The sequence below is a fragment of the Streptomyces sp. NPDC003027 genome (assembly GCF_053591435.1).
The window spans coordinates 57,672-115,342 of sequence record NZ_JBSFTU010000012.1 but is presented as its reverse complement, the minus strand read 5'-3'; the positions used below and the strand labels follow the sequence as shown (position 1 = coordinate 115,342).

The following is a 57,671-nucleotide window of genomic DNA, read 5'->3' as shown; positions in this document are numbered from 1 at the left end:
CATGCGGCGCTCAAGGAGACGGAAGATCCCGCTGATCGTGAACGTGATGACCAGGTAGGCGGCGGCGACCCAGATGAAGACCGGCGCGATGGCGTAGCCCTCCTCGCTCATCAGCGTCTGCCAGCCGAAGAGTTCGGTGACGCTGAAGGCGCCGGCGATGGCCGAGTTCTTGGTGAGCGCGATGAAGATCGAGCTCAGCGGCGGCAGCACGGTCCGGGTCGCCTGCGGCAGCACGATCATCCGCAGCGTCTGCGCGAAGGTCATGCCGAGCGAGCGGGCGGCCTCGGCCTGGCCGATCGGCACCGTGCTGATACCGGAGCGCACCGCTTCGCAGACGAAAGCGGAGGTGTAGAAGCCGAGCGCGAGCGAGGCGAGTACGAAGGGGCTCATCCCCGGGAAGAGGATCTCCGGGATCACGAAGAACGAGACGAGGAAGAGCAGCGTCAGAGGGGTGTTGCGCAGCAGCGTGACCCAGAGGGTGCCGAAGAAGCGCAGCGGCGGAACGGGCGAGACCCGGAAGCCGGCGACGATGACGCCGAGGAGCAGCGCGATGACCGAGCTGACGGCGGTGATCGACACGGTTCCTATGAAGCCGTCGCGGAACTCCGGGAAATGGTCGAGCAGTACGTTCATGAGGTCTCCGCGTCGGCGGTCAGCGGCCTACGGTCGAGGCGTGCCAAGGCTTACGGACAGGGCTTTCGGGCACGGGGTACGCGCACGGTGTACGGGCCGGTGGACGTTTCCGGTCCACCGGGACGTTCCGGTCCACAGGGAGTTGCGGTCCGGGACGGTGTACGGGCGCAGGGGGAGCGGCGCCCCGTACGTCCGTACGGGGCGCCCGATGTCAAGCCGAGGCTCAGTAGCGGTTGAGGGCCGGCGGCGCGACGTACGCGGAGCCGGACAGACCGAGGGTGGCCTCGTAGATCTTCTTGTACGTGCCGTCCTTGACGTACTTCTCCAGCGTGTCGCTGATCTTGTCCCGGAGGGCCTTGTCGTCCTTGTTCATGCCGACGCCGTACGGCTCCTCGGTGAACGGCTTGCCCACGACCTTGAGCTTGCCGGCGTTGGCGGCGGCGTAGCCCTTGAGGATGGCGTCGTCGGTGGTGACGGCGTCGACCTGCTTGGTGAGCAGCTGCTGCACGCAGTCCGAGTACTTGGCGAGCTCGGTGGTCTCGGCGCCGTACTTCGGCTTCTTGATCTCCTGCAGCGGGGTGGAGCCCGTGATGGAGCAGACCTTCTTGCCCTTGAGGCTGTCCGGACCGGTGATCGAGGTCTCGTCCTTGCGGACCAGGAGGTCGGCGCCCGCCTTGTAGTACGGACCCGCGAAGCCGACCTGCGCCTTGCGCTTGTCGTTGATCGTGTACGTGCCGACGTAGTAGTCGACCTGGCCCGTGGAGATCGCCGTCTCACGGAGCTTGGAGTCGACGGTCTTCCACTCGATCTTGTCCTCGCTGAAGCCGAGCTCCGCCGCGATCATCTTGGCGATCTCGATGTCGAAGCCGGACCGCTCCTTGGTGGCCTGGTCCTCGAAGCCGAGGTAGGGCTGGTCGGCCTTGGAGCCGATGATCAGCTTCCCGCGCTTCTGCGCCTCCTTGAGGGTCGGCGAGTCCAGCTTCACGTCCGTGGCGACGATGTACTTGGGGAGCTGGGGGGCGCTGCTGTCGCCGGGCTTCACGGCGGGCTTGTCGCCGGCGGAGCCCTCCTTGCCACCACAGGCGGTGGCGGTCAGCGCGAGGACGGCGACGGCCACGGCCGCGCTCTTGCGGAGCTTCATGGTGAACATCCCTTTGTTCGTGGGTTGCTGGTCGACAGGTGAAGCATGGGGGAAGCCCGCTGACGAGATGGTCAGTGGTGCAGGATCTTCGACAGGAAGTCCTTGGCCCGGTCGCTGCGCGGGTTGCTGAAGAACTGGTCGGGCGTGGCCTCTTCGACGATCTTGCCGTCGGCCATGAACACGACGCGGTTGGCGGCGGAGCGCGCGAAGCCCATCTCGTGGGTGACGACCACCATGGTCATGCCGTCCCGCGCCAGCTGCTGCATGACCTCGAGGACCTCGTTGATCATCTCGGGGTCGAGGGCCGAGGTCGGCTCGTCGAACAGCATGACCTTCGGGTCCATCGCCAACGCCCGCGCGATCGCGACACGCTGCTGCTGGCCGCCGGAGAGCTGCGCCGGGTACTTGTCGGCCTGCGTGCCGACACCCACCCGGTCGAGCAGCGCACGCGCCTTGGTCTCGGCGGCCGACTTCTCGGTCCTGCGGACCTTGACCTGTCCCAGCATCACGTTCTCGAGCACGGTCTTGTGCGCGAAGAGGTTGAAGGACTGGAAGACCATGCCCACGTCGGCACGGAGTCGGGCCAGCTCCTTGCCCTCCTGGGGCAGCGGGCGGCCGTCGATGGTGATGCTGCCGGAGTCGATCGTCTCCAGTCGGTTGATCGTGCGGCACAGTGTGGACTTACCGGACCCGGAGGGCCCGATGACGACCACGACTTCGCCACGGGCGATCGTCAGGTCGATGTCCTGGAGCACATGCAGCGCGCCGAAGTGCTTGTTCACGTTGGACAGCACGACCAGGTCGCCCGCCGCCGCTACGGCGTCTTCCGAGCCCTTGGTCACTGACACTCCGCTCATCGGCTTCTTGCTCCGTCCTCCTCGGTTGGGAGGACACTAGGCACGCGGTGCGACCACCGTCATTACATCTGAGCGGAAATTGAGGATAACGATCCGGCCGCAACCGGACACACTGCGTGAACGGGACGCGGGCGGCGTACCGGGTCCATAACAGAAACCCTGGCGTAACAGGGGGAGACTTGACTGTGACGCCGACGATCGGCGTTCATGCCCTGGTACACAGAACACCATCACCTGAACATCGACGTACGGAGGAGGGTCATGAGACTGCTGCTCGTCGAGGACGACGATCACGTCGCCGCGGCCCTGTCCGCCGTACTGGCGAAGCACGGGTTCACGGTCACGCACGCCCGCAGCGGCGAGGAGGCGCTCCAGGCGGTGCTGCCCGCCGCACACGGCGAGCGCCCCGCGTACGGAGTGATCCTGCTCGACCTCGGCCTGCCCGACCAGGACGGATACCAGGTCTGCGGCCGGATCCGTAAGCTCACCACCACGCCGGTGATCATGGTGACCGCGCGGGCCGACGTCCGCTCCCGCATACACGGCCTGAATCTCGGCGCCGACGACTACGTGGTCAAGCCGTACGACACCGGGGAGCTGCTCGCCCGGATCCACGCCGTCAGCCGGCGCACCACCGGGGGCGAGGAGTCCACCGCGCCCGGCGACGGGAGCGCGCTGCTGCTCGGGTCCGTCACCATCGAGCTGCCCACCCGGCGGGTCAGCGTGGACGGCGCACCCGTCCAGCTCACCCGGAAGGAGTTCGACCTCCTCGCGCTGCTCGCGCAGCGGCCCGGGGTCGTCTTCCGGCGCGAACAGATCATCAGTGAGGTGTGGCGCACCAGTTGGGAAGGGACGGGCCGCACCCTGGAGGTGCACGTCGCCTCGCTGCGCTCCAAGCTGCGGATGCCCGCCCTGATCGAGACCGTGCGCGGCGTCGGCTACCGCCTGGTCGCCCCGGCCGCGTAGCCGCCGGACCCCACCCGTGCGCACACGCCTCCTCCCGCTCCTCATCGTCCTGATGGCCGGGGTCCTGCTCGCCCTCGGCTTCCCGCTCGCCGCCAGCCTCGCCGCCTCCGAACAGCAGCGTGTGATCGTCGACCGGCTGGACGACGCGGCGCGGTTCGCCGCGCTCGCCCAGTTCGTCAGCGAGACCGGACCGGGAATCGACGAGCGCCGCACCACCCTGGACGGCGAACTCGCCAGCTACCACGACGTCTACGGCATTCGTACCGGGATCTTCTACCGCGACAAGCGTGCCATGGCCGCGGCACCCGACGACTGGGTCGTCCCCTCCGAGGGCGAGGGGCACCGGGCCTTCCAGGAGGCGCTGCTCGGCCGCCGCAGCCACGACCCGCCGCAGGTCTGGCCGTGGCAGGACCACGCCCGGCTCACCATCGCCTCACCGGTCGTACGGGACGGGGACGTCGTGGCCGTGGTGGTCACCGACTCGCCCACCGGCCGGCTGCGGTCGGCGATCCTGCGCGGCTGGCTGCTCATCGTGGCCGGCGAGTCCGCCGCGATGCTGCTCGCCGTCGGCGCCGCGTTCCGGCTGACGGGCTGGGTCCTGCGCCCCGTCCGCGTCCTGGACGCCGTCACCCACGACATCGCCACCGGCCGGATGAAGTCCCGGGTCGCCGCCGCCGGCGGGCCGCCCGAACTGCGGCGGCTGGCACACTCGTTCAACGAGATGGCCGACAACGTGGAGGACGTCCTCGAACAGCAGCGCGCCTTCGTCGCCGACGCCTCCCACCAGCTCCGCAACCCGCTCGCCGCGCTCCTGCTGCGCATCGAACTCCTCGCCCTCGAGCTTCCCGAGGGCAACGAGGAGATCGCCTCCGTGCGTACCGAGGGCAAGCGGCTCGCGCAGGTCCTCGACGACCTGCTCGGCCTCGCGCTCGCCGAGCACGCGGCCGCCGATCTGCGGCTCACCGACGTCGGCGCGCTGGTCGCCGAGCGGATCGCGTCCTGGCGGCCGCTCGCCGAGGAGAAGGGCGTCCGGCTGAGCGGGGACCACCGGGCGGTGACGGCGTGGGCTGACCCGGTGGCGCTCTCCAGCGCCCTCGACGCGATCATCGACAACGCGCTGAAGTTCACCCCGGCGGGCGAGGAGGTCACCGTGACCGTGGCCCCGGAGGGCGACACCTGCGCGATCGTGGTCGCGGACGGCGGGCCCGGCCTCACTCCGGAGGAGCTCGACCGTGTGGGCGACCGGTTCTGGCGCAGCAACCGCCATCAGAACGTCAAGGGGTCGGGTCTGGGCCTCTCCATCTCCCGGGTCCTGCTCGCGGCGGGGGGAGGCTCGATCGACTTCGCGCCGAACGAGCCGCACGGGCTGCGCGTGACGGTGACGGTGCCACGGTCGGCGCCCCACGCTCAGGGCGGCGGCTGAGGGCCGGGGGCCTGCGGCTTCGCCGACTGGAGCGTCGAGGGCGCCTCACCGAGCGGGACCTGAGGGCGGCTCGTCGAGCGGAGCTGAGGGAGGCTTCGTCGAGCGGAGCCGAGGGTGGTTCGTCGAGCGGAGCCGAGCGGCTGAGAGGTTCTACGGCTTCACCGAGCGGTAGTAGCGCCGCGCGCCCTCGTGCAGTCTCAGCGGCTCGGTGTAGATCGCGGTACGGAGGTCCACCAGCTGCGCCGGGTGGACCTCCCGGCCGATCCGGTCCCGGCTCCTGATCACCGTACGGGTGAAGCCCTCCACGAGATCCGCGTCGGTCTCGGCCGTGGTGACCAGGAGGTTCGCGACGGCCAGCGTCTCCACCGGCTGTCCGTCCTGGGCCCGGGCGTAGGCGTCGGCCGGGATGACCGCGGAGCGGTAGTGGCGGGTCGACCCGCCCCGGTCGTGGAGCCTGTCCACCAGGGCGGCGTCCAGCGGAACCAGTCGTACCGCAAGGCGGTCGGAGAGGGTCTGGACCGCATGGGTGGGCAGCCCGCCCGACCAGAAGAACGCGTCGAGCTGCTTGCGCTCCAGCAGCGACGGCATCGTGTCGATACCGGCCGAGACCGGCTGGATGTCGACGTCCGGCGTGAGCCCGGCGGCTGCCAGGACCCGGTCCGCGACGAGTCTCACCCCGGAGCCCTCCTGCCCGACGCCCACCCGCAGTCCGCGCAGATCGGCCGCCGACCGGACGGGCGACTCCTTGCGGACCACCAGCTGTACGTAGTCGTCGTAGAGGCGGGCGGAGCCGCGCAGCCGGTCGTACCCGGGCTTGCGGTCCCGCTGGTACTGGGCCACCGCGTCGGCTGTCGCGATCGTGAAATCCGCCTCGCCGGAGGCGAGCCGCGCCAGGTTCTGCTGGGAGCCCTCGCTGTTCCTGAGCGTTATCGAGACATCCGGCAGATCGCGGGCGAGGGCCTGCTTCAGCAGCTCGCCGTACCGCTGGTAGACCCCGGTGGGCACGCCTGTACTGAAGGTCACCGTCCCGCTCGGCGCGGGTGGACCGAAAGGAACCAGCCACCAGACCAGCAGCCCGCCCACCACCAGGAGCGCCGCGGCCAGCTGGAGGGCACGGCGCCGGGCGGCGCGGGAGAGGGTGGCGAGCATGGCGCGATCCTGCCAGCTCGGCCCCCGCGATGGCCAGGCCGGCCGGGGCTGTACGCGGCGAGCCGGCCGCGCGAGGTGAGCCCGGCCGGCCGGGGTGGCGAGCGCGGCCGGCCGTGTGCGGCGAGCGTGGTCGACCGGTGCGGCCAGTGCGGCCGACCGGGTCGTCAGGCGCTCAGCTCCTCGGGCGGCCGGAGTCGGGCCGCCTGGCTCCGCAGCCAGTCGAGCAGCCGGGAGACCCGGGCGTCCTCCTCGGGCGGCCGCGGGCTGAGCAGGTGGTAGCGCGTGCCGTCGGCGACCAGGCCGAAGGGCGCCACCAGCTGCCCGCGGACGAGATCGTCATGGACGAGGGCGTACGGGCCGATCGCGACGCCCACCCCTGCGACGGCTGCCTGCAACGCCAGATAGAAGTGCTCGAAGGTCTGCTCCGAGGCGTCCTCGACACGGGTCCCGGTGAGCCGCCACCAGTCGTCCCATGCCTGCGGCCGGGTGCTGGTGTGCAGGAGCGGCAGACTGCCGAGGTCCTCGACCCGGCTCAGGCGCTGCGCCAGATCAGGGCTGCAGACCGGACCGATCCGCTCCTCGAAGAGGTGCGTGCGGCTCACCCCCGCCGGTACGGGAAAGTCGTCCCTGCGCAGGGCGAGGTCGACGGTCTCCCGCTCGAAGGAGACGGGGCCGCCGCCCGCCGACAGGTGCACGGTGAGGCCGGGCACCTGGACGGCGAGATCCGGCAGGCGGGGGATCAGCCAGCGCATCAGCAGAGTGGGCTCGCAGGAGAGCGCGATCGGACCGCCCCGCTCGCGGCGGGAGATCTCCCGGGCCGCCGCGTCGATCTGGTCGAGCGCGTCACGGACGGCGGCCGCGAGCCGGCGCGCCTGCGGGGTGGGACGCAGGGACCGCGTCCCGCGCTCGAACAGCGGGGTGCCGAGCGCCTTCTCCAGTTTCTGGATCTGCCGGCTGACCGCTCCGTGGGTGACGTGGAGTTCGTGCGCGGCCCGCGTCATGCTCGCGTGCCGCACGGTGGCCTCGAACGGGAGGAGGGTGTTCGGCGGCGGAAGGTCGGGCCAGCGCATGCGTGAAATCTACTCACGGGTGGGGTGAGAAGGAATCGCTTGTCCCAGGGGGTTCGTGGGCGCGAGGGTTGACGACGTCACCGACCGGCGATCCGATCCGAGGAAGGCGCATGAGAATGGCGCACCAGGCACATGAGGCATCCCACTCGAGCATCGCCGTCCTCGCCGACGACCTGACCAGCGCCGGTGACGGTGCGGCCCCTTTCCGCAGGGGCGGCCACCGTGCCCGGGTGCTGCTCAGTACCCCTGTGACCGGGGCCGAGGCGGTGGGCGGTGTGGTGGCTGTCGACCTGGGGAGCCGGCTGCTCGGCCAGGCCGAGGCCGTGGTCGAGACGCGGCGGGCCGCCCAGGCGTACGCCGGAGCCGACCTGCTGATCAAGACGGTCGACTCCACGCTGAGGGGCCATGTCGCCGCCGAGATCCGTGCCGCGCACGCGGGCTCGCGTCGCCGTGCCGTGGTGATCGCCCCCGCCTTCCCGGCGGAGGGCCGGACCACGGTCCGGGGGGTCCAGCATGTGCACGGAGTTCCGGTGCACGAGAGCGCCTTCGGCCGCGACCCTGCGCACCCTGTCACCTCCTCGGACCTCACCCGCCTCCTTCCGGAGGCCGCCCTTCTCGAACCCGACCAGCTGGACCGCCTTCCCGAACTGGTCGACAGAGGCCGCCTGCTCGTCTGCTCGGCCACGACGGACGGCGATCTGGACCGGGTCGTCTGCGCGGTGCCCGAGGTCGGCGACGTGTTGTGGGTCGGCTCCCCGGGCCTCGCCGCCGCGCTGGCCCGGCACCACACCCGTACCGCTGCTGCCACCGCCGTCGCACTGCCCGCAGCGCGCCGCCCGCTGGTGGTCGTCGGCAGCGCGAATCCGGCCACGCGGCGCCAGTTGGACCGGCTGCGGGGACGACCGGACGTGGCCGCGGTGGCGACCGGTGACCCCCTCGCCGCGGTCGAGGCGCTGCGGCGTACGGCGGCGGCGGTACGGGTCGTCCACACGCCCGACGCCCGCGGCGAGGCTACCGCCCCGGGCTCGCTCACCCGCGATCTGGCGCTCGTGGCCGGGAGGTTGGTGGCGGACGGTCTGGTCGACGGGCTCGTCCTGACCGGGGGAGAGACGGCCGTCACCGTCCTCCGGGGGCTCGGTGCCACCGGGATCGACCTGTACGACGAGCCCGAGCCAGGGATCGCCCGCGGCACGCTGCTCGGCACGCCGAGCATCCCCGTCCTGATCAAGGCCGGCGGGTTCGGTGACGAAGGAACGCTCGACCGGCTGTGCCGCCTTCTCACCGAAGGCGACGAAAGGAGCACGCGCGCGTGAAGCCCATCGCCGTCACCATGGGTGACCCGAACGGCATCGGACCCGAGATCACCGTCAAGGCGCACGCCGACCCCGCACGCCGGCCACCGGTCGTCGTGATCGGGGACCCGGAGGTCCTCGCCCGCGCCTGCCGCACCACGGGCACGCCTCTGACGGTCCGGGCCATCGACTCCGTGGCCGAGGCCCGTTCCACCCCCGGTGTCATGGACGTCCTCACCGAGGGCGAACTCCCCCCGGACCTGGCACCGGGCACGGTGGACGCCCGCGCCGGGATGGCTTGCTTCCGGTACGTACGGCGGGGTGTCGAACTCGCCCTCAGCGGCGAGATCCGGGCCCTGACCACCGCGCCGATCAACAAGGAGGCGCTCCGGCTGGCCGGACTGCCCTACCCCGGACACACGGAGATCCTGGCCGAGCTGTCGGGCACGGAGGACTACGCGATGATGATGGCCAACGACGAGCTGCGGGTCGTCCTGGTCACCGTCCACCAGTCGCTGCGTACGGCCCTCGACGCACTCACCACCGCCCGCGAGCTGGAGATCATCCGGCTGACCGACCGCACCTTGCGGGGCGGCGGGCTCGCCCGGCCCCGTATCGCCGTGGCCGCGCTCAACCCGCACGCGGGCGAGAACGGGCTCTTCGGGCGCGAGGACCTCGACATCATCGAGCCGGCCGTCCGGGGCGCACGGGCGGAGGGCATCGAGGCGAGCGGGCCGTGGCCGGCCGACACGGTCTTCATGCGGGCCCGGGCGGGGGAGTTCGACGCGGTCGTCGCCCAGTACCACGACCAGGGGCTGATCCCCGTCAAGTACCTGGGGCTCGAACGCGGCGTCAACATCACCATCGGCCTGCCCTTCGTGCGCACGAGCGTCGACCACGGCACGGCCTTCGACCTCGCGGGGCACGGCACCGCGGACCACACGAGCCTGCTCACCGCCCTGCACCAGGCCGCCGCCCTGACCCCCGAACCTGACCGACGCCGCGCCGACCCGCCCACGACCTGACCGCCGACCTGCCCCGGAGGACCACCGTGGACTTCATCTTCATGCTCACCCGTGACGACAGGACCGTCACGGACTGCCTGCGCGTCCTCGACTCCGTCGCGGACCTCGACATCGGCCACATCGGTTTCAAGGACATCGGCGTCGACCCCCCGACCCTCGCCCGGCTCCACGGCCGGATCAAGGAGCGGGGCGCCACCAGCTACCTCGAAGTGGTCAGCACCACACGGGAGCGGGCCCTCGCGTCCGTCAGCAACGCGATCGACCTCGGCGTCGACCGGCTCATGGGCGGCACCTGGATCGACGAGACGCAGGCCCTCCTCGCCGGGACGGGCATCGAGTACCTCCCCTTCGTCGGCGAACCGCTCGGGCACCCCACCCGCCTGGCCGGCGGCCCGGACCGTATCGCCGACGACTGCCGCCGAGCCGCGACGGCGGGCTGCGCGGGCGTCGACCTCCTCGCCCACCGCGCCACCGACGCCGATCCGCTCGACCTCGTCCGCGCCGCACGCGCCGCGACCACCGGCCGGCTCGTGGTGGCCGGAAGCATCACCACGCCCGCCCAGATCCGCGCCCTCGCCGAGGCGGGCGCCGACGCCTTCACCATCGGCTCCGCAGCCTTCAACGGCTCCCTCCGCCCCGACGCGGGCACGCTCGGCGCCCAGCTCACCGCGGTGGCCGACGCCGTCGCCTCCCCCTAGGGGCCGGGCCGGCACTCCTCCGAGGGCCCTTACCCTAGAGACGTGACTAGCATCGACCGGAGCCTCGCCGTGGGCGAACCCAAGACCTATGAGATCCGCACCTACGGGTGCCAGATGAACGTCCACGATTCCGAGCGGCTCTCCGGTCTGCTGGAGGACGCCGGCTACGTCCGCGCCCCCAAGGGCGCCGACGGTGACGCCGACGTCGTCGTCTTCAACACCTGCGCCGTGCGCGAGAACGCCGACAACAAGCTGTACGGCAACCTCGGCCGGCTCGCTCCGATGAAGACCTCGCGCCCCGGGATGCAGATCGCCGTCGGCGGTTGCCTCGCCCAGAAGGACCGCGACACCATCGTCAAGAAGGCGCCCTGGGTCGACGTCGTCTTCGGTACGCACAACATCGGCAAGCTGCCGGTCCTCCTGGAGCGCGCCCGTATCCAGGAAGAGGCGCAGATCGAGATCGCCGAGTCGCTGGAGGCGTTCCCCTCCACCCTGCCGACCCGGCGCGAGTCCGCCTACGCCGCCTGGGTGTCCATCTCCGTCGGCTGCAACAACACCTGCACGTTCTGCATCGTCCCGGCGCTGCGCGGCAAGGAGAAGGACCGCCGCCCCGGCGACATCCTCGCCGAGATCGAGGCCCTGGTCGCCGAGGGCGTCTCCGAGATCACCCTGCTCGGCCAGAACGTCAACGCGTACGGCTCCGACATCGGTGACCGCGAGGCGTTCTCCAAGCTGCTGCGCGCCTGCGGGAAGATCGAGGGCCTGGAGCGGGTCCGCTTCACCTCACCGCACCCCCGCGACTTCACGGACGACGTCATCGCGGCGATGGCCGAGACCCCGAACGTCATGCCGCAGCTCCACATGCCGCTGCAGTCCGGCTCGGACACGATCCTCAAGGCGATGCGCCGCTCCTACCGGCAGGAGCGTTTCCTCGGGATCATCGAGAAGGTGCGCGCCGCGATCCCGCACGCCGCCATCTCCACCGACATCATCGTGGGCTTCCCCGGCGAGACCGAGGAGGACTTCGAGCAGACCATGCACACGGTCCGCGAGGCGCGGTTCGCCAACGCCTTCACCTTCCAGTACTCCAAGCGGCCCGGTACCCCCGCGGCCGAGATGGAGGGGCAGATCCCCAAGGAGGTCGTGCAGGCGCGCTACGAACGCCTGGTCGCGCTCCAGGAGGAGATCTCCTGGGAGGAGAACAAGAAGCAGGTCGGCCGGACCCTGGAGGTCATGGTCGCGGAGGGCGAGGGGCGCAAGGACGGCACCACGCACCGCCTCTCCGGCCGCGCCCCCGACAACCGGCTCGTGCACTTCACCAAGCCGGACCAGGAGGTCCGCCCGGGCGATGTGGTGACCGTCGAGATCACCTACGCCGCCCCGCACCACCTGCTCGCCGAGGGTCCCACGACATCGGTACGGCGTACCCGCTCCGGAGACGCCTGGGAGAAGCGCACCGCCCAGGCCGCCGCCAAGCCGGCGGGCGTGCTGCTCGGCCTGCCGAAGATCGGCGTGCCGGAGCCGCTTCCCGCCGCCTCCGCGCCGGCCTGCGGCAGCCACTGACGTCCGCGGGCGGCGACCGGCCGCCGCAGTAGGCTGCGGATCATGCTTGTCGCCGCAGCCGTCTGTCCGTGTCCGCCGTTGCTCGTGCCCGAGGTCGCGGCCGGAGCCGCCCCCGAACTCCACGCCGCGCGGGTGGCGTGCGCGGACGCCCTCGGGCTGCTGGCCGCGTCCCGGCCCGATCGGCTGTATGTCGTCGGGCCTGCGGCCGATAGCGCCGTCGGCACGTACCCCGAGGGCTCCACGGGGTCCTTCGCCGGGTTCGGAGTCGACCTCTCCGTACGACTCGGCGCCGACGGGCCGGCCGGAGACGGCAGGCCGACCGCAGACCGGTCGCTGCCCGCGTCGCTCGCCGTGGCCGCCTGGCTCCTGGAGCGCGCCGACTGGGCCGGCGCGCCGGTCGGGGGGCTGGGAGTGGGGGAGCGGGCGGAGAGCGGCCGGTGCGCCGCCACCGGCCGCGAGCTGGCCGCCTCCGCCGGCCGCGTGGCGCTGCTGGTCATGGGCGACGGCAGCGCCTGCCGCTCGGTCAAGGCCCCCGGCTATCTGGACGAGCGCGCCGCCCCCTTCGACGCCGAGGCGGCCAGGGCCCTGGGCGGCGCCGACACGGACGCCCTCCTCGGCCTGGACGAGAACCTCGCGTACGAGCTGAAGGCGGCCGGGCGGGCCCCCTGGCAGGTCCTCGCGGGCGCCGCCGAGGGCGCGGGCCTGGAGGGCCGTCTGCTGTACGAGGACGCCCCGTACGGCGTCGGCTACTTCGTCGCCGCCTGGTCATAGGCCACGCGGACGACCGCCAGCCACGACGACCACCGCCGACGACCCCGTACGAACGGCGGACGGCCGCGGAGCGATGTGCTCCGCGGCCGTCCGCCGTGCGGAGGGAACGTCAGGTGACGCCGGGCGTCAGGCGGCCGGCGGCGGGGTCGGGCCTCCGCCAGGAGTGCCGTCGCCCTTGGCCCCGTCGTCCTTGGGCCCGTCGTCCTTGTGGGCGATCCGGTCCAGAGCCTCCTTGGCCTTGCCGGTGCCCGACTCGATCTTGCCGCTGTACTTGCCCTTGGTCTTCTCGTCGACCATCTTCGCGGCCTTCTCCAGGCCGTGATCGATCTTGTCCCCGTGCTGCTGTGCCAGGTCGGAGACCTTGTCCTTGGCCGGGGCGAGCTTGGCCTTCAGTGAATCCAGGAGACCCATGGGTCACCTTCCCTCCGGTAAACCGTATTGCCGTGCCCTGTCTCCAGGAGCTACTTGCGGGCGCTCTCGCCGGCCTCGTTGTCCGCCGCTTCCCCGGCCGACTGCTGCTTGGGGATCTCCACCGACTCGGCCGCCTCGTCAACGGCCGGGGCCGGCTCGGTGTTCCCGGCGGTCCCGCCGTCCTCCGTCGCCTCCGCCTCCGCAGCGGCGACCGGGGCATCGGAAGCGCCCTCCGCCTCCTCCGCGTCGGACGTCAGCGCGACGGCCTCGCTCTGCTGCGGTGACGCCTCGGCAGCTTCCTTGCCCTTACGGCGAAACATTGCAAAAACGCCCATTTCCACTCCATAGCGTACTCGTGTGAGAGAAGCCCCGCGGCGCCCGGTGCGGCCCATTGCGCCGCCCGGTGCAGCCGGTACGGAAACCGGCGGTCGGAACCTCGCAACAGGCAACGAACCCGGATGCGGGCCGTCACGTCGCTCATTCGGGGACTCGGCGGGAGGTTTGCGAGACTGGGGCAGTGAGAAGTGCAGCTCCCGCCCCGCGGGTCATCGCCGTCGTCGGTCCTACAGCGGCCGGAAAGTCCGATCTGGGCGTTTTCCTCGCCCAGCAGCTCGGCGGCGAGGTCGTCAACGCCGACTCGATGCAGCTCTACCGAGGGATGGACATCGGTACCGCCAAGCTGACGCTCGAAGAGCGCGGCGGCGTCCCCCACCACCTCCTCGACATCTGGGACGTGACGGAGGCCGCCAGCGTCGCCGAGTACCAGCGCCTCGCCCGGGCCGAGATCGACCGCCTCCTCGCCGCCGGCCGCACCCCCGTTCTGGTCGGGGGCTCCGGCCTGTACGTACGCGGTGCCATCGACGCGCTCGAGTTCCCCGGCACCGACCCCGTCGTGCGGGCCCGGCTGGAGGCCGAGCTGGAGGAGCGGGGCTCCGGGGTCCTGCACGCCCGGCTGGCAGCGGCGGACCCGGAGGCGGGGCGCGCGATCCTGCCCAGCAACGGTCGGCGCATCGTCCGGGCGCTCGAAGTCATCGAGATCACCGGCAAGCCGTTCACCGCCAATCTGCCCGGTCCCGATTCGGTCTACGACACGGTCCAGATCGGCGTGGACGTCGAGCGGCCCGAGCTCGACGAGCGGATCACCGCGCGCGTGGACCGGATGTGGGAGGCGGGCCTCGTGGACGAGGTCCGCGCGCTGGAGGCGCGCGGGCTGCGCGAGGGGCGCACGGCCGCCCGCGCACTGGGATACCAGCAGGTGCTCGCGGCGCTCGCGGGGGAGTGCACCGAGGACGAGGCGCGCGCCGAGACCGTGCGCGCCACCAAGCGCTTCGCGCGCCGTCAGGACTCGTGGTTCCGCCGTGACCCGCGCGTCCACTGGCTGAGCGGCGCTGCTGAACACCGCGGGGAACTCCCGCGAGAGGCGCTGGCGTTGGTCGAACGAGCGGTTACAGCCTGATCACGTGATGGCATCGGGACGCCACGCCCGTCATTCCAACGGTCGGGAGCGTGCCATCATCGAGCATCGATCGACCAAGTGGAGTCCGAGTTGGGAGGGCGCGTGGCGATGGAGGCCGGCCCTCGCGACACAGAGCAGCACGGCGCGGCCCGGGGTGAAACCCCGGGTGAGGCGCCCGGTTTGACCCCGGACGGTCCCGACGACGCCCAGGGCACCTCCGTCGAGGTGGACGCCGACGAGGTCGAGGTCGAGCTGCGGCCGCAGCGCCGTCTGCGGATCTGGCAGCTCGCGCCCATCGTGGGCCTCGCCGCCGTCGGCTCCCTGATGTTCGCCTTTCCGCTGGCCTTCGGTTCGGGGGAGGGCGGCGCCGTCGTCGCCATGCTGGGGCTGCTCATCAGCTCCTGCGCCGCGGGCTGGGGCATGATGGCCGCCCGCAAGGTCGGCTACACCTGGCCCGGCCTGCCGTCCCGGGGCTCCGGCGAACGCCCGGACTGGCGCGTGATGGCTCTGTACGTCTGCGTCAGCGCGCTGCTGGTCGCTCTGGCGGTCTGGCGCGTCGCCCGCCTCCGCTGACCCGACAGGGCACCCGCCGCACCGACGCGCCCCGCCCGCTCCGTGGACCGTCGAGGCGCCTGTCGTACCCGGCCCGTACAGTTGATCCCGTGACCAGCACGCAGACATCGCCGCTCCCCTTCCTCAAGGGCCACGGGACCGAGAACGACTTCGTGATCGTCCCCGACGCCGACAACGCCGTCGAGCTGCCCGCCGGCCTCGTCGCCCGGCTCTGCGACCGGCGCGCCGGGATCGGCGGCGACGGGCTGCTGCACGTCGTCCGCAGCGCGGCCCACCCCGATGCCCGGGCGATGGCCGGCGAAGCCGAATGGTTCATGGACTACCGCAACGCCGACGGTTCGGTCGCCGAGATGTGCGGCAACGGCCTGCGGGTCTTCGCCCGCTATCTGGAGCAGGCCGGGCATGTCACGGCCGGTGAGGTCGCCATCGCCACCCGCGACGGGGTCAAGAAGGTCCACCTCGACAAGGACGGCTCCGTCACCGTCTCCATGGGCCGCGCCGTGCTCCCCGAGGACGGGGTCACCGTCACCGTCGAGGGCCGCAGCTGGCCCGCCCGCAACGTGAACATGGGCAATCCGCACGCCGTCGCCTTCGTCGAGAGCCTCGACCACGCGGGCGACCTGTACAGCGAGCCGCCGTACGCCCCGGCCGAGGTCTATCCGGAAGGCGTGAACATCGAGTTCGTCGCCGACCGCGGCCCCCGCCATGTGGCCATGCGCGTGCACGAGCGCGGATCCTCCGAGACCCGCTCCTGCGGCACGGGCGCCTGCGCCGTCGCCGTGGCCGCCGCGCGCCGGGACGGCGTCGACCCGGCCGAGAGCGGCACACCCGCCACGTACACCGTCGACGTCCTCGGCGGCACGCTGATCATCACCGAGCACCCCGACGGCGAGATCGAGATGACCGGGCCCGCCGTCATCGTCGCCGAGGGCACGATCGACCCCTCCTGGCTGGCGACCGCCGGCACGGCCTGAGACCGCCGAGCGACGACCCGATTCCGGCCGGCCCCGGACTGGCCGGAATCGAGGCAGTCCCGAATCGGGCCAGTCCCGAATCGGGGCAGTCCGGGAATCGAAAAAGCCCGGGAATCGAAACAGTCAACGACTGATCTGTCGCTCGAATGGGTGATCCGTTTCACGCTGGGCGAGAGCGTGACTGCGCCGCGTGGTGGGCTCGGTAGCATCAAGCACCGGCCAGGCAGGCACGCCTTGCCCGCCCTCCGCCGGTCGACGTCGCCGGAGGTGCCCCATGAGTGCAGAGGCCACCAACCCTGTGAGCGCGGCAGAGGCCAACGCCCCCGACGCTCCCAGCCGCAGACGCGCCCGCCCGAGGATCGACCTCCGCAGGCTGGGGCGCGCCGCTCTGCTCGGTCCGACCGCACGAGGCCGCCTGCCCGACGCCATCGGCCACGTCGCCGACGCGCACCGAGCCCACCACCCCGACGCCGACCTGGCCGTGCTCCGCCGGGCGTACGTCCTCGCCGAGTCCTCGCACCGAGGCCAGTTCCGCAAGAGCGGCGAGCCCTACATCACGCATCCGCTCGCGGTCACCCTCATCCTCGCCGAACTCGGCGCCGAGACCACCACGTTGACCGCCTCCCTCCTCCACGACACCGTCGAGGACACGGAGGTGACCCTGGATCAGGTGCGCGAGCAGTTCGGCGACGAGGTCGCCTACCTCGTCGACGGCGTGACCAAACTGGAGAAGGTCGACTACGGCGCCGCCGCCGAACCGGAGACCTTCCGCAAGATGCTGGTCGCCACCGGCGACGACGTCCGCGTCATGTCGATCAAACTCGCCGACCGGCTCCACAACATGCGCACCCTCGGCGTCATGCGGCCCGAGAAACAGGTCAGGATCGCCAAGGTCACCCGCGACGTCCTCATTCCGCTCGCCGAACGGCTCGGCGTCCAGGCCCTCAAGACCGAGCTGGAGGACCTGGTCTTCGCGATCCTCCACCCCGAGGAGTACGAGAACACCCGTGCCCTCATCGCCGAGAACGCCGGCGCCGGTGACGCGCTCACCGCCATCGCCGACACCGTCTCGACGGTCCTGCGCGAGGCCGGCATCACCGCCGAAGTCCTCGTCCGACCACGGCACTTCGTCTCCGTCCACCGCGTCCGGCTCAAGCGCGGCGACCTGCGCGGCAGCGACTTCGGACGACTCCTGGTGCTGGTGGGCGAAGACGCCGACTGCTATGCCGTCCTCGGCGAACTCCACACCTGTTTCACCCCGGTGATCTCCGAGTTCAAGGACTTCATCGCCGCTCCGAAGTTCAACCTGTACCAGTCGCTGCACACCGCCGTCGCCGCTCCCGACGGCGCCGTCGCCGAAGTCCTCATCCGCACCCACCGGATGCACAAGGTCGCCGAGGCCGGCGTCGTCGCCCTGGGCAACCCGTACGTACCGCAGGACGGCGCCGAACCGGCCGAGGACGGTGAGCGCGCCGACCCCACCCGCCCGGGCTGGCTCTCCCGGCTCCTCGACTGGCAGCAGTCCACGCCCGACCCCGACACCTTCTGGACCTCGCTGCGCGCCGACCTCGCCGAGGACCAGGAGATCACCGTCTTCCGGGCCGACGGCGGCGCCCCCGGCACGATCAGCCTGCCCGCCGGGGCCACCTGCGTCGACGCGGCGTACGCGCAGTACGGCGAAGCAGCCCACTCCTGCGTGGGCGCGCGCGTCAACGGGCGCCTGGCGACGCTGAGCACCGTGCTCGCCGACGGAGACACCGTCCAGCCGCTGCTGGCCCAGGACACGGTCTCCGGGCCCTCTCCCGAATGGCTGGACCACGCCCGTACCCCCGCCGCGCGCATCGCGATCACCGGCTGGCTCCAGGCGCACCCGGAGGCCGCCAAGGCTCCGGCGGCCGATCCCCGCCCGCCCGCCTCCGTCACGGCCGACCGCCGCTCCGGCGCCAGACTCCTGGCCGATCTGCCGGGGACCACGGCCGGTGCCGTACGGCCCGCCGGATGCTGCACGCCCGTGCCACCCGACGAGATCACCGGCTTCCTGGTACGCGGCGGGTCCGTCACCGCCCACCGGACCGGCTGCGCCGCCGCCGACGCGATGAGGCGACTGGGCCGCGAACCCGTCACCGTCCACTGGGGCGACACCGCGGAGTGCCGCGTCACGCTCGTCGCCGAGTCCTTCGGCCGGCCCCGGCTCCTCGCCGACCTCACCGAGGCCATCGCCGCCGCCGGCGTCGCCGTCGTCTCGGCGACCGTCGAGCCGCCCTGCGAACAGCGTGTCCGCCACACGTACACCCTCCAACTCCCCGACGCCACCGGTCTCCCCGCCCTGATGCGGGCCATGCGGGACGTGCCCGGCGTGTACGACGTGAGTCGCGCGCAGCACCCCGCCTCACCCGACCTCTGACCCGACGCCGCACCGACCAGGTCAGATCACCAGGACGAGCCGGCCGCGCCCGCACCGGCACGGCCGCCCAACCGGTCGGCCGCCGTCGGCCACGCGCTGACTCCTTCGGGTGGCGGACGAGCGCGCCGCCGGGGGCGGGGCCCCGCGCACTGGTAGCCGTAGCCCATGCCGCTCACCTCCCGAAAAAGCTCCCCACGCGCGCGGTGGCTCCGTTCGGCCGTCCTGGTCGCCGCCTCGTCCGGTCTCGTCGCCGCCGCCCTGCCCCCGCCCCCGCCGCTCGGCATCGGGGACAAGCTCTTCCCCCACCTCGGCAACCCCGGCTACGACGTCCGGTCGTACGACATCGGCCTCACCTACCCCGGCCGGAACTCCGAGCCCCTCGCCGCCGTCACCCGGATCGCGGCGCTCGCCACCGCCGACCTGGAGCGGATCAACCTCGACTTCACGCACGGCGAGGTCTCGGCCGTCACCGTCGACGGCGAGGACGCCGAGTTCGTCACCAGCGGCGAGGACCTCGTGATCACCCCGGCACAGGCGGTGGTGGACGGCGACGCGCTGGAGATCACGGTCACCCACACCAGCGACCCCCGCGGCCCCGCGGGCACCGGCGGCTGGGTCCGCACCGGCGACGGCCTCGCCATGGCCAACCAGGCCGACGCCGCCCACCGGGTCTTCCCGTCCAACGACCACCCCGCCGACAAGGCGTACTTCACCTTCCGCATCACCGCGCCCAGCACCCTGACGGCCGTCGCCAACGGCCTGCCGGCGGGCCGCGACGAGAACGGCGCCACCACCACCTGGACCTACCGCACGGCCCACCCCATGGCGACCGAGCTCGCCCAGGTCTCCATCGGCCGCTCCACCGTCGTCCACCGGACAGGACCGCACGGCCTGCCCGTACGGGACGTGGTGCCCACCGCCGACCGGGAGCTCCTGGAGCCCTGGCTGAAGCGGACACCCGGACACATGGAGTGGATGGAGCGCCAGGTCGGCCGCTACCCCTTCGAGACCTACGGGGTGCTCGTCGCCGACGCCGTGACCGGCTTCCAGCTGGAGACCCAGACCCTCTCCCTCTTCGAGAGAAGACTCCTCACCGAACCCGGCTATCCGGAGTGGTACGTCGACTCGATCATGGTCCACGAGCTCGCCCACCAGTGGTTCGGCAACAGCGTCTCGCCGCGCACCTGGTCCGACCTGTGGCTCAACGAGGGGCACGCGAGCTGGTACGAGGCGCTGTACGCCGAGGAGGTCGGGAAACAGCCCCTCGAGCGGCGCATGAAGGCCGCCTACGCGGCCTCCGACGGGTGGCGGGCGGCCGGAGGGCCTCCGGCCGCCCCCGAGCCGCCCTCGCCCGGCCACAAGATCAGCCTCTTCCGGCCCGTCGTCTACGACGGGAGCGCCCTGGTCCTGTACGCGCTCAGGCAGGAGATCGGCCAGGACGCCTTCCAGAGCCTGCAACGCCGCTGGGTGAGCGAGCACCGCGACGCCAGCTCCACCACCGCCGACTTCATCGCGCTGGCCTCCCAGGTCGCGGAGCGCGATCTCAGCGCCTTCTTCACCGGCTGGCTCTACGCGGAGAAGACACCGGCCATGCCCGGGCACCCGGACTGGCGCAGCCGGGCACCGCAGCCCGCGAGCGCCCCGAAACCGGGGTGACGCGCGCCGTCCGGCCGTGTCACCATCATCAGGTCGGCGACGCGGCCGGACCGGGAATCTTTCCGTGCCGTCGCGTGTTGTGATCGACGCAACGACTTTCCATCGACGTAAAGGATCAAATGACCTCCTCTTCATCCCCTTCCCAGGACGAGCAGAGCTTCGCCGAGACGAGCCGCACCGAGAGCCTTCGGGCCGATGCCCTGATGGAAGAGGACGTCGCCTGGAGCCACGAGATCGACGGAGAGCGGGACGGCGATCAGTTCGACCGCTCCGAGCGCGCGGCCCTGCGGCGCGTGGCGGGCCTCTCCACCGAGCTCGAGGACGTCACCGAGGTCGAGTACCGGCAGCTGCGCCTGGAGCGCGTCGTGCTGGTCGGCGTATGGACCTCGGGCACGGTGCAGGACGCGGAGAACTCCCTCGCGGAGCTGGCGGCCCTCGCCGAGACGGCGGGCGCCCTGGTGCTCGACGGCGTCATCCAGCGCCGTGACAAGCCCGACCCGGCCACGTTCATCGGCTCGGGCAAGGCCCGTGAGCTGCGGGACATCGTGCTCGAGACCGGCGCCGACACCGTCGTCTGCGACGGTGAACTCAGCCCCGGTCAGCTCATCGCCCTCGAAGACGTCGTCAAGGTGAAGGTGGTCGACCGGACCGCCCTGATCCTCGACATCTTCGCCCAGCACGCCAAGTCCCGAGAGGGCAAGGCGCAGGTCGCCCTCGCGCAGATGCAGTACATGCTGCCGCGACTGCGAGGCTGGGGTCAGTCGCTCTCCCGTCAGATGGGTGGCGGCGGCGGTGGCGGCATGGCCACCCGCGGTCCCGGTGAGACCAAGATCGAGACGGACCGGCGCCGGATCCGCGAGAAGATGGCGAAGATGCGCCGGGAGATCGCGGAGATGAAGACCGGCCGTGACATCAAGCGGCAGGAGCGGCGCCGTCACAAGGTTCCGTCGGTCGCCATCGCCGGGTACACCAACGCCGGCAAGTCGTCCCTGCTGAACCGGCTGACCGGCGCGGGTGTGCTGGTGGAGAACGCGCTGTTCGCCACCCTCGACCCGACCGTCCGCCGGGCCGAGACGCCCAGCGGCCGGGTGTACACCCTGGCCGACACCGTCGGGTTCGTACGGCATCTGCCGCACCACCTGGTCGAGGCGTTCCGCTCCACCATGGAGGAGGTCGGCGACTCCGACCTGATCCTCCACGTGGTGGACGGCTCGCACCCCGCCCCGGAGGAGCAGCTGGCCGCCGTCCGCGAGGTGTTCCGTGACGTCGGCGCGGTGAACGTGCCGGAGGTCGTGGTCGTCAACAAGGCGGACGCGGCCGACCCGCTCGTGCTGCAGCGGCTGATGCGGGCCGAACGACACGCGATCGCGGTCTCGGCGCGTACGGGCGAGGGCATCGAGGAGCTGCTCGCGCTGATCGACGCCGAACTGCCGAGGCCGCAGGTCGAGATCGAGGCGCTCGTGCCGTACACCGAGGGCGGTCTTGTCTCGCGGGTGCACGCCGAGGGCGAGCTGCTCTCCGAGGAGCACACGCCGGAGGGCACGCTGATCAAGGCACGGGTGCACGAGGAGCTGGCGGCGTTCCTGATGCCGTACGTTCCCGCCGCGCACTGACCGGTCTCGCCGCGCGCCGCTCCGCACGGCGCGAAGGGCCCCACGTACAGAAGGCCCCGCCCCCTGATCGGGGGGCGGGGCCTTGCGCATGGGCGCCGACCGAGGAGGCCGGCCGTCGGTGACGCGACGTCAGCGGGCGAACTTCTTGCTGACCATCTCGTGCGCGTCCTTGGCACCACGGCCCAGCTGCGGGCCGGCCAGCCAGCCGTTGCCGCCGACCGGGCCGATCGAGGTGTTCGACACCAGCGCCACCTTGCCGTTCGGCATCGTGCGGATCCAGCCACCGCCGGAGGAACCGCCGGTCATGGTGCAGCCGATGCGGTACATCGTCGGCGTCGCCGGAGCCGTCGTCATCCGGGTCGGCCGGTCGAGGCACTTGTGCATGATCAGACCGTTGTACGGCGGGGCGGCCGGGTAGCCCCAGGCGCCCATCGTGCCGGCCTGGGCGGCGGTCGGCGCGGAGAAGTCGATCGGCAGGGCGACGCCCACGGTCTCCTCCAGGGACTTCTTGCCCCGCTCCGGCTGCACGTGCAGCACGGCGTAGTCGTAGGGCCAGGCGGGGTTGGTGCCGCCGCGCTGGATCCACTCGCCCGAGGTGACCGCCCAGTCGGCCCAGTACTGGCCGTAGGGAGCCACCTGGTGCGGCTGCGCGTTGCCCAGGGAGGACGCCGACTTGCCGAGGTCGTTGTAGGCGGGCACGAAGGTGATGTTGCGGAACCAGCCGCCCCGCTGGCCGGCGTGCACACAGTGGCCGGCGGTCCACACCAGGTTGGACTTCCCGGGCCGGCGCGGGTCCTTCACGACCGTGCCGGAGCACACCATGGGACCCTGCGGCGAGTCGAAGAAGATCTTCCCGACGGGCGCCGCGTTGCGGTGGTACGGAGTCTTCTCGCGCTGGGCCCGGACGGGCCGCGGCACGGGGTCGCTGCCGCCCGCGCCCGCCGCCGTGGTGATCGCCGGGTCGGGGCTCTTCGCCGACTGCATGCGCTCGGGGTCCCACAGCCCCTCGATCACCGGGTTGACGAAGTCCTCGGCCTCACGGAGCCAGGTGTCCTTGTCCCAGTTCTTCCAGTCGCCGTTCTTCCACTTGTCCAGGTCGACGCCGTGCTTCTGGAGCCTGTCGGCCAGGTCCTCGGGCAGCGCGGCGCCGCCGCCACCGGTGGTGGGGTCGGCGGCGGTCGCCGCGGCGGCGGGCTTGTCGGCCGCCGGCGTCGTCTCGGTCGGGCCGCAGGCGGTGGCGGTCACCGAGAGCGCCACGGCCAGGCCGGCGAACGCCGGCAGGAGTCTTGTCGAACGCATGAGTTGAGATCCCCCTGGGATGTTTCCCGCGCCCCGGCTCTGCCATGGACTGGTTGCCATGGACGCGTCACTAGCGGTGCACAGTATGCCCGTCGGCGGGAGGCGGGACCCCGCGGGGCCCCGCCTCCCGCACCGAAGACGGCTACCGGCCCGCGTACTTCTTGCTGACCTCGTCGTACACGCCCTTGGCCTCGGCGCCCAGGCGCGGACCGGCCAGCCAACCGGCCGTCACCGGACCGATGGACGTGTTCGAGACCAGCGCCGGCTTGCCGTCCTTGCCCTTGGCCACCCAGCCGCCACCGGACGAACCACCGGTCATGGTGCAGCCGATCCGGTACATCGCCGGCTGCTTGGCCACCACCGACAGACGGCCCGGCTTGTCCTGGCACTGGAACATCTTCTGACCGTCGAACGGCGCTCCCGCCGGGTAACCGGTCGCCGTCATGCTCGCGATCTTCGACGTGGCGGGCGCGTTGAACTCCACGGGGAGCGCCGCACCGACCGTCTCCTCCAGCGACTTGCCCGTGCTGCCCTTCTCCGGCGTCACATGGATCACCGCGAAGTCGTACGGAGCGCCCTGACCGCCGGTCGCCGCGCCCTGCGAAATCCACTGCTCGGACGTCTGCGCCCAGTCGCCCCACCACACGCCGTACGGCGCGACTTCCTCGCGGGTCGCGTTCTCCAGCTGGGCGGTCGGCTTGCCGCCGTCGTTGTACGAGGGGACGAAGGCGATGTTGCGGTACCAGCCGCCCTTCTTGCCGGCGTGCACGCAGTGGCCAGCCGTCCAGACCATGTTGGACTTCCCCGGGTTCGCCGGGTCCTTCACGACCGTGGCCGAGCAGACCATCGAGCCCTCGGGACCGTCGAAGAAGACCTTGCCCGCCTCCGGCGCGCTGGAGTGGTACGGCGGCGTCACGGACTTCGCGCTGACCGGAGCGGGGGTCGGGTCGGTGACACCCTCGTCGCCCGAGATGTCCTCCTCCTCGACCGGCCTGTCGGGGCGCTCGGCGTCCCGCATCCGGTCCGGGTCCCAGAGGTCCTCGATGATCGGGTTGACGTAGTCCTTGGCCTCACGCAGCCACGTGTCGCGGTCCCAGTTCCTCCACTCGCCGTTCCTCCACTTGTCCAGGTCGATCCCGCGCTCCTTGAGCCGGTCCTTGAGATCGTCCGGAATCGTGATCTTGTCGCCGGCGGACGGGCTCGCGGGAGCACTGGGCTTGTCCCCCGCGTTCTCCTCGGTCGGGCCGCAGGCCGTCGCCGTCAGCGTCAAGGCCGCGACGGCGGCTGCCGAGGCCAGCAGCGGACGAATCGATCGCATCTCGTGATCCCCCTGGGAACTACGTCAACTGGTGCATGTGTGAACAGCGGTGAAGTGCGGCGGCGGCGCCGGTGACCGGTGCCGAAGCGCGGCCCCCATGATGCCGGTGCCGGAGGGGACGGCGTGCGGCAGGTCCGCGGTTCCGCCCCTCGTACAGCCGTTGCCGGGCCGTGATCCGGGACGCCCCGACGAACTTGGGATCGGCCCGTGATCCCCGCGATCCCTCGTCGTTGGTACGGACGGGGGACACGGAGGCAGCGTTCAGGGCCGGCGTTCGCACGGTCGCGCGACGTACCGATGTGCAACGCAACCGTTACAGCGGGAGGACACCGAACCGTGGCCCTGACCGAATCAGCTCCAGCCGTACCACCGGCCCCGCACGCGCCCGAGAGCGAGCGGACCGCGACCGGGACAAGCGCCCATGAGGGCATCCTGCGCCGCCAGTCCCTGCGCGAATCGGCGGCGCGCACCTACGCCCGCTCGCTGCCGATCGTGCCCGTACGCGCCCGGGGGCTGACCATCGAGGGCGCGGACGGACGCCGGTACCTCGACTGCCTCTCCGGCGCCGGGAGCCTGGCCCTCGGGCACAACCACCCGGTGGTCCTGGAGGCCGTCAGGAAGGTCCTCGACTCCGGCGCCCCGCTCCATGTCCTCGACCTCGCCACCCCCGTCAAGGACGCCTTCACCACGGAGCTGTTCGCCACGCTGCCGGCCGGACTCGCCGACGACGCGCGCATCCAGTTCTGCGGGCCGGCCGGCACGGACGCGGTCGAGGCCGCCCTCAAACTCGTCCGCACGGCCACCGGACGCAGCGGACTGCTCAGCTTCACCGGCGCCTACCACGGCATGACCGCCGGAGCGCTCGACGCCTCGGGCGGCGCCACGGACGTACGGGTCACCAGGCTGCCCTACCCGCAGCACTACCGCTGTCCCTTCGGCGTCGGCGGGGACCAGGGCGCCGAACTGGCCGCCCGCTGGACGGAGAACCTGCTCGACGACCCCAAGAGCGGCGTCCCCACCCCCGCCGGGATGATCCTCGAACCGGTGCAGGGCGAAGGCGGGGTCATCCCCGCCCCCGACCCCTGGATGCGCCGGATGCGCGAGATCACCGCCTCGCGTTCCATCCCGCTGATCGCCGACGAGGTCCAGACCGGCGTCGGCCGTACCGGCACCTTCTGGGCCGTCGAGCACAGCGGTGTCGTCCCCGACGTCATGGTCCTCTCCAAGGCCATCGGCGGCTCCCTCCCGCTCGCCGTCATCGTCTACCGGCGCGAACTCGACACCTGGAAGCCCGGCGCCCACGCGGGCACCTTCCGCGGCAACCAGCTCGCCATGGCCGCCGGAGCCGCCACCCTCGCGTACGTACGGGAGAACAGGCTCGCCGAACGCGCCGCCACCCTCGGGGAGAGGATGCTCGGGCGCCTGCGGGGCCTCGCCGCCGACCATCCCTGCGTCGGCGACGTACGCGGGCGAGGGCTCATGATCGGCGTCGAGCTGGTCGACCCGTACGCCGAGGAGACCGGTACCTCCGCCCCGCCCGCCGACCCGGCCCTCGCGGTGGCCGTGCAGCAGGAGTGCCTCGACCGCGGCCTCATCGTCGAACTGGGCGGCCGCCACTCCGGAGTCGTCCGGCTCCTCCCCCCGCTCACCCTCACCGACGAGCAGGCCGCAGCGGTCCTCGACCGCTTCGCCGACGCCCTGGCCGCCGCCGAACGCGCCCACCGACCGGGCCGGCCCACGCGTCCCCGCCCCCCGCACCCCCGGAACGCCGCCGGACCGTCCCACTGACCCCGGACCGAATCCGGGAACCCCTCACAAGGAAGCCCCCCCGTGAACGCCACCCCCTCCTCCGAAGCGTCCGACACCGGCAGCGCCGCCCACGGCCCGCTCACCGCCGAGCAGGCCACCGTCCCCCGCCAGCCCTCCGGCCCGTACGCCCCCCAGCCCGCGGCCCTTCCCGCCTCCGCCGCGACCGGCCACGACCACCTCGACGACCCGGATCCGCAGCGCGCCGCCGACGTCGCGACCATCGAGAACCTGCTGCGCTGCTGGGTACGGGAGAAGAACCTCCCCGCCCCCGGCTCCGGCACCCTCCGCATCCCCCTGGAAGCCAGCGGCGCCGCCCTGCTCGTACCCGTCCTGTACTGGTCAGCCACCGGTTGGCACCGCTTCGGCGCTCCCGCCCTGGAAGGCCTCCCCACCTCGGCACCGGTGGCCGACGCCGTCACCGTCGCCGCCCTCCTCAGCCGCGAGACCGGGCGTCCGGAGGGCACCGAACTCGTCGGCCGCGTCGCCGACTCCGCCCGCCGCACCGCCGACTTCATCACCGACCGGCGCCGCCGCCCCAACCCCCGCCCCGACGCCGACCTCTTCCTCACCGCCGAACAGTCCCTGCTCCTCGGCCACCCCCTCCATCCGACCCCGAAGAGCCGCGAGGGACTCTCCGAGGCCGAAGCCCGCCTCTACTCCCCGGAGTTGCACGGCTCCTTCCCCCTGCACTGGATGGCCGTCGACCGCACCGTCCTCGCCTCCGACTCCGCCTGGACCGAGCAGGGCCGCCCCATCTCCGCCGAACAGCTCGCCACCGGGCTGGCCGAGGGCCTCACCCTGCCCGCCGGCACCGTGCCGCTGCCCCTCCACCCCTGGCAGGCCCGCGAACTGCTCCACCGCCCCGCCGTCGCCCCCCTTCTCGACGCGGGTCTCCTCCACGACCTCGGTCCCCACGGCACCGCCTGGCACCCCACCTCCTCCGTACGCACCGTGCACCGCCCCGGTGCCCGGGCCATGCTCAAGCTCTCCCTCGGCGTCCGCATCACCAACTCCCGCCGCGAGAACCTCCGCAAGGAGCTCCACCGCGGCGTGGAGGTCCACCGCCTCCTGCGCACCGGCCTCGTCGACCAGTGGCAGGCCGCGCACCCCGGATTCGACATCGTCCGCGACCCCGCCTGGCTCGCGGTCGACACCCCCGACGGCGACCCCGTACCCGGACTGGACGTCATGGTCCGCCACAACCCGTTCGCCGCCGGAGACGACGCCGTCTGCATCGCCGCTCTCACCGCCCCACGGCCCTGGCCCGGCACCACCCGGATGCGCTCCCGCCTCACCGAGATCGTCACCCGTCTCGCCACCCGCACCGGCCGCCCCACCACGGCGGTCGCCGCCGAGTGGTTCCTGCGCTACCTCGACCACGTCGTCCGCCCCGTGCTCTGGCTCGACGGCGCCGCAGGAGTCGCCCTGGAGGCCCACCAGCAGAACACGCTGGTACTCCTCGACCCGGACGGCTGGCCCGTGGGCGGCCGCTACCGCGACAACCAGGGCTACTACTTCCGCGAGTCCCACCGCGATGAACTCGACAGGCGACTGCCCGGCATCGGCACGGTCAGCGACACCTTCGTCTCCGACCAGGTCACCGACGAGCGTTTCGCGTACTACCTCGGCATCAACAACGTCCTGGGCCTCATCGGCGCCTTCGGCTCCCAGCGCCTCGCCGACGAACGGGTCCTGCTCGCCGGCTTCCGCCAGTTCCTCACCTCGGCCGTCAGCCTCGGCTCCCCCCTGCCGCACCGCCTTCTGGAGGCCGCGACCCTGCGCTGCAAGGCCAACCTCCTCACCCGTCTGCACGGCCTGGACGAACTCGTCGGACCCGTCGACACCCAGTCCGTCTACGTCACCATCACCAACCCCCTCCGTCCCTGAGAGACCACGATCCGACCGCACTGCCGAGAGGAGAGCGCCGCCGTGCCTCCCACCGACGCGAGCACCGACACCGACACCGACGCCGGCACGGACACCGACGCCTTCGGCGGCCCCTCGGCCGACACGGCCGGCGAGGACACGGTGGACCTGCGCCTCCCCGACGAACTCGTCGCCCTGTTCTCGGCCGACGAGCCCACGGCGACGACCGACGGCGACCTGCTCGACTCCGTCGCCGGCTGGGGCCCGGCCACCACCCCGGCCGGCACGTTCCAGCTCGTCCCCGTACGGATCGAACGGGACCTCACGCTCATCAGCCGGTGGATGAACGACCCGGCCGTCGCCGCGTTCTGGGAGCTGTCCGGACCGGAGACGGTGACCGCGGCCCACCTCCGCGCCCAACTCGAGGGCGACGGCCGCAGCGTGCCCTGCCTCGGAGTCCTCGACGCCGCCCCCATGAGCTACTTCGAGCTCTACCGCGCCGACCTCGACCCCCTCGCCCGGCACTACCCGGCACGCCCCCACGACACCGGCGTCCATCTCCTCATCGGCAGCGTCGCCGACCGCGGCCGCGGCGTCGGCACGGCCCTCCTGCGAGCCGTCGCCGACCTCGTCCTCGACCACCGTCCCCGATGCACCCGCGTCGTCGCCGAACCCGACCTGCGCAACACCCCCTCCGTCTCAGCCTTCCTGAGCGCCGGATTCCGCTTCTCCGCGGAAGTCGACCTCCCCGACAAACGAGCCGCCCTCATGGTCCGCGACCGCGTCCTCCGCCACGTCCTGTGAACGTCCCTTCGCCGTACATACCCCGCTCCACCCACAGCGGTTCCCACCCAGAGGAGTCCCCGTGCCGTCGTCCCCAGTCACCCACGACTCCGTACTGCTCTCACCCGCCGAGCTCACCCCCGGTGCCTGGACCCGGGCGTGCTCGCACCTCCTCGCCAAGACCCTCGGCGAGTTCGCCTACGAGGAGATCATCGCGCCGGTCCCCACCGACGGCCCGGGCGGTCCCGGTCGGCATGCCCTGCGCCTCGACGACGGGACGGCGCTCACCTTCTCCGCCCGCCGGGGCGCGTACGGCAGCTGGCGCGTCGCACCCGACTCGATCACCCTCGACGGCAGGCCGCTGACCGATCCCCTCGACTTCCTGGTCCGGGCCCGCCGGCTCCTCGGCATCGACGGCGCCACCCTCGGCCATCTCATCCGGGAGCTCACCACCACCCTCGCCGCCGACGCCCGGCTCCACCACACGGCACTCACCGCCGACCGGCTCGCCGACCTCGGATACGCCGAACTCGAAGGCCATCAGACCGGCCACCCCTGGCTCGTCCTCAACAAGGGCCGCATCGGCTTCTCCGCCTCCGACACCGCCCGCTGGGCCCCCGAGGCCCGCCGCGCCGTCCACCTCCCCTGGATCGCCGTCAGCACCGACCTCGCCGCCTATCGCGGAGTCCCCGGGCTCGAAACCGCCGACCGCCTCTACGCGCGCGAGCTCGACACCGAGGTACGCGAAGCCTTCGACGCGGAGCTGCGCGGCCGCGGCCTCGACCCCGCGACGTACCTCCTGATGCCCGTCCACCCCTGGCAGTGGGACGAGATCCTGCTCCCGCTCTACGCCCCCGCCGTCGCCGCCGGAGCCATCGTCCCGCTCCACCGGACCGACGGCGACCTGCGCCTGCCGCAGCAGTCCGTCCGCACCTTCCTCAACACCAGCCGGCCCGACCGGCACAGCGTCAAACTCCCGCTCTCCGTCCTCAACACCCTGGTCTGGCGCGGACTGCCCACCGAGCGCACCCTCGCCGCCCCGGCCGTCACCTCCTGGGTCCACGGTCTGCGCGACGCCGATCCCTTCCTGCGCGACGAGTGCGGCGTGATCCTCCTCGGTGAGGTCGCCTCCGTCACCGTCCAGCACCCTCTCTACGACCGGCTGCCCGAGGTCCCGTACCAGTACAAGGAACTCCTCGGCGCGATCTGGCGCGAACCGCTGCGTCTGCCGCCGGGAGAGCGCGCCCGCACCCTCGCCGCACTCCTGCACACCGATCCGAAGGGCCGCGCCTTCGTCGCCGAGCTCGTCGAACGGTCCGGCCTCGCCCCCGCCGTCTGGCTCCAGCACCTCTTCAGGGCCCTGCTGCCCCCGCTGCTGCGCTTCCTCTACCGGTACGGCACCGTGTTCTCCCCGCACGGCGAGAACGCCATCGTCGTCTACGACGACCGGGACGTCCCCGTGCGGCTGGCGATCAAGGACTTCGTCGACGACGTCAACATCAGCGCCCGGCCGCTCCCCGAGCACGACGCCATGCCGGACGACGTCCGTGCCGTGCTGCTCACGGAGGAACCGGCCTTCCTCACGCAGTTCATCCATTCAGGGCTCTTCGTGGGCGTCTTCCGCTACCTGGCACCGCTCTGCGAGGAACAACTCGGGTTACCGGAGAACGATTTCTGGGCCCTGGTCCGCGCCGAGATCATCCGCCACCAGACGCGCTTCCCGGAGCTGAAGGAACGGTTCGAGCTCTTCGATCTCCTCACCCCCCGGATCGAGCGTCTCTGTCTCAACCGCAACCGTCTGCACCTGGACGGCTACCGCGACCGCCCCGCGCGGCCGCACGCGGCCGTCCACGGAACCGTCCCGAATCCCCTCGCGTGATCCGGCTGTCAGTCCCGCGCCGTAGGGTGGAAGCGCTATGACGAAGCCATCCCTCCCCGATCTCCTCCACGCCGCGGTCTCCTCCGTCGGCGGTGTGGAACGGCCTGGCCAGGTCGCCATGGCCGAGGCCGTTGCCGAGGCCATCGACGACAGTGCCCACCTCCTCGTCCAGGCCGGCACCGGCACCGGAAAGTCCCTCGGCTATCTGGTTCCGGCCCTGGCGCACGGGGAGCGCGTGGTGGTCGCCACCGCCACGCTGGCGCTCCAGCGCCAGCTGGTCGAACGCGATCTTCCGCGTACGGTCGACGCCCTGCATCCGCAGCTCCGCAGGCGCCCGGAGTTCGCCATGCTCAAGGGGCGGTCGAACTACCTCTGTCTGCACCGCCTCCACGAGGGGGTTCCGCAGGACGAGGAGGACGGGCTCTTCGACCCCTTCGAGGCCGCCGCGCCGACGAGCAAGCTCGGTCAGGATCTGCTGCGGTTGCGGGACTGGTCCGACGAGACGGAGACGGGAGACCGGGACGACCTGACGCCCGGTGTCTCCGACCGCGCGTGGTCCCAGGTGTCGGTCTCCTCCCGCGAGTGCCTGGGAGCGAGCAAGTGCGCGTACGGCGCCGAGTGCTTCGCCGAGGCGGCCCGTGAGCGGGCCAAGCTCGCCGATGTGGTCGTCACCAACCACGCCCTGCTGGCCATCGACGCGATCGAGGGCGCCCCCGTCCTCCCCCAGCACGAGGTGCTGATCGTGGACGAGGCCCATGAGCTGGTCTCCCGCGTCACCGGCGTCGCCACCGGCGAGCTCACCCCCGGCCAGGTCAACCGCGCCGTGCGCCGGAGCGCGAAGCTGGTCGACGAGAAGACCGCCGATCAGCTGCAGACCGCGGCCGAAGGTTTCGAACGGGTCATGGAGCTGGCCCTGCCGGGCCGCCTGGAGGAGATCCCGGAGGACCTGTCCTATGCGCTGATGGCGCTGCGCGACGCGGCTCGCGCCGTGATCACGGCCCTGGGTTCCACCCGGGACAAGTCGGTCCAGGACGAGGACGCCGTACGCAGGCAGGCCATGGCCTCGGTCGAGTCCGTCCACGGCGTGGCCGAGCGGATCACCCAGGGGTCCGAGTACGACGTCGTCTGGTACGAACGCCACGATCGTTTCGGCGCCTCGGTGCGGGTCGCCCCGCTCTCCGTCTCCGGGCTGCTGCGGGAGAAGCTCTTCGCCGACCGGTCCGTGGTGCTCACCTCGGCCACCCTCAAGCTCGGCGGTGATTTCAACGGAGTGGGAGCCTCGCTGGGGCTGGCCCCGGAGGGCACCGAGGGTGACGACATCCCGGTGTGGAAGGGCATCGACGTCGGCTCGCCCTTCGACTACCCCAAGCAGGGGATCCTCTATGTCGCCAAGCACCTCTCCCGGCCCGCGCGTGACGGCGACCGCGGGGACATGCTGGACGAGCTGACGGAGCTGATGCAGGCGGCGGGCGGCCGCACCCTCGGTCTGTTCTCCTCGATGCGGGCGGCTCAGCTGGCGGCGGAGGAGCTCCGCACCCGCATCCCCGAGTTCCCGATCCTGCTCCAGGGGGAGGACACCCTCGGTGAGCTGATCAAGAACTTCTCGGCCGATCCGAAGACCTGTCTCTTCGGCACGCTCTCCTTGTGGCAGGGGGTGGATGTGCCGGGTGCCAGCTGTCAGCTCGTGGTGATGGACAAGATCCCCTTCCCGCGTCCGGACGACCCGCTGATGAGCGCGCGGCAGAAGGCGGTCGAGGAAGCCGGCGGCAACGGCTTCATGGCGGTCGCGGCGACGCACGCGGCCCTTCTGATGGCCCAGGGCGCCGGCCGGCTGGTCCGTGCCACGGGCGACCGCGGCGTTGTCGCCGTACTCGATCCGCGGCTGGCCACGGCGCGCTACGGCAGCTATCTGAAGGCGTCGATGCCCGACTTCTGGTACACCACGGACCGTAACCAGGTGCGTAAGTCGCTCGCGGCGATCGACGCGGCGTCCACGGCGGCGGGAGCCTGAGGGCGCCCGCCGAGGAGAGAGGGAGCCCCTCCGAGGGGCCGGGAGACACAGCAGGGCCCCGGGACCGGCGCAGTGGGTCCCGGGGCCCGGTCAGAGCCGGCGAGGGGGTGTCACACCCGCCGGAGTACCGCGACGACCTTGCCGAGGATGGTGGCCTCGTCGCCGGGGATGGGCTGGTACGCCGCGTTGTGCGGCAGCAGCCAGACATGGCCGTCCTCGCGCTTGAAGCGCTTGACGGTGGCTTCGCCGTCGAGCATGGCGGCGACGATGTCGCCGTTCTCCGCGACCGGCTGGCGGCGCACCGTGACCCAGTCGCCGTCACAGATCGCGGCTTCGATCATCGAGTCGCCGACGACCTTCAGGACGAACAGCTCGCCGTCGCCGACCAGCTGCCGGGGCAGCGGGAAGACGTCCTCGACCGACTCCTCGGCGAGGATCGGGCCGCCGGCGGCGATCCGTCCGACCAGGGGGACGTACGAGGCGGCCGGCTTGCCGGTGGTGTCCGTCGCCTGCGTGCTGGGCTGGTCGGAGCCTCGGACCTCGTACGCCCGCGGGCGGTGCGGGTCGCGACGGAGAAAGCCCTTGCGCTCCAGGGCCATCAGCTGGTGCGCCACCGAGGACGTGCTGGAGAGCCCCACGGCCTGGCCGATCTCGCGCATCGACGGGGGGTAGCCGCGGCGCTGGACCGAGTCCCGGATGACCTCGATGACCCTCCGCTGCCGGTCCGTGAGGCCAGAGCTGTCGGCCCTGATCCCTGGGGGGCGTCCGGGCAACGAGCGCGCGGGCCGGCCGGGCTCCCCGTCCCCGTTCATGACTGTGTCATTCATGGCATGCACCGGCTCGAATCGGCCCTGGGAGCGGTCCTGGGCTGTGATGGTGGCACTGTCTGCGGTGGTGGTCACGTCGTCGGCCCCTCTCGAATGGTCTCCCTGGCTGGCACAACGGTAGTGGCTTTCGAAAGGTTGCGCCAAACACACGTTCGAGTGAAAATTCGCAGATTGCCTTACGTGTTCGTGCAGGGGGGTGTATAGGCAGGCCCGGACCGCAAGAGGAAGACGGTCATCACGGTAACCTCCCCGCCGTACCGCAGGGCGGCGGGGGTTGCCTCTTCAGTGTGGCACCGGGGGACCCCGAAGCGGCGGCGGCGCGCTCTTCCCGTACTCTCGTCGTCGACCGCGGGCGGCCGCGTCGCGCGACACGCGCAACGCGCCGAAAACGCGCTTCGCCACCAGATCTAGTGGTTGCATGGCATCAGCCACCTAGAAGTTGTGGTCCCCGGTCGGTCGGGACCGTACGCATCGCCTATGCTGGTGGTCGCTTCGAGGGGCCTTGACGGGCCCGGCGGGGCTATTCAGTCGTGCTGTGAGGGAGGGTCGGAACCATGCATTGCCCCTTCTGCAGGCACCCCGACAGCCGCGTCGTCGACAGTCGCACCACCGACGACGGCACGTCGATCCGCCGCCGTCGCCAGTGCCCCGACTGCTCCCGTCGTTTCACGACGGTGGAGACCGCCTCGCTGATGGTGATCAAGCGGTCGGGCGTGACGGAACCCTTCAGTCGTACCAAGGTCATCTCCGGCGTCCGCAAGGCATGCCAGGGACGGCCCGTGACCGAGGACGCCCTCGCCAAGCTCGGCCAGCGGGTCGAGGAGGCGGTGCGCGCCACCGGGAGCGCCGAGCTGACCACCCACGACGTGGGCCTGGCCATCCTCGGCCCGTTGCAGGAGCTCGACCTCGTCGCGTACCTGCGCTTCGCATCCGTTTACAAGGCTTTCGACAGCCTCGACGACTTCGAGGCCGCCATCGCGGAACTTCGCGGGCAGCGGCCTCCCGCAGTGGAACGCGGGACCGGAGCGACCCCCGGGGTCCCCGTTCCCGCCACCGCCGCCGACTGACCGGCGGGCCGGACCAGTGGTCCGGCGAGACCGGTCGCCGAGCGGCCGAAAAGACGTGCCACGCGCGCCTGTGCGGTGCTCGTGGCAGCAGACAAGAAGACGGTGCCCTGGGACTATCTGGGCACTTCAGGGTGTTTTGCCCGTATATGGGAGGCGGCATGACAGAGACGGCGAGCGGTCCGGCAGCACGAGGTTCCCGCGCAAAGGGAGCCAAGGCGAGCAAGGGCCTGCGTATCGAGCGCATCCACACCACCCCCGGAGTGCATCCGTACGACGAGGTGGTCTGGGAGCGTCGTGACGTCGTCATGACCAACTGGCGCGACGGCTCGGTCAACTTCGAGCAGCGTGGCGTCGAGTTCCCCGACTTCTGGTCGGTGAACGCGGTCAACATCGTCACCAGCAAGTACTTCCGCGGGGCCGTCGGCACCCCGCAGCGCGAGACCGGTCTCAAGCAGCTCATCGACCGGATCGTGAAGACCTACCGGAAGGCCGGCGAGGAGTACGGCTACTTCGCCTCGCCCGCCGACGCCGAGATCTTCGAGCACGAGCTGGCCTACGCCCTCCTGCACCAGGTCTTCAGCTTCAACTCGCCGGTCTGGTTCAACGTCGGCACGCCGCAGCCCCAGCAGGTCTCCGCCTGCTTCATCCTGTCCGTCGACGACTCCATGGAGTCGATCCTCGACTGGTACAAGGAAGAGGGCATGATCTTCAAGGGCGGCTCCGGCGCCGGCCTGAACCTCTCCCGTATCCGCTCCTCCAAGGAGCTGCTCTCCTCCGGCGGCAACGCCTCAGGACCGGTCTCCTTCATGCGGGGCGCCGACGCCTCCGCGGGAACGATCAAGTCGGGTGGCGCCACCCGCCGCGCGGCCAAGATGGTCATCCTCGACGTCGACCACCCCGACATCGAGGACTTCATCGAGACCAAGGTCAAGGAGGAGGAGAAGATCCGCGCCCTGCGTGACGCGGGCTTCGACATGGACCTGGGCGGCGACGACATCACGTCCGTCCAGTACCAGAACGCCAACAACTCCGTCCGCGTGAACGACGAGTTCATGAAGGCCGTCGAGTCCGGCGGCAAGTTCGGCCTGCGCGCCCGGATGACCGGCGAGGTCATCGAGGAGGTCGAGGCCAAGTCGCTGTTCCGCAAGATGGCCGAGGCCGCCTGGGCCTGCGCCGACCCGGGCATCCAGTACGACGACACGATCAACCGCTGGCACACCTGCCCGGAGTCCGGCCGTATCAACGGCTCGAACCCCTGCAGCGAGTACATGCACCTGGACAACACGTCCTGCAACCTCGCCTCGCTGAACCTCATGAAGTTCCTCAAGGACGACGGCAAGGGCAACCAGTCGTTCGAGTCCGAGCGCTTCGCCAAGGTCGTCGAGCTGGTCATCACCGCGATGGACATCTCCATCTGCTTCGCCGACTTCCCGACGCAGAAGATCGGCGAGAACACCCGCGCCTTCCGCCAGCTGGGCATCGGCTACGCCAACCTCGGCGCCCTGCTGATGGCCACCGGCCACGCGTACGACTCCGACGGCGGCCGCGCGCTGGCCGGCGCCATCACCTCGCTGATGACCGGTACGTCGTACAAGCGCTCCGCCGAGCTCGCCGCGGTCGTCGGACCGTACGACGGCTACGCCCGCAACGCCGAGCCGCACCAGCGCGTCATGAAGCAGCACGCGGACGCCAACACGACGGCCGTCCGCGTGGACGACCTCGACTCGCCGATCTGGGCCGCCGCCACGGAGGCCTGGCAGGACGTGATCCGTCTCGGCGCCAAGAACGGCTTCCGCAACGCCCAGGCCTCGGTCATCGCCCCGACCGGCACCATCGGTCTCGCGATGTCCTGCGACACCACCGGCCTCGAGCCTGACCTCGCCCTGGTCAAGTTCAAGAAGCTGGTCGGCGGCGGCTCGATGCAGATCGTCAACGGCACGGTCCCGCAGGCCCTGCGCCGCCTGGGCTACCAGGAGGAGCAGATCGAGGCGATCGTCGCCCACATCGCCGAGCACGGCAACGTGATCGACGCGCCCGGTCTGAAGACCGAGCACTACGAGGTCTTCGACTGCGCCATGGGCGAGCGTTCCATCTCCGCGATGGGTCACGTCCGCATGATGGCCGCCATCCAGCCGTGGATCTCCGGCGCCCTCTCCAAGACGGTGAACCTCCCCGAGACGGCCACCGTCGAGGACGTCGAGGAGGTCTACTTCGAGGCGTGGAAGATGGGCGTCAAGGCGCTCGCCATCTACCGCGACAACTGCAAGGTCGGCCAGCCCCTCTCCGCGAAGAAGAAGGAGCAGGAGAAGGCCGAGGTCACCGAGAAGGCCGAGGAGACGATCCGCGCGGCGGTCGAGAAGGTCGTCGAGTACCGCCCGGTCCGCAAGCGCCTCCCCAAGGGCCGCCCCGGGATCACCACCTCCTTCACGGTCGGTGGCGCCGAGGGTTACATGACCGCGAACTCCTACCCGGACGACGGTCTGGGCGAGGTCTTCCTGAAGATGTCCAAGCAGGGTTCGACGCTCGCGGGCATGATGGACGCCTTCTCCATCGCCGTCTCCGTCGGTCTGCAGTACGGCGTGCCCCTGGAGACGTACGTCTCCAAGTTCACCAACATGCGTTTCGAGCCGGCCGGTATGACGGACGACCCGGACGTGCGGATGGCGCAGTCGATCGTCGACTACATCTTCCGCCGCCTGGCGCTGGACTTCCTGCCCTTCGAGACGCGCTCCGCGCTCGGCATCCACTCGGCCGAGGAGCGTCAGCGCCACCTGGAGACGGGTTCCTACGAGCCCGCCGACGACGAGGTGGACGTCGAGGGCCTGGCCCAGTCCGCCCCCCGCCAGACGGAGGCCCAGACGGAGCCCCTGAAGGCCGTCGCCCCGGCCCCGAAGACCGAGGTCCCCGCGCCGAAGCAGGCGCACACCTCGGCGGAGCTCGTCGAGATGCAGCTGGGCATCAGCGCCGACGCGCCGCTGTGCTTCTCCTGCGGCACGAAGATGCAGCGAGCGGGCTCCTGCTACATCTGCGAGGGCTGCGGCTCGACCAGCGGTTGCAGCTGATTCCGGGCGGAATCGCGTCGGATGCAACACCCGACGCAGCTGAACCCGGAGCGTGATCTCTGAAAGGGAGGGGCGTCGGCCCTTGGTCGGCGCCCCTCCCTGGCGTATCTGCCACCTCGCAGCAGCGGTCGGAGAGCACACATCGCGCTGAACAAGCGCGACAAAATCGTTCCGGTGGCACTAGCTCCCGGAATGACGAACGCCCAGCCTCATGAGAGACCGGGCGTTCGTTGCACTCAGGAACATGGTGTCCTGCGCGTGTAAGGACCTGCATGACATCACGTCCTGGGTTGCGATGCAAAAGCAATCGACAACCAGCAAAGGATGATGGACATGGCAAATAAGCGTGAGACCAGCAAGAAGGTCGCTTCGAAGGCCAGCAAGCAGCTGAACAACCCGAAGTCGACCCCGGCACAGAAGTCCGTGGCGGGCAGTGCCCTGTCGCAGGCGAAGACCAGCAAGAAGAAGTGACACCTGGCCGCCCGGGCCTACACCCGGGCGGCCAGCCCATTTCCGCTGGTCGGCGGCTCTGACGCAACCGATTCAACGATGTTGCGTTAGATGCATCGCGAGTCGAGGGGTGGATCTGCCGGGGGCCGCGCACTTGGTGCTGGCCGACGGGGTCGTGCATCTGGAACCGGAGCCGGCCGTCTTCGAGGCGATGCCGGACGGCTGGGCCCGGAAGCAGAGGACGCGTTTCCTGGACGAGGACGGGACGATCAAGCCGCGGCTGTCGGTGGTGCGGAGACCCTTCGTACACCTCGGAGCCCTCCCAGGGCGAGATGAGGAACTCGACCGCATCCCTGCCTGGCTGGACACGGTCCTGGCCGTCCGTCCCGTCGGCCACGTCCAGATGGCCCGTCCCTACGCGCACTGGCACCTGCTGCGGCGAGCCCGACGACGCGCCGCCCAGCGACGCCGCCCGGCGGAGCCGGGCTCGTTCCTCCGCACCCGTGTCCTGGTGGCTCTGGAGTTCCTCACCTGGCTGGACGAGCACGGCCTCGACCTGGGCGGACTTCGGCAAGACGGCCTCGACCGCTGGCTGGACGCGGGCAACACCCGCACCTACGCGATTCGCTACTTCCTGTCCTGGACCACCGGCCGCGGCCTCACTGGCAAGCTCACTGTCCCTTCCATTCCGCGTCAGCAGCCCAGCCAGCTGATGGACGAAGACGGCCACTGGCAGCTGCTAAAACGGTGCCTGACCGACTCCACGATGGCTCTGGACACCCGGGCCGCCGGCGCACTGATCCCGCTCTTCGGCCTGCACGCGTCCCACGTCCGGCACCTGACCGCGACCCAACTCGCTCACCGATGGCAACAGCTACCTCACCGTCGACCGGCACCCAATCCTGCTGCCGCCCCGGCTCGCCAGGCTCCTCCACCAGCTGGCCGAAGCACCCCACACCCGAGCCGCCCTCACCCGCACCAACCGCGGCGGGCCACGGCTCTTCCCCGGTCTGGTCCCCGGCCGCCCCACCTCTCAGACCGGCCTCAGCTCAAAACTCCTGCCCCACGCATCGACACCAGACCGGCCCGGAACGCGGCCCTGGTCGCGCTCGCCGGTGACCTGCCCGCACCGGTCCTCGCGAGCATCCTCGGCAGTCCACCCCAACACCGCAGTTCGCTGGGCAGGGTTCGCCAAGACCTCCTGGGCCGACTACCTCGCCGCCCGCGCCCACGACATGCAGAGGCATCCAGGCAATGTCCAGGACGGAGTCCCCCGTCTCCTTCAAGCAGAAACACGCACGACAACTGCCACTGACTCCGAGACCATCAGCCAATGACCACTGAACCGCACCTGCTGTCCCTCCGCATCGTCGTGCCACCGCTGGGAAGCCGACACGGCGCCGTGGAATGCCGACCGATCATCAACGGACGAGACATCCTGGTCGACGTGTTCGACGGGGGGCCGGCAGATGACCCTCGGTATCTGTTGGGGCAGCATGCGCCGCTTCACGCGACAGACACGCCCCGCGAGGTTCGGCTTGCCGAGGCCGAGTGCACGGAAGGATGCTGCGGCGCTGTCTACGTGACCATCAGGCGCGAAGGGCAGCACGTGGTCTGGAGCGGCTGGCGCAACCCGGATGAAGACGATGTCGACCTCCCAGAGCTTCGATTCGACGTCAATCAGTACGACGCGGAAGTCCGCCGGGCCTCGACCGACCACAGCTGGGAGTGGCCGGCCCGAACAGTCGCCCGGCTTCTGGAAGAACGGCTCCGGGAGCGTGTCGGCTGGCTGACGACCTGGGAATGCGAACTGGGAGCCGTCTCAGCTTGGCACTGGGAACCTGACCAGATCGGCGTCCTCCTGTTCCATCCCGGCCGCTCCGCGATCAGAGAAGACCGTCCCTGGCTTCAGTTCAAGATGACCCTTCCGGTCTCCGGAGACGACCCGGGTGGCCAAGCAGAGCGCCTTGAGGCTCATCTCACGGCCGAAGACCCCCGCGAGGTCGCCGAGGTTTGCGGCGGCTCGCAGGAGTTTGCCGATCAACTCGGCTACCCCTGGCCAGGTCCCCGACGTCGAGCATGAAGAGCGGCTGAGGCGAGGAATACGACACGCCAGCAATAAGTGGTCTCCGCCAGTATTCCGCTCACCCCTCGGGGGTGAAGCTCGTGCGAGGGCGGTGGTGCCGGTTTCCCGGCGCCACCGCCCTCGGCGTCTGTCCGCCGTCCTGGCCGCGGGGTGTTCGCGTCCTGCCCGAGGCGGCAGGGTTCAGGAGTGCTGGGCGCCCATCAGTGTCGTGAAGGTCTGCGGGTCGCAGTCGAAGCCGCGCGGTGTCGCCCGGTAGGACCAGCCGCTGTCCGCGTCGCGGCCGAACTCGACGATCGTCGCCGCCGTGGCGTCGGCCACGGCGGCGAAGTCGTGGGCAAGGAGCTCGGTGTAGCCCTCACGCACGCGTACACCGGCGTGGTCGATGTCGCCGAACGTCCGGCGTCCGCCACCCTGCTGTATGGCCACACCCACCACCACGCGCGCGTAGTGCGGCGCCAGGCGGTCCAGTTCCAGGGTCATCGCCTCGTCGTAGCCGAAGCCCTGCCCCGTACGGCTGTCGCGGTTGAGGGTGATGGTGCCGTCGGGGGAGCGGCTTCCGAAGTGCACCAGATAGGCAGGCGATCCGTACGGATCGTCCGCTGTGTAGACCCCCGCGATCAGATCCAGGTCGTGCGCCGGGGCGCCCATCGGGCTGGGGTCCCACTTGAGCGTCACCTCGACCTTGCCGACCCCCTTGTTGAGACCGCTCACCGTGTCCCCTTTCCGCGTACGCGTCGCCCTGCCGTGTCTGGTCAAGTGCCCGTGGTACCGGGCGGTTTGCCCATGGTGTCATGCGTATCCCACGCCCGTGGTGGACACGGCACCGGCCGCGGTGATCACAGACCGCACTTCTTCGTACTCCGACGGGGGCCCTGTCCTGGCCCGTACGATGGCGCGGTGCTGGTCAAGTGGATTCGCTGCACCGTGGTGGACCGTCGGGGGTTCGAGCGGGGGCAGCGGAAATGGGCGGGGCTGCTGGGTGAGCCGGGATTCCGGGGACAGGGCGGAGGATGGAGCCGAGGACGGCCCGATGTCGCCCATGTCTTCTCGTTCTGGGAGAGCCGCGCCTTCTACGACTCGTTCATGGCACGCTCGCACGACCGGCTCGCGGCCACGCAGTCGGGCACGTTCAAGGATGCCCAGGTCAAGCTCTTCGACCACCGCTTCGACGTCAAGACGGGTTTCGAGCCGCGGTTCACGGACGCCGACGTGGCCCGGGTCGCCCACTGCCGAGTCCACGAGGACCGGGTCGAGCATTTCGCGCTGATGCAGGAGAAGGTCTGGAATCCGGCCATGGCCGGCTCTCCCGGCATGCTCCGCGGGGTGTTCGGCGAGGCGCCGGGGTGCGAGTTCCTCGTGCTGTCGATGTGGCGGTCCGCCGCGGAGCACGGGAAGTACCGGGTGGAACGCATCGAACGGCTCGGCCTGCGCGCCCAGACGGAGGCCGATGTGGCGGCGCTGGCGGGGGACGTGGTGCAGCTCGAGCCGTCCTGGACGGTGTGACCGGCGCGGCGTGGTCGGTGGGGGGTCCGTCTCCTCGCGCCCCCGCGAGGTGGTCGGCTCCTTCGCCGACCCGGCGGCGGCCGTGGCTCCGACCGAGCCGCCGCCCCGAGCCCGACTCGGCCCCGGCACGAACGCGGCCGGCGGCCGCGGCGCCGCTTCACCGGCCGGATACGCCGGATGGACTCCGGGCGCCTACGCGACCGAGCCTGTCCGGACCGGGCGATCTAGGGTCGTGGCATGGCACGACCGCGGCGCATCGTTCTCGTACGGCACGGAGAGTCCGAGGGCAATGCCGATGACACCGTGTACGAACGGGAGCCCGACCACGCGCTCAGGCTCACCGAGACCGGTCTGCGGCAGGCGGAGGAGACGGGGGCGCGGCTCCGGGCGCTCTTCGGGGACGAACGGATCAGCGTGTACGTCTCGCCGTACCGTCGTACGCACGAGACGTTCCGGGCGTTCCGGCTGGATCCCGGGCGGGTCCGGGTGCGGGAGGAGCCGCGGCTGCGGGAACAGGACTGGGGGAACTGGCAGGACCGGGAAGACGTCCGGCTGCAGAAGGCGTACCGCGACGCGTACGGGCACTTCTTCTACCGCTTCGCGCAGGGCGAGTCGGGGGCCGATGTGTACGACAGGGTCGGCGCGTTCCTCGAAAGCCTCTACCGCAGCTTCGAGGCGCCGGATCATCCGCCGAACGTGCTGCTGGTCACGCACGGGCTGACCATGCGCCTGTTCTGCATGCGCTGGTTCCACTGGACGGTCGCCGACTTCGAGTCGCTGTCCAATCCCGGCAACGCCGAGACGAGGATGCTGCTGCTGGGGGAGGACGGCAGATACACCCTGGACCGCCCGTTCGAGCGCTGGCGTACGCCGGAGCCGTACGGCCACACCGGGATAGAGTGGCAGAGCGATGACCGCTGACTTCTCTCTCGACCGGCGCTTCGACCGCGCCCTGGCCAGCCTCCGCGGGCTGACCGTGGGAGACGCCCTGGGCTCCCAGTTCTTCGTCCCCGCCAACTATCCGCTGCTGAAACGACGCGAGGTGCCGGCCGGTCCCTGGAAGTGGACCGACGACACCGAGATGGCCTGCTCGGTCCTGGCCGTGCTCGCCCGGCACGGCCGTATCGATCAGGACGCCCTCGCTCGGTCGTTCGCCGAGCACCACGATGCCGACCGGGGCTACGGCGCCACGGTCGACCGGATGCTGCGGCTCGTCCGGGAGGGCGGCGACTGGCGGGAACTGGCCTCGGCCCTCTTCAAGGGCCAGGGATCGTGGGGCAACGGAGCCGCCATGCGGATCGCCCCGCTCGGCGCCTGGTACGCGGACGATCCGGAACAGGCGACCCACCAGGCCGAGATCTCCGCGTACACCACGCACCAGCACCGGGAGGCCGTCGTCGGAGCCATGGCCGTGGCGGCCGCCGCGGCACTGGCCGCGGATCCGGCCGGTCCGCCGACACCCACCGACCTGCTCGACGGGGTCATCGCGCTCGTACCGCGCAGCGCCGTCGGCGCCGGTCTGCGGCGGGCCCGGGACATGCTCGACTACGGCGACGCGGGCACGGTGGCCGCGGTCCTCGGATGCGGGCGTCGCACCAGCGCCCACGACACGGTTCCGTTCGCGCTCTGGTCGGCCGCCCGAGCCCTGGGCGACTACGAGCAGGTGTTCTGGACGACGGCGCAGGCGGGCGGCGACGTCGACACCACCTGCGCGATCGCCGGTGGAGTGGCCGCCTCGGCGGCGGCCGGCGCGCCGCCTGCCGCCTGGCTGGAGCAGACCGAGGAGCTGCCGGACTGGCTTCCGGCCACGGTTCGCCCCTGACGCGAAGCCCGACGCGACGCCTCTTACGCGACTCGCCGCCGCGACTGCCTGACGTGACTCCCCGCCGCGACTCCCTGACATGGCTCCCTGACACGGCTCCCTCATGAGCGCCGATCGCCCCGCTCGTCCGAAGTGGAGTGTCACGGTCCTGCCACAGCGCTGTCCGCTCCGGTTGGATCTCCCGGAGCGCGGTTAGAGTCGACCACTCCGAAAGCGCTGATCATGACAGAGCGCGCAGACGAGACACCCGGACCGCAGCCTTCCGCCAACCATGGCCTGCGCGGGCCGGGTCGGGAGGGGGTCCCGTGTCCGACACGCCTGAAGAACCATCGAAGAACAGAGACCCGGCCGAGCCGAAGCCGCCCTTCGGCCCCGCAGCCGAAGGGGCGAGCCCGCCCCCACCGCGGGCCCACCGGCCGCCGCCCGGTGCGCGCGCGACGCAGCAGCGAGCCGCGGCCGGCCCGCCCGGCGGGCCGAGGCCGCCGCACCAGCCCTGGGGACCCCCGATGCCTCCGCGCGAGAGCCGGCTCACCCGGCTTCGTCCGGACCCGCCGGCGCGGGTGACCGCCCCGACGCTCTGGGCGATCCTCGCCACCGCCCTGCTCAGCGCCCTGCTGCTCGGTGACGGAATCGGCCTGAACCTGATCATCGTGGCCGCTCCGGCGATCCTCGCCGCCTCCTTCGCCGCCCGCCACGCGGGCCGTCGGCTGCGGCCCTGGACCCTCGTGTGGGCCGTCGGAGGGCTCGCCCTCCTCGCCGTACCGGCGCTCCGCGACGCGGGCTGGCCGACGTTCCTGGCCATCGTGTCCGCGCTGGTGCTCACCGCCTTCGCGCTGCACGGGGGGAGGGGGTGGCCCAGCATGCTGCTCGGGCCCGTCGGACTCATCGACTCCCTGGGCTCCGGCACCACCTGGGTCCTGCGGGGGCTGCGCGACCGCGCGGACGGTTCCCGTGGCCGCCTCGGGCCGATCGTGCGCACGGTCGGCGTGGCCGTCCTGCTGCTTGTCGTCTTCGGCGCGCTGTTCGCCGGCGCCGACGCGGCCTTCGCCGATCTCCTCGGCTCACTGATACCCGACGTCTCGCTCGCCCAGGCGCCCTGGCGGCTCTCGTTCCTGCTGCTCGGTCTGTTCGGAGCGATCTCCCTCGCCCGCACCGCCGCCGCGCCCCTGCGCTGGGATCGCGTGGCCGTCCGCCCGGGACGGGCGCGTGCCCGACTGGAGTGGGCCCTTCCGCTCGTTGTCCTGAACCTTCTCTTCGCGGCTTTCAACGCCGTCCAACTCGCTGTCCTCTTCGGCGGGTACGACAAGGTGCTCAGCGAAACCGGGCTGACCTACTCCGAGTACGCTCGCCAGGGCTTCTGGCAGCTGCTCGTGGCCACCCTGCTGACCCTCCTGGTGATCGGCCTCGCCCTGCGATGGGCGCCGCGCTCCGACACCCGCGACCGGACGCTCGTCCGCGCCGTGCTCGGCACCCTGTGCGTGCTGACGCTCGTCGTGGTCGCCTCCGCGCTGCGCAGGATGGACCTGTACATCGACGCCTACGGCCTCACGCGCCTGCGCCTGTCCGTCACCGCGATGGAGATCTGGCTGGGCGTGGTCATCCTGCTGATCATGGCCGCCGGAGTGTTCGGTGCCCGCCTGCTGCCTCGGGCGCTGGCCGTCAGTGCCGCCGCCGCTGTCCTCACCTTCGGCCTGGTGTCACCCGACGCCCTGGTCGCCGAGCGCAACGTCGAACGGTACGCCGAGCTCGGCAAGATCGATCTGCGCTATCTCGAAGGTCTCTCGGCCGACGCGGTGCCCGTGCTCGACCGGCTTCCCGAACCCCAGCGCTCCTGCGCGCTGCTGGACATCGACGCCCGGCTCCGTGCGGACGACGGCAGTTGGTACGCCACCAGTTGGTCGGAGAGGAGGGCCCGCGCGATCCTGGCGGACCGTCCCCTCTCGCCATCGCCCGAGGCCTGCGGGTCGCCGAGCCGGGAAGAGGACTACGACCCGGACGGTGACGGCGATGTGTACGGTGACGTCGATCCGCACGGCGCCCCTTGATTCCGGTCCGACGCCGACGGAGCCCGTACGACCGAGCCTCTCCGTCCCGTTCCGCCACGAGGCGAAGGGGGACGGGGGAAGCCGCCGAGAACCGCTGAAGGGGGCGTCTCGCGGGGCAGGCCGTCGAGATGCCGGACGTGAGCACATCGTGGCCCCAGGGGGCCGGGAGCTCCTTCGACGCCGCGAACTCCGCCTTCTGGGCCGGGGTCGCGGTGGCGAGGAAGGAGGGGACCTGCTTCTCCGCCTCGTCGCGGCTCGCCGTACCGAACACCGTCACCAGAAGGGAAAGACCCAGGGAACCGCCCACCTGCCGCGTGGCGTTGAGCAGGGCACGTTGACGAACAGCACCCGGCGCCAGTCGAGCCACTCGGTGACCATGCCGCCGGCCAGCAGTCCGATCGCGCCGCCGCCGGCCGAGACGGCGGCGAAGACGCCGAACGCCCGGTTCCGCTCGGGGCCTTCGGTCGGTGATTCACGAATGCGACGGCGAGGTCGCCGAACGGTTCCACGGGTTGATCGTGACCGGGGTGATCGAACCGTCGACCCGCCTCTTCCAGGAGGTGGTGCAGCGGGGGATCGGGCGGGGTGAGGTCCGTCCGGACGCCCCCGGCGAGCTGCTCCTCGACGTCGTCCCGGCATTGATGCTGTACCGCTCGAAGATGTGCGCCAGCGAATGGGCGGACTTTGAGATCGCCGCCATGATCGATCAGATCATGGTCCCGCTGCTGCGCCCCGGGCGCGGCTGAGAGGCGTGCGGTGGCCGGTTCGGACATCCGACGGGAATCCGGGTATCGCGGGCGGCATGGATCGGCGTAACCTGTCTGGCGCCATGCCGTACGAACCACCCACCCACAGCGTCGAGCGATCGCTCCGAGCCACCACCGGCGCCAAGATCATTGCCGGTGTCGACGAGGTCGGACGAGGGGCGTGGGCCGGTCCCGTCACGGTGTGCGCAGCCGTCACCGGGCTGCGCCGGCCCCCCGAGGGGCTCACCGACTCCAAGCTGATCACCCCCAAGCGCCGCACCGCCCTGGCGGTGGAGCTGGAGAAGTGGGTCACCGCCTACGCGCTGGGCCACGCCTCCCCGGAGGAGATCGACGACCTCGGCATGACCGCCGCGCTCCGGCTCGCCGCCGTCCGTGCCCTGGACGCGCTGCCCATGCGTCCGGACGCGGTGATCCTCGACGGCAAGCACGACTATCTCGGCAGTCCCTGGAAGGTCCGTACGGTGATCAAGGGCGACCAGTCCTGTATCGCCGTGGCCGCCGCCTCGGTCATCGCCAAGGTCCGGCGCGACGCGATGATGGCCGAACTGGAGGCCGGGGCGGAGGAGTGTTCCGCCTACGGCTTCGGCGCCAACGCGGGCTACCCTTCGCCGGTCCACAAGGCGGCCCTCGAAGAGCGCGGCCCCACGCCGTACCACCGTCTGTCCTGGGCGTATCTCGACGCCATGCCCCGGTGGCAGCACCTCAAGAAATTCCGTATCTCCGCCGAGGCGGCCGCACTGGAAAGCGGGGGCCAACTCGGCTTCGACTTCTGAACTTCCGGCTCCTGAACCTCCTGACTCTTCCGAGAGCCGCCTCAGCAGCCGGGGCGCACATGTGTGCCCACCCGCCGATGACTCACGCACCGGCGTTTGATAGACATCCACTCATGCCTCTCATCCCCGAGGAGCCTCAGATTCACGAGAGTGCCCAGGGTCCCCGCGCCACCACGGCCGCCGGCCACCCCGCGCCGACCCCCCGTCCCGTACCCGGCCCGCGCACCGCGGCCTCACCGCGTCCCGGCCGTCCCGGCCCCGGACCGGCCAGGCCCGGCCCGCCGGTGCAGCGCCCGCAACCCGGTGCCGCTCCCGCCGCCTCCCCGCCGCCCCGCCCGGAGAATCGTTCCGCGCAGCGGTCAGGACCGCAGCTCCAGGTGATTCCGGCCCAGGCCGACGGCGCTCTCGACGCCGCGGAGGAAGCGGTGGACCTCCTCCTGGAGACCGGCCGCGCACCGGGCGACATCCTCGTCCTCACCACCGGCGAGCAGCACCCCTGGGCGGCACACGAGCTGTCCTTCGGTGACGCCGCCTACTGGGCCCAGCAGGACGCCCGCGACGATGTGTTCTTCGCGGACGCCGCCGTCGTGGAGCGGGCCGCGTCCCGGCCCGTCGTGGTCGTGGCGGTCAACGGTGGCGCGGACGACGTCACCGCCCGCGCCCTGCCCCTGGCGATGGGCCGCGCGACAGCGCTCCTCATCGTCTGCGGCGACCCACGTCGCGTCAACGCCGCGCTCGGCGCCGGAGCCTGAGCCGGAAGACGACCCACGGACCCGGCCGCCCTACGGGGTGGCCGGGTCCGTGGCACGTCGGAGGGCGCCGTGTGGCTCAGCGGGCGGCCGTCCGGCGCAGTGGTTCGGCGGCTCCACTCGCCGTACGCGGCCGGAGAGGCTCCAGCTCGGACCTGACGTCTTCGAGCGCCGTCGGACCGGATTGCGAACCGGGCTGCCGGCCACCCCTGCCCTCACCCAGCACCTGCCAGCCGCCCCGGGTCAGGGTGATGTACGCACCGCAGCGCAGACCGTGGAGCGTGCAGGCGTCCCGCAGCCCCCACATCCAGGCACCGTCCTCCTCCGTCCAGCGCTCGTCACCGTCCCGGCAGTAGAGCAGGACCGCGGTCCGCACCGGAGACCTCCGCCGGAGGTCGTGCGGAATGACCCGGCGCAGATGCGCGAGGAGCGCGTTACGGAACTCCCAGCCGTCCGCCGGGACGGCGCGGCGGACGAACGAAGCGCTGGCGGCGAGCCGTTCCTCATGGTCGAGGACGGCCACGACCGCGGTCGAGGGCGTCGGCCGGTGCCGCGCGTGCAGTCCGCTGACCACCTCACGCGGATTGCGGAGGAGCGGAATTCCCGCCGCCGCCCACTCGGCGGGTTCGAGCATCCGAGCAAGGCGGCTTGGGGACTCGGACGACGAGCTGATCGAGGTGGCTGCGGACGGAGCGAATCCGAAGGTCACGGTCCTCCCTTCGGATACGCGCCCGTCGGGCGTCAGGGGCGAGTGAGGGCGCGGCACAGCACAGTCCTTCCGGACCGCGTGGGGGCTGTGCGGGGCGGATTCCAATTCTTGCGGGCCCGTGCGCGGGCGGCAACGAGCAATTGAGAACGCTGACTGGAATGAGCCGGTATGACACTCATATCCCTGCCCAGTCCTCCGCTGTTCACTCCCCGTTTCATCCCTGGACGGCGAGCACCAGCGGGAACACCCCCTCCGCCCCCGCCCGTCGCAGCAGCCGCGCCGCCACGGCCAGCGTCCAGCCGCTGTCCGAGAGGTCGTCGACCAGCAGCACCGGACCGGCCGTCGAGGCCAGCCGCTCGGCCAGCTCCGGCGGAACCATGAGCGCCTGATGGAGCCCGACGACCCGCTGCGCGCTGTTCGTTCGCGAGATCCGCAGATCCTCCGCCTCCGGCGCGTACGCGACCGAACCGAGCAGCGGCATCCGGCCGATCTCCGAGATCCGCTCCCCGAGGGACCCCACGAGGTGCGGCCTGCTCCGCGAGGCGACCGTGACCACACCGACCGGCCGGGCAGGCGCGTCGGACGCTCCCGACGCCCAACCGCCCGGCCCCTTGGCCCAGTCGGCGAGCACCCGCACCACGGCCTGTACGACATCGTCCGGGACCGGGCCGTCCGGCGCCCGCTCCGAGAGCATCGGACGCAGCCGGTTCCCCCAGCCGATGTCCGAGAGCCGGCCCAGCGCCCGTCCGGGGAACGCCTGCTCACCCGCGGGAATGCGGCCCTTCAGATCCACACCGACCGCCGGGAGCCCCGTCGGCCACATCTTGCGCGGCTCCACGTCCACCCCCGGCCGACCCAGCTCGCCCTTGGCGGCGTCGAGCGCGGCCTCGGTCACCTTCGGATCGAACCGGGAACCCGAGCAGTTGTCACAGCGTCCGCACGGAGCCGCCTCCTCGTCGTCCAGCTGGCGCCGCAGAAACTCCATCCGGCAGCCCGTCGTCGCCGCGTACTCGCGCATCGCCTGCTGCTCGGCCGACCGCTGACGGGCCACCCACGCGTACCGCTCGGCGTCGTAGACCCACGGCCGGCCGGTGCTCGTCCAGCCGCCCTTCACGCGCCGCACGGCACCGTCCACGTCCAGCACCTTGAGCATCGTCTCCAGACGGGTCCGCCGCAGCTCCACCAACGGCTCCAACGCGGGCAGCGACAGCGGGCGGTCCGCCTGCGCCAGCACGTCGAGCGTGCGACGCACCTGCTCCTCGGGCGGGAAGGCGACCGAGGCGAAGTACTGCCAGATCGCCTCGTCCTCCTTCCCCGGCAGCAGCAGCACCTCCGCGTGCTCCACGCCGCGCCCCGCGCGGCCCACCTGCTGGTAGTACGCGATGGGGGAGGACGGCGACCCGAGGTGCACCACGAAACCCAGGTCCGGCTTGTCGAAGCCCATACCCAGCGCGGAGGTCGCCACCAGCGCCTTGACCCGGTTGGCCTGGAGGTCCTCCTCCGCCTGCTGACGGTCGGCGTTCTCCGTACGCCCCGTGTACGAGGAGACCGTGTGGCCGCACTGGCGGAGATAGGCCGTGACCTCCTCGGCTGCCGCGACCGTGAGGGTGTAGACGATCCCGGAGCCGGGAAGCTCGCCGAGGTGATCGGCCAGCCACGCCAGCCGGTGGGCCGCGTCGGGCAGCCGCACCACGCCGAGGCTGAGGCTCTCCCGGTCCAGGGGACCTCGCAGCACCAGCGCGTCCGTCCCCGCACCGGTCCCGAGCTGCTCGGCCACGTCCGCCGTCACCCGTGCGTTCGCCGTCGCCGTGGTGGCGAGCACCGGGACACCGGCGGGCAGATCGGCGAGCATCGTCCGCAGACGACGGTAGTCGGGGCGGAAGTCGTGCCCCCAGTCGGAGATGCAGTGCGCCTCGTCGACCACGAGCAGGCCCGTGGCGGCGGCGAGCCGGGGCAGCACCTCGTCGCGGAAGTCCGGGTTGTTGAGCCTCTCGGGGCTGACGAGCAACACGTCCACCTCGCCCGCGGCCACCTCCTGCTGAACCGTCTCCCACTCCTCGGCGTTCGACGAGTTGATCGTGCGGGCGCGGATACCGGCGCGGGCCGCCGCGTCGACCTGGTTGCGCATCAGAGCGAGCAGCGGGGAGACGATCACGGTGGGGCCGCCGCCGAGCGCGCGCAGCAGCGAGGTCGCGACGAAGTACACCGCCGACTTGCCCCAGCCGGTCCGCTGCACGACCAGCGCCCGCCGCTTCTCGGCGACGAGCGCCTCGATGGCACGCCACTGGTCCTCCCGCAGTCGGGCCGTACCCGTCGGATCGCCGACAAGACGGGCGAGTACGGCGTCGGCGGTGGCTCGGAGGGCCGCGCGGTCTTCGAGGCGGTCTGCGTTGGTCATGCCCCCATGCAACCCGATGGGTACGACAAACCGCGAACGAGCCGCGAGACCTGTGGACAACTGGGAGGCGACCGCGCCGTGAGTTATCCACAGGGGTTTCGCGGTCGGCGGTCGGCGCGGGACCGTCGTGACCATGAACACGAACCCACACGCATCCGACGGCTCCTCCAAAGCGCAGCAGATCACCCTGCGCAGCCCCGCCGAGCTGGCCGACGCCCTCCCCTTCATGCTGGGCTTCCACCCCACCGACTCGGTCGTCCTCGTCGGGCTGCACGGCGAGCGCGGACGGTTCGGCGGCCGGGTCAGGCTCGGCATCCCGAGCTCGCCGGCCGAGTGGTCCTCGACGGCCGAGCACCTCGCCGAGTGCCTGGTCGACGGATGTACCCGCAACGGCATCCGCCCGGACGGCATCGTCGTCTTCCTCTGCCAGGATCCGGCGCCGGGAGAGACGGCCCGCCAGGTCAGCGAGCGGCTCAGCCCGTTCGCCCATCGACTGCGTACGGCCTGCGGCGAGCTCGACATTCCGGTCTGCGAAGCCCTCTGCATCTCCGACGGCCTCTACTTCTCCTACTGCTGCCCCGACACCCGGTGCTGTCCGCCCGACGGGACGCCGCTCGCCCTGACCGGTACGTCGGTGATGGCGGCGGCCGCCGCCTACGCCGGAATCCAGGTGAGGGGAACCCTGCGGGACATGCAGGCGCGGCTCAAGCCGCGTGAAGCCCCCGGTGACGCACTCCGCGGCGACGGCCGGTCGTACGGCGACACGCCTTCCGCTACCGAGCCGATGGGCGACGAGGAGCAGCGCAAGGCCCTGAACGCGGCGGCCGCGGAGATCACGCCGAAGCTGCTCGAAGACCGCTCGGGCCGAGGCAGGACGGAGATCAGGAAGACCACGCTCGAACTGGCCCGCCAACTACTGCGCCGGTTCGACGCACCGGCCGAGGCGGATACGGCGGACGCGACGCCCACCTCCTCCGCGGCCGGGGCGGAGGACGGCCGGCACGAACGGAAACCCATGGGCCGGCCATGGGCGAGGGGGACGGCGGAGCTCGACGCTGCCGACGACGCCCTGCTCACCCCCGGCGAGGCCGCCACACTGATCATCGGCCTCCAGGACCGGGAAACCCGGGACCATGCCGCCGCATGGATGGAGGGCCGGGAAGGCGCCGCCGCCCTGCGCCTGTGGCGCGCTCTGGCCCGGCGCTGCGTCGCACCCTACGGCGAGCACGCGGCCGCCCCGCTCACCCTCGCGGGCTGGACGGCCTGGTCCACCGGAGACGAGCCGTCCGCCCGGGTCGCTCTCGGCCTGGCGCTGGAGGCCGACCCCGAATACCTCTTCGCCCGGCTGCTGCACCAGGCATGCAACGAGGGACTCGACCCGGAGTCGCTGCGCCGCTGCCTGCGCGCGGAACGCGCCGAGGCCGAGCCCCCGCCGTCCGGCCCGGTGAACGGCAGGGGGCGGCGTCCCCGAGTGCGGCGCCCCGGCGGCGCCCGCCCGAGGGCCGCCAGGAAGGCGGCACCGGCCGCGAGCGCCCGCCCCGGCCCGGTGCGGGCCCAGCAGGCCCGCACCGGCGCCGCCCCGCGCGGTGGGCGGCGCGGAACGAGGAGCCGGCGGTGACGCCCGTGACCACCCCGCCCGCGGCGGCGTTCAGCTCTGTGGCGGAGCCGTACGGCCCGTACCGCCGACGTTCCACCGGCAGTCCGGATCGCACAGAGAGCACAGCACACGACCCATGGCCCCCAGCCCCGCCCCGGCCACCGGACGCCCGCCCGGACTCACGTCCGCCGCCGGCCCCGCACACCCGGGTACCGCACGACCGGGCGAGCTGCCGGCGGTGCACGACGCGCTCATCTGCGTCGCCCTGCCCGCCCTCGCCGTCTGCGCCCAGCACGGCCAGCTCACCGGCCACGGCCTCGACGGGGTCTATCTGGCCGGCCGACGGCTTCTCTCCCGCTGCGTCCTTCGGGTGGCGGGGCGCGAACCCGTCCCCCTCCAGGGCAGGTTGGCCGCCGCCGACCGTGCCGGATTCCTCGGTGTCCTGCGCACCCCCGGTGACTCCGGACCCGACCCCGGTCTCACCGTCGAGCGTTCCCGCGGCGCGGACGGCACCGAGCGGATCACCCTGCGCAGCTCCGCCGGACGACCGCTTCGACTCCCGGTGGAGATCGCGCTGGGCACGGATCTCGCGGATCTGGGGGCGGTGGCGGCTGGGCGCTGCGGACCCGAGCTCGCCGCGAGCGTTCATGGCACGGGGTTGCGCTGGACGGCGGACGACGGCCGATACGCGACCGTCACCGCAGACCCGCCCCCGATGGACGCACTGGCCGCGGCCGGAGTCCTCCGCTGGGAGATCGCGTTGGCGGCCGGAGACGCCCGCACGATCGAGCTCCGCGTGCGCGGCGACCGGACACCCCGACTCACCGGCGCCCCGGGGCCCCGGCCTGACGCCCGGCCACAGGGCATCGGACGGTCCGGAAAGCCAGGAGCAGGGGCGGCCGCCGGACGGCCGGAAGCCCCCAGGACGGCCGCGGGTCCGCCGGGCAAGGGCAGCCCCGCATCCGCCGTCGCGCGGCCGGGCGGGCACGTCTTCGCCGACGCGCGGGCGGAAGGCGACGACCCGCGCGTGGACGAACTGCTGCGCACCGCCGTCGACGATCTCAGGGCGCTGCTCCAGCGTGATCCCGCCCAGCCCGCCGACGTCCACCTCGCGGCCGGAGTGCCCTGGCGCTGCGGACCCGTCAGCGCCGAGGCCCTCTGGGCCGCACGCATGGCGCTGCCGCTCGGCACCCGGCTGGCCGTCTCCACCCTGCGCAGCCTCGCCCGCACGCAACTGGGCGGGACGGGGCCCGAAGCCGGAAAGATCCCCGGCCCCCTCCGGGACGCCGGCCCGCACCTCCCGCCCCGCTGCACCGGCATCGAAGCCACCCTCGCCTTCCCCGTCCTCCTCGCCGAGGCCAGACGCTGGGGCATGCCGGAGCAGGAGCTCGCCGAGCTGCTCCCCACCGCGGAACGGTGCCTGCGATGGCTGCGCGGCGCCGCGGACCCGAGCGGCTTCGTCCCCGACCCGGGCCCCGCCGGGCCGTGGCGGGCCGAGACCCAGGCCCACGCGCACCGGGCGGCCGTCCTCGGCGCCGATCTCCTGGAGTCCTGCGGCCGTCCCGGCGCCGAGATGTGGCGAGGATGGGCGCACACCCTGCGCGGGCGTTTCCGTGAGGAGTTCTGGTTGGACGACCTTTCGGGCGGCAGGCCCGCCGTGGCACGGGCGCCGGACGGCCGGCCGTGGAACCAGCTGGGCGGCTGGGCGGCTCACCTCCTGGACACCGGTCTCGCGAGCGGCGGCCGCCACGCCCCCGGCCTGCTGGAGAAGGCCGAGACGGAACAGCTGGCGAGGCTGCTCGGCACACCGGTGCTGGACTCCGGCTGGGGTCTGCGGGGCCTCGGCGCCAAGGAACCGGGCCACAACCCGTTCGGACACCGCACCGGAGCCGTACGGGTGCACGAGACGGCGGTGGCCGTCGCCGGTCTCGCCGCCGCGGGATACGAGAAGGAGGCGGCCTCCCTGGTGCGCGGTCTGCTCGATGCGGCCGAGGCGTTCGGCTTCCGGTTGCCCGAGATGTACGCCGGGGGTCTGCGCACGGCCGGGGGCGCCCCCGTGCCGCACCCGGCTGCCTGCCGGCCCGCCGCGGTGGCGGCCGCCGCCGGGGTGCTGGTCCTGACCGCTCTCGTCGGGATCAGACCGGACGCACCGGGCGGGACGGTCGCCCTGCAGCCGGTACGGTCGGCCCCGCTGGGCGCCGTCCGGCTTTCCGGGCTCCTCGTCGCGGGTGAACCGTTCGCGGTACGGGTGAGCAGGCTTGGGCTCGGCATGGTGGAGGAGGCCGCCGAAGGCCTCCAGCTCGGAGGCTGAACGGATGCGGGTCGAGAACACCCCGGAAGCGTCGTGGGAGGCGGAAGAAGTCACCGTCGACGCAGCGGAGGGGCGTGTTTATCGTCAGGAAGACGACTATGATCGCGGCATGTCTCCCTACGACCCGTCGGCTTTTCCGCCCTTCGCCGTCACCGTCGATCTGGTCGTGCTCACGGTCCGGGGCCCTGCCCTGTGCGCCCTGGTCGTGCGACGGGGAGAACCGCCGTTCCAGGGCCGGTGGGCGTTGCCCGGCGGCTTCGTCCGGGCCGACGAGGACCTCGCCGCGGCCGCGGCGCGCGAACTGGTCGAGGAGACCGGACTCTGCGCCCACGACCCCGCAGCTCCGCTGCCCGCGGCCGGCAACGGCGCCCATCTGGAACAGCTGGCGACCTATGGGGATCCCGAGCGGGACCCGCGGATGCGCGTGGTCAGCGTCGCTCACCTGGCGCTCGCCCCGGATCTGCCGGCGCCGCGCGCCGGTGGCGACGCCAACAGCGCCCGCTGGGCGCCCGTGGAGGAACTCCTCCGTCCCGGTGGTGACGCCGAGCGCGAGGACGAGCGGTCCGGCCCGCTCGCCTTCGACCACGCCAGAATCCTCGCCGACGGCGTGGAGCGCGCCCGGTCCAAGATCGAGTATTCCTCGTTGGCCACCGCGTTCTGCCCGCCCGAGTTCACGGTGGGCGAGCTCAGGAGGGTGTACGAGGCGGTGTGGGGCGTCGCTCTGGACCCGCGCAACTTCCACCGGAAGGTGACCGGTACCCCCGGCTTCCTTGTCCCCGCGGGCGGCACGACCACGCGTCAGGGCGGCCGCCCGGCGCAGCTGTTCAGGGCGGGCGGGGCGACGCTGCTCAACCCGCCCATGCTGCGCCCCGAGGTCTGAACCGGCCCGACCTCCGTCGCCCCAGGGGTGGCCCAAGGCGACCCGAGGCCCCAACCCTGCGCCGAAAGTCTGAAATGTAGCGTTATCTTGCTTCGACAGCCGCCCTGCCGCGGAGCGGTGTCACCTACCGCGAGAGAAGCGATGCTCCAGGCCATCGGACTCACCAGCAGCCCCCGCCGCGACCTTTCGCCCGCCGTGGACGATCTCACCTTCGACGCCCGGCCGGGCTGCGTGACCGCCCTGCTCGGCCCTTCCGGATCAGGAAAGACCACCGCCTTGCGGCTCATGCTCGAACTCGAGCCCGGTCGCGGCGTGACGTACTTCCGGGGCCGGCCCCTGCACCGCATCGCCCATCCCCCCGGCGAGGTCGGTGTCCTGCTCGGCGACGTCGCCGGACACCCCTCGCGCACGCTGCGCAGCCAGCTCCGGATGGTCTGCGCGGCCGTCGGCGTCCCCGGGAGCAGGGCGGACGAGATGCTCGACGTCGTCGGCCTCACCGGCCTCCAGGATCAACGCGTCGGCACGCTCTCGCGGGGCATGGACCGCCGACTGGGGCTCGCCTGCGCCCTGTTGGGGGACCCGCACACCCTGCTGCTCGACGAGCCCGTGGCCGGCCTCTCGGCGCGCGAGGGCGCCGGGCTGCACGAACTCCTGCGCGCCCACGCGGAGGCGGGCGGAACCGTCCTGTTCACGACGGCGGATCCCAAGGAGGCGGCCCGCAACGCCGACCGGGTCGTCACCGTGAAGTCCGGCCGCCTCGTCGCCGATCAGGACGTCACGGAATTCGCCCGTACCCGGCTGCGGCCCCGGGTGGCCGTACGCACCCCGCACGCCGCACGGCTCGCCGCCGCCGTCACGCAGGAGGCCCGTGCGGCCCGCCGCTCCGTGGAGGTGGTCACCGAGAACGGCAACCGCCTCTCGGTCTACGGAAGCGACTGCGCCGCGATCGGCGAGACCGCCTTCCGCCACGGTGTGCTGATCCATCGACTGGCCGACGAGGTGGGCGACACGGGCTCCGGTGGTTCCTCCCCATCCGCTCCTCCCGCCGCCACCGGCCCCGTCGCTCCAGGGGCCGGCGCGCGGGCCGGTGCGGCGGCGGAGAGAGGCGGACGCGGCCAGGAGTCCGAGCCCCTGGCGGTCCGTCGCCCGGCCCGCGCGCCGCTACGTCCCCTGCGGTACGAGATCCGCCGACTTCTCGGCGTACCGAGCACTCCGCTCGTCGTGGCCGCGACCCTCGTCGCCTCCCTCGTCATCTCGGTGCTGCTCGCCCGCAGCGGCCGCACCGCTGTGCCCACGGTGCTCGCCGGCTGGCCGGGACTGTCACCACTGCCGCCGGCCGCGCTCGGGGCGGGGCTGCTCGGGGCCTTCTCCTTCGGGGACGAGTACCGCTACCCCGCCCTCACCACCGGCCGCGGCACCGTGCCCCGGCGCCTCGGACTGCTGCTCGCCAAGCTCACCGTCGCGGCCGCCGTCGCCGTGTTCCTCGCCGTCGCCGTCGTGGTGGCCGATCTGGAGGCCGTCCGCCTCGTCTACGGCGGCGACTTGATCCCCGTGCCGGAGAACTGGCCGACTCTGTGCGCGAATTGGCTGGGTCTGATCGTCGGCTGCGCCTGGGCGGGGGTGCTCGGGGCCGGGGTGTTCCGGGTCGCCGCGGCCGGAGTGGCCGCGGTGCTCGCCGTGCCGATCGCGCTCGTCCCCGTGCTGCACCTGGTGCTCGCCGGTCCCTCGGGCCGCTCGATCGCCGGACTCCCCGCCCGGCTCCGGCGATTCGTCAGCCTGGAGTGGCCGGTCGAGGCCGACCGCTGGCTGCTGGGCGTGGTGCGGGTGCTCGCCCAGCCCGTGGGGGTGGCGCTGTCGCTGGCGTTGACGGGCCTGCTCTGCGCCTATCTGTTCACCGGGTTTCGCCGTAAGGCGCGTTGGTGATCAGTTGTGGACCGATATCGTGCGGTTCATTGACAACTTCCTTAAAAATGCCAGGGTATGTC

At 71.8% G+C, this 57,671-nt stretch carries 45 protein-coding genes and 1 pseudogene (1 of these 46 only partly in view); 33 read left to right on the top strand and 13 right to left on the bottom strand.

Annotated elements, in window-relative coordinates:
* From ACWDX6_RS12060 to ACWDX6_RS12050, 3 genes are all read right to left on the bottom strand, one after another.
* Positions 1-633, bottom strand: partial view of an amino acid ABC transporter permease gene (locus ACWDX6_RS12060; protein WP_451484819.1) — the 5' portion only. It extends 15 nt beyond the left edge of the window; the window shows 633 of its 648 coding nt (coding positions 1-633); its start codon is at positions 631-633; its stop codon lies off the left edge, out of view.
* A 223-nt stretch (positions 634-856) separates the two neighbouring features.
* Positions 857-1,774, bottom strand: coding sequence for a glutamate ABC transporter substrate-binding protein (locus ACWDX6_RS12055; protein WP_451484818.1), 918 nt, complete (start codon positions 1,772-1,774; stop codon positions 857-859).
* 71 nt (positions 1,775-1,845) lie between these two features.
* The gene (locus tag ACWDX6_RS12050) at positions 1,846-2,631 is read right to left on the bottom strand and encodes an amino acid ABC transporter ATP-binding protein (RefSeq protein WP_356895512.1); all 786 of its coding nucleotides are present in this window, start codon (positions 2,629-2,631) and stop codon (positions 1,846-1,848) included.
* 261 nt (positions 2,632-2,892) lie between these two features.
* Here ACWDX6_RS12050 and ACWDX6_RS12045 point away from each other — a divergent pair, with 261 nt between their 5' ends.
* Together ACWDX6_RS12045 and ACWDX6_RS12040 are read left to right on the top strand one after the other, a co-directional pair.
* Entirely contained in the window at positions 2,893-3,597 is a 705-nt protein-coding gene (locus ACWDX6_RS12045) for a response regulator transcription factor (protein WP_451484817.1), read from the top strand.
* Positions 3,598-3,613: 16 nt separating this feature from the next.
* On the top strand, positions 3,614-5,020 hold the full coding sequence (locus ACWDX6_RS12040; protein ID WP_451484816.1) for an ATP-binding protein: 1,407 nt from the start codon (positions 3,614-3,616) through the stop codon (positions 5,018-5,020).
* A 150-nt stretch (positions 5,021-5,170) separates the two neighbouring features.
* Here ACWDX6_RS12040 and ACWDX6_RS12035 read toward each other — a convergent pair whose 3' ends face one another.
* Together ACWDX6_RS12035 and ACWDX6_RS12030 are read right to left on the bottom strand one after the other, a co-directional pair.
* A complete protein-coding gene (locus ACWDX6_RS12035) occupies positions 5,171-6,169 on the bottom strand; it encodes a TAXI family TRAP transporter solute-binding subunit (protein ID WP_451484815.1) in 999 nt (332 codons plus the stop codon).
* A gap of 164 nt (positions 6,170-6,333) precedes the next feature.
* The gene (locus ACWDX6_RS12030; RefSeq protein WP_451484814.1) at positions 6,334-7,239 is read right to left on the bottom strand and encodes a LysR substrate-binding domain-containing protein; all 906 of its coding nucleotides are present in this window, start codon (positions 7,237-7,239) and stop codon (positions 6,334-6,336) included.
* A gap of 110 nt (positions 7,240-7,349) precedes the next feature.
* On the opposite strand from ACWDX6_RS12030, the gene ACWDX6_RS12025 reads away from it, so the two are divergent.
* From ACWDX6_RS12025 to ACWDX6_RS12005, 5 genes are read left to right on the top strand one after another with little or no spacing between them, the layout of a single operon-like run.
* The gene (locus ACWDX6_RS12025; RefSeq protein WP_451484813.1) at positions 7,350-8,552 is read left to right on the top strand and encodes a four-carbon acid sugar kinase family protein; all 1,203 of its coding nucleotides are present in this window, start codon (positions 7,350-7,352) and stop codon (positions 8,550-8,552) included.
* On the top strand, positions 8,549-9,556 hold the full coding sequence (pdxA, locus tag ACWDX6_RS12020; protein WP_451484812.1) for a 4-hydroxythreonine-4-phosphate dehydrogenase PdxA: 1,008 nt from the start codon (positions 8,549-8,551) through the stop codon (positions 9,554-9,556). The genes ACWDX6_RS12025 and pdxA overlap by 4 nt, the downstream gene beginning before the upstream one ends.
* A gap of 26 nt (positions 9,557-9,582) precedes the next feature.
* A complete protein-coding gene (locus ACWDX6_RS12015; protein WP_451484811.1) occupies positions 9,583-10,254 on the top strand; it encodes a hypothetical protein in 672 nt (223 codons plus the stop codon).
* A 42-nt stretch (positions 10,255-10,296) separates the two neighbouring features.
* A complete protein-coding gene (miaB, locus tag ACWDX6_RS12010) occupies positions 10,297-11,817 on the top strand; it encodes a tRNA (N6-isopentenyl adenosine(37)-C2)-methylthiotransferase MiaB (RefSeq protein ID WP_451484810.1) in 1,521 nt (506 codons plus the stop codon).
* 42 nt (positions 11,818-11,859) lie between these two features.
* Positions 11,860-12,588, top strand: coding sequence for a class III extradiol dioxygenase subunit B-like domain-containing protein (locus ACWDX6_RS12005; protein WP_451484809.1), 729 nt, complete (start codon positions 11,860-11,862; stop codon positions 12,586-12,588).
* 126 nt (positions 12,589-12,714) lie between these two features.
* Here ACWDX6_RS12005 and ACWDX6_RS12000 read toward each other — a convergent pair whose 3' ends face one another.
* A complete protein-coding gene (locus ACWDX6_RS12000; RefSeq protein ID WP_451484808.1) occupies positions 12,715-12,999 on the bottom strand; it encodes an antitoxin in 285 nt (94 codons plus the stop codon).
* 50 nt (positions 13,000-13,049) lie between these two features.
* The gene (locus ACWDX6_RS11995) at positions 13,050-13,334 is read right to left on the bottom strand and encodes a hypothetical protein (protein WP_451484807.1); all 285 of its coding nucleotides are present in this window, start codon (positions 13,332-13,334) and stop codon (positions 13,050-13,052) included.
* A gap of 182 nt (positions 13,335-13,516) precedes the next feature.
* On the opposite strand from ACWDX6_RS11995, the gene miaA reads away from it, so the two are divergent.
* From miaA to hflX, 6 genes are all read left to right on the top strand, one after another.
* Positions 13,517-14,455, top strand: a complete 939-nt coding sequence (miaA, locus tag ACWDX6_RS11990) for a tRNA (adenosine(37)-N6)-dimethylallyltransferase MiaA (RefSeq protein WP_451484806.1) — start codon at positions 13,517-13,519, stop codon at positions 14,453-14,455.
* A gap of 108 nt (positions 14,456-14,563) precedes the next feature.
* Complete coding sequence (locus ACWDX6_RS11985) at positions 14,564-15,028, top strand: hypothetical protein (RefSeq protein ID WP_451484843.1); 465 nt, start codon at positions 14,564-14,566, stop codon at positions 15,026-15,028.
* 89 nt (positions 15,029-15,117) lie between these two features.
* Positions 15,118-16,002: a diaminopimelate epimerase gene (gene dapF, locus ACWDX6_RS11980; RefSeq protein WP_451484805.1), complete on the top strand. Its 885-nt coding sequence runs from the start codon at positions 15,118-15,120 to the stop codon at positions 16,000-16,002.
* 274 nt (positions 16,003-16,276) lie between these two features.
* Positions 16,277-18,406, top strand: a complete 2,130-nt coding sequence (locus ACWDX6_RS11975; RefSeq protein WP_451484804.1) for a RelA/SpoT family protein — start codon at positions 16,277-16,279, stop codon at positions 18,404-18,406.
* A gap of 165 nt (positions 18,407-18,571) precedes the next feature.
* Positions 18,572-20,062 carry a M1 family metallopeptidase gene (locus tag ACWDX6_RS11970; RefSeq protein ID WP_451484803.1) on the top strand — a complete coding sequence of 497 codons (1,491 nt, stop codon included), beginning with the start codon at positions 18,572-18,574 and terminating at the stop codon, positions 20,060-20,062.
* A 119-nt stretch (positions 20,063-20,181) separates the two neighbouring features.
* Entirely contained in the window at positions 20,182-21,675 is a 1,494-nt protein-coding gene (hflX, locus tag ACWDX6_RS11965) for a GTPase HflX (protein ID WP_451484802.1), read from the top strand.
* 129 nt (positions 21,676-21,804) lie between these two features.
* Here hflX and ACWDX6_RS11960 read toward each other — a convergent pair whose 3' ends face one another.
* Both ACWDX6_RS11960 and ACWDX6_RS11955 read right to left on the bottom strand, forming a co-directional pair.
* Positions 21,805-22,974: a trypsin-like serine peptidase gene (locus ACWDX6_RS11960; RefSeq protein WP_451484801.1), complete on the bottom strand. Its 1,170-nt coding sequence runs from the start codon at positions 22,972-22,974 to the stop codon at positions 21,805-21,807.
* A gap of 142 nt (positions 22,975-23,116) precedes the next feature.
* Positions 23,117-24,292, bottom strand: coding sequence for a trypsin-like serine peptidase (locus ACWDX6_RS11955; protein WP_451484800.1), 1,176 nt, complete (start codon positions 24,290-24,292; stop codon positions 23,117-23,119).
* A gap of 336 nt (positions 24,293-24,628) precedes the next feature.
* Between ACWDX6_RS11955 and ACWDX6_RS11950 the strand changes: the two genes are divergently transcribed.
* From ACWDX6_RS11950 to ACWDX6_RS11930, 5 genes are all read left to right on the top strand, one after another.
* The gene (locus ACWDX6_RS11950; RefSeq protein ID WP_451484799.1) at positions 24,629-26,080 is read left to right on the top strand and encodes a diaminobutyrate--2-oxoglutarate transaminase family protein; all 1,452 of its coding nucleotides are present in this window, start codon (positions 24,629-24,631) and stop codon (positions 26,078-26,080) included.
* 42 nt (positions 26,081-26,122) lie between these two features.
* A complete protein-coding gene (locus ACWDX6_RS11945; protein WP_451484798.1) occupies positions 26,123-27,988 on the top strand; it encodes an IucA/IucC family protein in 1,866 nt (621 codons plus the stop codon).
* Between the two features lie 42 nt (positions 27,989-28,030).
* Positions 28,031-28,771, top strand: coding sequence for a GNAT family N-acetyltransferase (locus ACWDX6_RS11940; protein WP_451484797.1), 741 nt, complete (start codon positions 28,031-28,033; stop codon positions 28,769-28,771).
* Positions 28,772-28,832: 61 nt separating this feature from the next.
* Entirely contained in the window at positions 28,833-30,629 is a 1,797-nt protein-coding gene (locus ACWDX6_RS11935) for an IucA/IucC family protein (protein ID WP_451484796.1), read from the top strand.
* 37 nt (positions 30,630-30,666) lie between these two features.
* Positions 30,667-32,640, top strand: coding sequence for an ATP-dependent DNA helicase (locus tag ACWDX6_RS11930; RefSeq protein ID WP_451484795.1), 1,974 nt, complete (start codon positions 30,667-30,669; stop codon positions 32,638-32,640).
* Positions 32,641-32,750: 110 nt separating this feature from the next.
* Here the strand turns inward: ACWDX6_RS11930 and lexA are convergent, their stop codons facing one another.
* The gene (gene lexA, locus ACWDX6_RS11925) at positions 32,751-33,542 is read right to left on the bottom strand and encodes a transcriptional repressor LexA (protein WP_451484794.1); all 792 of its coding nucleotides are present in this window, start codon (positions 33,540-33,542) and stop codon (positions 32,751-32,753) included.
* A gap of 479 nt (positions 33,543-34,021) precedes the next feature.
* Between lexA and nrdR the strand changes: the two genes are divergently transcribed.
* The 4 genes from nrdR (at position 34,022) to ACWDX6_RS11905 (ending at position 40,129) form a co-directional block, all read left to right on the top strand.
* Positions 34,022-34,534: a transcriptional regulator NrdR gene (nrdR, locus tag ACWDX6_RS11920; protein ID WP_403294945.1), complete on the top strand. Its 513-nt coding sequence runs from the start codon at positions 34,022-34,024 to the stop codon at positions 34,532-34,534.
* 158 nt (positions 34,535-34,692) lie between these two features.
* The gene (locus ACWDX6_RS11915) at positions 34,693-37,596 is read left to right on the top strand and encodes a vitamin B12-dependent ribonucleotide reductase (protein WP_451484793.1); all 2,904 of its coding nucleotides are present in this window, start codon (positions 34,693-34,695) and stop codon (positions 37,594-37,596) included.
* 333 nt (positions 37,597-37,929) lie between these two features.
* On the top strand, positions 37,930-38,067 hold the full coding sequence (locus tag ACWDX6_RS11910; RefSeq protein WP_451484792.1) for a hypothetical protein: 138 nt from the start codon (positions 37,930-37,932) through the stop codon (positions 38,065-38,067).
* Between the two features lie 1,312 nt (positions 38,068-39,379).
* Positions 39,380-40,129 carry a hypothetical protein gene (locus ACWDX6_RS11905; RefSeq protein WP_451484791.1) on the top strand — a complete coding sequence of 250 codons (750 nt, stop codon included), beginning with the start codon at positions 39,380-39,382 and terminating at the stop codon, positions 40,127-40,129.
* A 183-nt stretch (positions 40,130-40,312) separates the two neighbouring features.
* Here ACWDX6_RS11905 and ACWDX6_RS11900 read toward each other — a convergent pair whose 3' ends face one another.
* Entirely contained in the window at positions 40,313-40,843 is a 531-nt protein-coding gene (locus tag ACWDX6_RS11900; protein WP_451484790.1) for a TerD family protein, read from the bottom strand.
* Positions 40,844-41,029: 186 nt separating this feature from the next.
* Here ACWDX6_RS11900 and ACWDX6_RS11895 point away from each other — a divergent pair, with 186 nt between their 5' ends.
* The 7 genes and pseudogenes from ACWDX6_RS11895 (at position 41,030) to ACWDX6_RS11865 (ending at position 47,794) form a co-directional block, all read left to right on the top strand.
* Positions 41,030-41,635 carry a YdbC family protein gene (locus ACWDX6_RS11895; protein WP_451484789.1) on the top strand — a complete coding sequence of 202 codons (606 nt, stop codon included), beginning with the start codon at positions 41,030-41,032 and terminating at the stop codon, positions 41,633-41,635.
* Between the two features lie 237 nt (positions 41,636-41,872).
* Positions 41,873-42,556, top strand: a complete 684-nt coding sequence (locus tag ACWDX6_RS11890) for a histidine phosphatase family protein (protein WP_451484788.1) — start codon at positions 41,873-41,875, stop codon at positions 42,554-42,556.
* Positions 42,546-43,457 (top strand): ADP-ribosylglycohydrolase family protein, encoded by a 912-nt coding sequence (locus tag ACWDX6_RS11885; RefSeq protein ID WP_451484787.1) that lies wholly within the window; start codon positions 42,546-42,548, stop codon positions 43,455-43,457. The genes ACWDX6_RS11890 and ACWDX6_RS11885 overlap by 11 nt, the downstream gene beginning before the upstream one ends.
* A gap of 506 nt (positions 43,458-43,963) precedes the next feature.
* Complete coding sequence (locus ACWDX6_RS11880; protein ID WP_451484786.1) at positions 43,964-45,502, top strand: DUF4153 domain-containing protein; 1,539 nt, start codon at positions 43,964-43,966, stop codon at positions 45,500-45,502.
* A 440-nt stretch (positions 45,503-45,942) separates the two neighbouring features.
* Positions 45,943-46,248, top strand: a pseudogene (locus ACWDX6_RS11875) (TetR-like C-terminal domain-containing protein); the annotation flags it as partial.
* 83 nt (positions 46,249-46,331) lie between these two features.
* Positions 46,332-47,042: a ribonuclease HII gene (locus ACWDX6_RS11870; protein ID WP_451484785.1), complete on the top strand. Its 711-nt coding sequence runs from the start codon at positions 46,332-46,334 to the stop codon at positions 47,040-47,042.
* 113 nt (positions 47,043-47,155) lie between these two features.
* Positions 47,156-47,794, top strand: coding sequence for a hypothetical protein (locus ACWDX6_RS11865; protein ID WP_451484784.1), 639 nt, complete (start codon positions 47,156-47,158; stop codon positions 47,792-47,794).
* 76 nt (positions 47,795-47,870) lie between these two features.
* Here the strand turns inward: ACWDX6_RS11865 and ACWDX6_RS11860 are convergent, their stop codons facing one another.
* Both ACWDX6_RS11860 and ACWDX6_RS11855 read right to left on the bottom strand, forming a co-directional pair.
* Positions 47,871-48,500, bottom strand: coding sequence for a hypothetical protein (locus ACWDX6_RS11860; protein WP_451484783.1), 630 nt, complete (start codon positions 48,498-48,500; stop codon positions 47,871-47,873).
* A 214-nt stretch (positions 48,501-48,714) separates the two neighbouring features.
* Positions 48,715-50,898, bottom strand: coding sequence for a RecQ family ATP-dependent DNA helicase (locus tag ACWDX6_RS11855; protein WP_451484782.1), 2,184 nt, complete (start codon positions 50,896-50,898; stop codon positions 48,715-48,717).
* 133 nt (positions 50,899-51,031) lie between these two features.
* Here ACWDX6_RS11855 and ACWDX6_RS11850 point away from each other — a divergent pair, with 133 nt between their 5' ends.
* The 4 genes from ACWDX6_RS11850 to ACWDX6_RS11835 all read left to right on the top strand — a co-directional run bounded on the left by ACWDX6_RS11850 (position 51,032) and on the right by ACWDX6_RS11835 (position 57,609).
* Positions 51,032-52,516 (top strand): DUF4192 domain-containing protein, encoded by a 1,485-nt coding sequence (locus ACWDX6_RS11850; protein ID WP_451484781.1) that lies wholly within the window; start codon positions 51,032-51,034, stop codon positions 52,514-52,516.
* 115 nt (positions 52,517-52,631) lie between these two features.
* Entirely contained in the window at positions 52,632-54,806 is a 2,175-nt protein-coding gene (locus tag ACWDX6_RS11845; RefSeq protein ID WP_451484780.1) for a glycogen debranching N-terminal domain-containing protein, read from the top strand.
* A 109-nt stretch (positions 54,807-54,915) separates the two neighbouring features.
* Complete coding sequence (locus ACWDX6_RS11840) at positions 54,916-55,686, top strand: NUDIX hydrolase (RefSeq protein ID WP_451484779.1); 771 nt, start codon at positions 54,916-54,918, stop codon at positions 55,684-55,686.
* Between the two features lie 141 nt (positions 55,687-55,827).
* Positions 55,828-57,609 (top strand): ABC transporter ATP-binding protein, encoded by a 1,782-nt coding sequence (locus ACWDX6_RS11835; RefSeq protein ID WP_451484778.1) that lies wholly within the window; start codon positions 55,828-55,830, stop codon positions 57,607-57,609.
* Positions 57,610-57,671: the final 62 nt, after the last annotated feature.

Bases quoted from the DNA above. Each gene is read 5' to 3' on its own strand.
- ACWDX6_RS12055 (WP_451484818.1), bottom strand. From the start codon at position 1,774: ATGAAGCTCCGCAAGAGCGCGGCCGTGGCCGTCGCCGTCCTCGCGCTG.
- ACWDX6_RS12050 (WP_356895512.1), bottom strand. From the start codon at position 2,631: ATGAGCGGAGTGTCAGTGACCAAGGGCTCGGAAGACGCCGTAGCGGCG.
- ACWDX6_RS12045 (WP_451484817.1), top strand. From the start codon at position 2,893: ATGAGACTGCTGCTCGTCGAGGACGACGATCACGTCGCCGCGGCCCTG.
- ACWDX6_RS12035 (WP_451484815.1), bottom strand. From the start codon at position 6,169: ATGCTCGCCACCCTCTCCCGCGCCGCCCGGCGCCGTGCCCTCCAGCTG.
- ACWDX6_RS12030 (WP_451484814.1), bottom strand. From the start codon at position 7,239: ATGCGCTGGCCCGACCTTCCGCCGCCGAACACCCTCCTCCCGTTCGAG.
- ACWDX6_RS12025 (WP_451484813.1), top strand. From the start codon at position 7,350: ATGAGAATGGCGCACCAGGCACATGAGGCATCCCACTCGAGCATCGCC.
- ACWDX6_RS12005 (WP_451484809.1), top strand. From the start codon at position 11,860: ATGCTTGTCGCCGCAGCCGTCTGTCCGTGTCCGCCGTTGCTCGTGCCC.
- ACWDX6_RS12000 (WP_451484808.1), bottom strand. From the start codon at position 12,999: ATGGGTCTCCTGGATTCACTGAAGGCCAAGCTCGCCCCGGCCAAGGAC.
- ACWDX6_RS11995 (WP_451484807.1), bottom strand. From the start codon at position 13,334: ATGGGCGTTTTTGCAATGTTTCGCCGTAAGGGCAAGGAAGCTGCCGAG.
- ACWDX6_RS11985 (WP_451484843.1), top strand. From the start codon at position 14,564: ATGGAGGCCGGCCCTCGCGACACAGAGCAGCACGGCGCGGCCCGGGGT.
- ACWDX6_RS11975 (WP_451484804.1), top strand. From the start codon at position 16,277: ATGAGTGCAGAGGCCACCAACCCTGTGAGCGCGGCAGAGGCCAACGCC.
- ACWDX6_RS11970 (WP_451484803.1), top strand. From the start codon at position 18,572: ATGCCGCTCACCTCCCGAAAAAGCTCCCCACGCGCGCGGTGGCTCCGT.
- hflX (WP_451484802.1), top strand. From the start codon at position 20,182: ATGACCTCCTCTTCATCCCCTTCCCAGGACGAGCAGAGCTTCGCCGAG.
- ACWDX6_RS11960 (WP_451484801.1), bottom strand. From the start codon at position 22,974: ATGCGTTCGACAAGACTCCTGCCGGCGTTCGCCGGCCTGGCCGTGGCG.
- ACWDX6_RS11955 (WP_451484800.1), bottom strand. From the start codon at position 24,292: ATGCGATCGATTCGTCCGCTGCTGGCCTCGGCAGCCGCCGTCGCGGCC.
- ACWDX6_RS11930 (WP_451484795.1), top strand. From the start codon at position 30,667: ATGACGAAGCCATCCCTCCCCGATCTCCTCCACGCCGCGGTCTCCTCC.
- nrdR (WP_403294945.1), top strand. From the start codon at position 34,022: ATGCATTGCCCCTTCTGCAGGCACCCCGACAGCCGCGTCGTCGACAGT.
- ACWDX6_RS11915 (WP_451484793.1), top strand. From the start codon at position 34,693: ATGACAGAGACGGCGAGCGGTCCGGCAGCACGAGGTTCCCGCGCAAAG.
- ACWDX6_RS11910 (WP_451484792.1), top strand. From the start codon at position 37,930: ATGGCAAATAAGCGTGAGACCAGCAAGAAGGTCGCTTCGAAGGCCAGC.
- ACWDX6_RS11905 (WP_451484791.1), top strand. From the start codon at position 39,380: ATGACCACTGAACCGCACCTGCTGTCCCTCCGCATCGTCGTGCCACCG.
- ACWDX6_RS11890 (WP_451484788.1), top strand. From the start codon at position 41,873: ATGGCACGACCGCGGCGCATCGTTCTCGTACGGCACGGAGAGTCCGAG.
- ACWDX6_RS11885 (WP_451484787.1), top strand. From the start codon at position 42,546: ATGACCGCTGACTTCTCTCTCGACCGGCGCTTCGACCGCGCCCTGGCC.
- ACWDX6_RS11880 (WP_451484786.1), top strand. From the start codon at position 43,964: ATGCCTCCGCGCGAGAGCCGGCTCACCCGGCTTCGTCCGGACCCGCCG.
- ACWDX6_RS11870 (WP_451484785.1), top strand. From the start codon at position 46,332: ATGCCGTACGAACCACCCACCCACAGCGTCGAGCGATCGCTCCGAGCC.
- ACWDX6_RS11865 (WP_451484784.1), top strand. From the start codon at position 47,156: ATGCCTCTCATCCCCGAGGAGCCTCAGATTCACGAGAGTGCCCAGGGT.
- ACWDX6_RS11855 (WP_451484782.1), bottom strand. From the start codon at position 50,898: ATGACCAACGCAGACCGCCTCGAAGACCGCGCGGCCCTCCGAGCCACC.
- ACWDX6_RS11850 (WP_451484781.1), top strand. From the start codon at position 51,032: ATGAACACGAACCCACACGCATCCGACGGCTCCTCCAAAGCGCAGCAG.
- ACWDX6_RS11845 (WP_451484780.1), top strand. From the start codon at position 52,632: ATGGCCCCCAGCCCCGCCCCGGCCACCGGACGCCCGCCCGGACTCACG.
- ACWDX6_RS11840 (WP_451484779.1), top strand. From the start codon at position 54,916: ATGTCTCCCTACGACCCGTCGGCTTTTCCGCCCTTCGCCGTCACCGTC.
- ACWDX6_RS11835 (WP_451484778.1), top strand. From the start codon at position 55,828: ATGCTCCAGGCCATCGGACTCACCAGCAGCCCCCGCCGCGACCTTTCG.